Raw genomic sequence first — 57,671 nt, forward strand, 5'->3', positions numbered from 1 at the left:
CGCCGGTGACCACCAGCTGCATCAGGCTCAGCGCACCGAACAACCGGCAACTCTCCGCCAGGCAGCCTGCGGTGACGAGCACGTCCGCACCCGCCATCAGCACCAGCGAACGACGCTCACTCGGCCACGGCCCGAGCGCCCAGCTCACCGCCCACACCACCGCCGTGGCGGTGTTGAAGACGGTGACCTGCCTGACCCAGCCCTGCGGACCGGCAGCGGAGAACAGATTCAGTCCCGTGATCAGGGCGAGAGTCGCGCCGGCCGCCGCGATGAATCCCCGCATCGTATGCAACGCCGCGCGCTTCTCCAGGGTGCGGACCAGCCACCGGTAATCCAGGGGATCGCGCCACCACGCACGCACCGTGCCCCACACCGTCAGCGTGGCGGCGGCGGTCGCGACCGGCGGTCGCTCGGTCGCCGGGAACCGCGGCCGGTCGGTATCGGAGCTCTCTCGAACTTCGACGGACATCTGCATCGAACTTCCTCCGGTTCGCGCGTCGTCGGGCTTCAAGCCGACAATTCCCAGGCGTCGGCGCTTTCACGGGCGGCCGAGGAGCCGAGCGCAGCCGACGGAATCTGTGCGCCACAGACCACGAAGACCGGGAAACGATCCAGCGGGGGACGCGGCTCGAAACGCACCCGGATCGGCCGATCCGACAGCGGTGGCACATCGCCGTCGACCGTCGCATACAGCCAGGGACCCTCGTCGAGCTCCACGATGGCGATCGTCAACGGCGTCATCGACGAGTGGATATCGCCCATACAGCGGTCCGCCGACCGCCACGACACGATCGACCCCAGGCCGGAGGCGGGCATCCAGTCGAGCTTTCGAGACCCGCACTTCGAACACTCGCCGATCAGCGGCGCGAGCAACTTCCCACACAGCGAACACCGGCGAATCATCAATCCGGTTCCGGCGGCGGTCGGGCCGGACTCGTAGATCTGCTCAGCCATGGAACCTCCGATGGGATGGCTACGAACGCGGTTCCCATCCAGCGTCGCTTCGTCGGTCCCCGGTCCGCGACGGTATATCTGCTGGGGACATACCTACTTTTGCCGCCCGTCCCTACCTACAGACCGGGCTACTCGCGCCGGCCCACGTCCACGATCCACGCCGCGATCTGGGCACGCGAGGTGAACCCGAGCTTGGTCAGAATGTGTTCGACGTGGCCGTCCGCGGTGCGCTGCGAGATCACCAGCCGCGATGCGATCTGCTTGTTGGTGAGCCCCTCGGCGACCAGGTGAGCCACCTCGCGTTCTCGTCTGGTCAGTGACTTCAGGCCGCCGGAGGCGCGGGCCGGCTGTTCTTCGTCGAGGGCATAGGCGACGGCGGCGCTGATTCTCATGGCCCGACCCCGCCGCCACGCCGCATCGAACCGCGATCCACCGAGCGTCCGGCGCACCTCCCGCTCGCAATCGAGGTGCGCCTCGACCATCTGTGGGAAGTAGATCGCCGCGCCCGGGGCGGTCCGCATCATGTTCGCCGCCGCGCCCATCAGTACTGCCGCGCGCTGGTCGTCGGTGCCGGCCGCGATCCACGCCAATACCTCGAGATCGAGCGCCGCGACGAGCAGGCTGTGCATCCGCTGGTTGAGCCCCAGGGACTCCCGGAGCAGGTCCTGTGCACGGGCCCTGTCCCCCTGCTGCCACGCCGCGATCCCGGTGATCCCCAGCACAGTCGACCGGAACAACGTCTCACCACACGCCGCGGTGATGGACAGGATCCGCTCGTGACATTCCGCCGCCCGCGCCACGTCGCCCTGCTGCGTGTACGCCTGACCGAGCAACAGCAGCGCCGTGACGTGCAGGCATCCCCGCGGGTCGGAGCTCAGCACCTCGATGGCTCGATTGATGCATGCCGCCGCACGAGCGGGATCGTCGCGATACAGGGCCAGATCGCCCTCCTCGTAGGCGATCAGCGCCTGATTCAGGGGTGTCGGGTCCTGCTCGGCGAGCACCCGGCCCCGCTCGAGCAGGGTCGCTGCCGTGTCGAGGTCCCATTGCCGCGCGGCCATGAAGACACCGGCGTGCAGTGCCCGGATCCGGTCGGTTGCCGAACCCGCGCGCGGGTGGGCCAGGGCGCGGTCGAGCCAGTGCCGGCCTTCACCGAACAGGCCGCGGAAACTCCAGTACACGAAGGAGGCGGCACTGATCCGCAGCGCCGCTTCGGCCGACTGCTCGGCCGGGTCCGACGTGCAGAATTCGAGCGCCGCACGGACGTTCCTCCGCTCGCGGTCGAGCCGGTCCAGCCAATCGAGTTGCCGGTCGCTGATCCAGTCGGCTTCGGCGTCGAGTACCAGCTGCCGATAGAAGTCCCGGTGCCTGCGCTGCATGTCTTCGCCCGCACCGGCCGTCCGGAGCTTGTCCTGCCCGTACTCCCGCACGGTGTCGAGCACCCGGAACCGGACCGCGCCCGCGGGTTCTTCCCGGATCACGATCGATTTGTCCACCAGCCCGGACAAGGCGTCGAGCAGGTCCGCGGGTTCGGTGTCGGCGCCGCACACGGCTTCGACGGCGTCGAGTTCGAATCCGCCGGCGAATACCGACAGTCGGGCCCACAGCTGCTGCTCGGCCGGAGTACACAGCTCGTAACTCCAATCGATGCACCACCGCAGGGTCTGCTGGCGGGTCGGCGCGGTGCGGTGGCCCCGGGTGAGCAGCGCGAACCGGTCGGTGAGCCGCTGCAGGATCTGGTCCGGCGACATGCTGCGCATCCGGGCCGCGGCGAGCTCGATCGCCAGCGGCAACCCGTCCAGGCGAGTGCAGATCGCGACCACTGCGGCCTTGTTCCCGTCGGTCAACTCGAAACCGGGTACGACCGCGGCGGCGCGATCGGCGAACAGCATGACCGCGTCGTACTTGGCCAGCTCGCGCAGCGTCGGCTCCCGACCGGCGGCGGGAACGCTGAGCGGCAACAGCCGCCGAACTGCTTCGCCACCGATATTCAGCGGCTCGCGGCTGGTGACCAGGATCCGCAAACCCGCACACGCCGACAACAAGGTCTCGGCCAGGCTCGCCATCGACTCGGCAACCTGCTCGCAGTTGTCCACGACGAGCAGCGTTTCGCGGGAGCGCAGGAACTCGACCAGCGTGTCGCGGACCGGCCGGGCCGACACATCACGCATGCCCAGGCGACCGGCGACGATCGGGGCCACCAGCGACGGATCACGCACATCGGCCAGGTCGATCGCCCACATCCCGTCGGCGAAGTCGCGGCGGGCAGCCGAGGCCGCCCGCAGCGCCAGCCGGGTCTTGCCCACACCGCCCATCCCGGTCAATGTCACCAGCCTCGACCCGGTCAGCAGGTGCTTCAGCTCGGCGACCTCGCTGCGCCTGCCGACGAAGCTGTTCAATTCCGGCGGCAGACCGCCACCGGGTCTCGTGGTTCGCGACGGTCCCGCCCGCCGGCTTCGTACCTGCTCGCGGGTTCCGTCCGGGTCGTCGCGGTGAGCCGATTCGGCAACCAGGTAGCCGAGTCGATGTTGTGCCTGCCGGATGGCCTCGCCGAACTCGGCCGCCGAGGGCCGCTGCCCGGGGTCGGGGTGCATCGCCGATTCCAGCAGGGCGGAGACCTCGCTCGGGATACCGGTGCCGCGCAGTTGTTCCCCGCTGGGCCGCGCCGCGGGCGCGTGCCCGGTGAGCGCGTAACACAACGTGGCACCCAGCCCGTAGATATCGGCGGCGGCGGTCGGTGTGCCGCCCTCGCGCACCTCGGGGGCGGTGAACGCCGGGCTCCCCGTCGCCGGCTCGGATCCCCCGGCGATACCGAAGTCGGTCAGTGCGGGTTCGCCGAAATCGGTGAAATGGATGTTCTTCGGTGTGATGTCGCGATGCACGCTGCCCAACCGGTGCGCGCCCGCGAGCGCGCCGGCGATCCGGATCCCGATCCGCAACACCACCTCCACCGGTACCGGACCGTGGTGCTCGATGCGCGCGTGCAGCGAACCTCCGGAGAAGTACGGCAGGACGAGAAACGGCCGCCCACCGACGGTGACCCCGACCTGCAGCACGGTCGCGATATCCGGATGCCCGGTGAGCCGGGCCATCGCCCGCTGTTCCCGCACGAACCGGGCCTGGGTGTCCTCGTCCTGCGCCGCGGTCAGCACCTCGACCGCCACGACGCGGTCCAGGTCCTCCTGCCGGCAGCGATAGACCGTGCCGAAGCTGCCCTGGCCGATCGCTTCGGCGCCCGCGAAGCCGGCGGCACGCAAATCCTCCGCCACTGCGATGCTCGAGTCAGCGCGGGTAGGGTCCACCTGGTCGTCGCCCATCGGCCGTGAGAATTCCGCTCCGGACATGATGAAGTCACCTGATGCCCAGCCTATCGCCCGCCACAACCGGCGATCAGACCTGTTTGCGGGCCTCGTCGGCGATCCACGCCGCGATCTGCGCCCGCGAGGTGAAGCCGAGCTTGGTGAGAATGTGTCCCACATGGGCGTCCGCGGTGCGCTGGGAGATCACCAATCGAGCCGAGATCTGCTTGTTGGTGAGCCCCTGGGCAACCAGGTCCGCGACCTGGCGTTCGCGTTCGGTCAGCGTCGTCTCGCCGGCGGTGGGCGGGCCCGCGGTCGACTCTTCCAGCGCGTAGCCGACCGCGGTATCCATGTCCATGGCCTGGCCGCGCCGCCACGCGGTCCGGAAGCGGGTATCACCGAGCGTGCTACGTACCGCTCCCTCGAGTGCCCGATGGAACTGGTCCAGTTCCGGGCGGAAGAGCGCGATGCCCGCGGAGGTCGGCATCAGATGTTGGGCGGCGCCCATCAATACGGCGGAGCGCTGACTGTCGGTGTCGGACACGGTCAAGGCCATCGCCTCGAGGCCGACCGCCGCACTGAACTGACTGCGGACGCGCCGGTTGACCCGCAATGCCTCGCGCAACAATTCCTGCCCGCGCGAGCGGTCGCCCTGCAACCACACCACGATCCCGGCCGCGGACAGCGTGCACGACCGGAACAGGGATTCACCGGACGGCTCGGTGATGGACAGGATCCGCTGATAGCACTCCACGCCCCGGGCGAGCTCGCCTTGCCGAGTGTGCGCCACACCGAGCAACAACAACACGCCCAGGTACAGCCGGGTGCGCCGATCGGAGCTGAGCACCTCGACCGCCCGACCGGCACACGACACCGCGCGGGCGGGGTCATCGTGGTAGAGGGCCAGATCGGCCTCCGCATAGCCGATCAGCGCCTGATTCATCGGTGTCGGTTCCTGCTCGGCGAGCGCACGGCCGCGCTCGAGCAAGGCCTCGGCCGATTGCAGGTCTCGCTGCATCGCGGCGAGGAAGACATCGGCGTGCACCGCGCGGACGCGGTCGGTGACCGACATCGCGCCGGGGTGGGCCAGGGCGCGGTCGAGCCAGCGCCGGCCCTCACCGAACAGGCCACGGAAACTCCAGAACATCAACAGGTCGGCACTGATGTGGATCGCGGCCTGGGCCGACTGCTCGGCCGGGTCCGACATGCAGAACTCGAGCGCCGCGCGGACATTCCCCCGCTCGTGCTCGAAGCGGGTCAGCAGGTCTTGTTGGCGGCCGCTGATCCAGTCGGGCTCGGCGTCGAGCACCAGCTGGGCGCACCAATCCCGGTGGCGGCGGCGCAGATCCGCGTCGGTACCGGCTTCACACAGCTTCTCCTGGCCGTACTCGCGCACCGTTTCGAGCATCCGGAACCGGACGGTGCCGTCGAGTTCTTCCCGGATCACGATCGATTTGTCCACCAGCCCGGACAACGCGTCATCGAGTTCCGCCGCTTCGGTGTCGACACCACACACCGCCTCGACGGCATCGAGCTCGAATCCACCGGCGAACACCGACAACCGGGCCCACAGCCGCTGCTCGGCCGCGGTACACAGCTGGTAACTCCAATCGATGCACCACCGCAGCGTCTGCTGCCGAGTCGGCGCCGTGCGGTGCCCCCGGGTCAGCAGCGTGAACCGGTCGGTCAGCCGCTGCAAGATCTGAGTCGGGGACATACTGCGCAGCCGGGCCGCCGCCAGTTCGATCGCCAACGGCAACCCGTCCAGACGCGTGCAGATCGCCACCACCGCGGCCCGGTTGTCCTCGGTCAGCGTGAAACCGGGCACCGCGGCTGCCGCGCGGTCGGTGAACAGCGTCACCGCATCGTATTTCGCGAGCTCGCGCAGCGGCTGTTCACTACCGGCGGCGGGCGCGCCCAGCGGCATCAGCCGCCGTACCGTCTCCCCGGCTATATCGAGTGGTTCGCGGCTGGTGGCCAGGATCTGCAATCGGGGACATCCTGCGAGCAAGGTCTCAGCCAAGGCAGCCGTCGAGGCCACGACCTGCTCGCAATTGTCCACCACGAGCAGGGCTTCTTTGGACCGCAGAAATTCCAACAGCAGCCCCTGGACCGGCCGCGCCGAATCCACCGGCACCCCGATCGCTGCGGCGGCGACGTGTGCCACCAGCGATGGATCACGGACTTCGGCCAGATCTATGTCCCATACCCCGTCGGGGAAGTTCCCCTGGGCGGCGGCCGCGGCTTGCCGGGCGAGCCGGGTCTTACCCACGCCACCCATCCCGGTCAACGTCACCAACCGCGATCCGGCCAGCAGATTTCTCAGCTCGGCCAGCTCGCCGCGCCTGCCCACGAAACTGGTCAGCTCCGCGGGCGGCCCGTACCGACCCGCGGCCCGGGTCGGTGGCGCGTCGCCTGCTGTCGCATCGGATGGCGGTGCGGGCTCACGTACGGCAGACGCGCGATGTTCCCGCACCTGCTCGATGGCCGCGCGCAGCTCGGCGGCCGTGGGCCGGCTGCCCGGATCACGGTGCATCGCGGACTCCACGATTTCGCACACCTCGCCGGGGATATCGTTCTCCCGCAGGTCGGGCACCGGCTGTGTGCTGATCCGCACGAACTGGGCGACGACCTGCTCACCGCTGTGCCGCTCGAAGGCGGCGTGGCCGGTCAGCGCACAGAACAGGGTCGCGCCGAGCCCGTAGACGTCCGCGGCGGGGGTCGGAGAGCGGCCGTCGAGCACTTCCGGCGCGGTGAAGGCCGGCGACGCGGTCACAATGCCGGTAGCGGTCTCGAATCCGCCCTTGATGTGGGCGATGCCGAAGTCGGCGAGCGCCGGTTCACCGGCCTCGGTGAGCAGAATGTTGCCCGGTTTCACGTCGCGGTGCAGGATGCCCAGCCGATGCGCGGACTCGAGGGCCCGGGCGATTCCGGCGCCGATCCGCAGTGCCTCGTCCACCGGCAGCGGGCCGTGCAGCATGACCCGCGCAGCCAAGGAATCCAGCGGGTAGTACGGCATGACCAGATAGGGCCGACCGCTGCTGGTGACGCCGACCTCCAACACGGTGGCGATGTTCGGGTGCCCGGTCAGCCTCCCCATGGCCCGCTGCTCGCGCACGAACCGCGCCCGGCTCTCCTCGTCCGTTTCCCCGGTGAGTACCTTCACCGCGACCGTCCGGTCCAGCCCCACCTGGCGGCATCGATATACCGCGCCGAAGCCGCCGCGGCCGATCTGTTCGGCATCGTCGAACCCGGCCGCGCGCAAATCCGCCGCGACCAGCGGGCTCACATCCGGCCGGTTTTCGTGTAGATCGTTCTTCACCATCAGCTACCACCGTTCACACGGCACGTGCCCCGGTCACGATGGGTTCACCTTCCGACGCCTGTCAGGCTACCTCCGACCGTCGCTAAGGTTCAGCAATCCGCAAGATGAGCCGGGCTTCAGCAGGCGCTGAGCGAACAGCGAGCGCTGCTGCCGGTGCCTTGCGTGGTGGTCGGCGGGGGTGTGGTGGTCGTGGTCGGCGCCGGTCCGGAGCCGAAGGCGTCGGTGACCGGGGTGGCGGTGGCGGCGTTGCCGTCGTGGGGCAGGCCGTACATGTCCTCGATGGTGCGCAGGACCGAGTAGTGGTCGATGTGCTCGGGATAATTACCGACGGTGACACCGGCGCCGTAGAAGATGGTGGGGATCTGGTTGTGGTTGTTGACGAAGAGGCTGGTGTCGTCCTCGTCGAAGGTCACGATCAGCAGGCTGTTGTGGGACTTGGCCCATTGGGCGTACGCGTCGAGGTTGTCGCGGGCCCAGGTGTCACCGGTCGACACGTTGCAGTTGTGCATGTCGTCGCAGATATCGGGGGTCACGAACGACACCGTCGGCAGGGTCGAGAAGTCCGCGGTCGGGCCGTGTGGGAACGAGGCGAATGTCAGGTTCGAGGTGGCGGGCACGTTGTCGAAGTCCACCCAGGGGTTGTGCTTGCGGTAGTAGTTGCCGCTGGTGCAGCCGGTGTACCCGTCCGAGGGCATCGACTCGGAGTAGCCGGTGAACGTCTTGCCTGCGTCGATGAGGTCGGCGCCGAGGTTGGCCACGCCGGTGAAGTTCTGTGGGCAGTTGTCGTTGGTGACACCCTGATCCGATCCGGAGAAGATGTCGAGGTAGTTCGGCTGGCTCGGGTGCTCGTTCCCGAACGATTGCGTGAAGTTCGCCCCACCGGTGGCCAGGCTGTTCAGGTACGGCGCGGACGAGTTGCCGATGACATCGGAGTAGCTGTGGTTCTCGAACATGACGACCACGACGTGGTCGTAGGCCGGCGGCGTAGTGGCGGCGGCGTTCTGCGCTGCTCCGAGACCGATCAGTGTCCCGGCGGTGAGCGCCGCGGCGGCGGCCCCCGCCACACCGGAACGCGAGAAGCTGACCATACTCATTTCAATCCTCAACCGTATTTCGAAGGAAGTCGCAATCGAGCGGATCGGATATCCGAGCCGCAAGGATGTGAACGACGAAAGTAATGGGCCCGACAGTCCAGTTCGGGCCCATACCGTGGTGGCATCAGGCCTTGAAGCCCGAATGCAGCAGTGCGAGGACGTTTCTCACACACGGATACAGTAAACAGGGACGAGCGCGCCGAGAAATCGATTTCCGTGGTGCACCGACAAGGAAAAGTTGTCAGATTTCCCGAAAGTCACGCGCAGCCTTCACAGTGTGGCCGCCGACGGCCTCGACAGCGGTGACGACGACCCCCGAGAACCTCCGCCTGGCGCGGGAGACGAACTGCGGCCGACAACGAGTCCGACCACGCCCCTCGCGGTCAGGTGCGAACCACGAGCAAGACGGCGGCGAGCAACACTGCCAGCATGATCACCCCCAGCAGCACCTGGGGGTGCATACCGAGGATCGTCGGATTGTCGAATTCGGGGTCGTGCACGGCGGTGCGCGGGAAGAGCAGTGCGCCGAGCAGGCCCAGCCATGGTGTGGCCAGGATCGCGCAGGCCACCCACATCGGGCACGGGGTGACCAACAGTGTCAGCGCGACCGCACCCAGCAGGATCGACATGACGATGTATTGCGCGTCATGGAATTTGGCGTGCGGCGGCCACGCGTCGTTGCGCATGTGCTGGATCGCGGTCGCCGGGATGACGAAATCGGCCAGCAACGCACCGAACATGGTGACGAGTGCGACGAAGATCGTGAGGACGCGTGCGACGGCAAGAGTCGTCATTTCACCGGTTTCCTTGCTGAGGTGCGGGTTTCGTGAGATGGCAGCGCAGGAAGTCGTCGACGATCGCACGCACGTAGTCGGGGCCGAAGCTCCGGTTGGCGACCAGCCGACGGAAGAAGAGCGGACCGTGCAACTGGTCGACAGCACAGTCGATATCGAGGTCGGCCGGCAGTTCTGCCCGTGCCACGGCGTCGGCCAGGATAGCGCGGACCGTCCAGGTACCCGAGCGGTACAACGCCTCCTTGACTTCCGCGAATGCGGGGTCGACAGAAGCTCTTTCGATCATTACGCGCATCGCCTGCTCGCTGGCCGGTTCGTGCAGCATCGCGCGGGTGACCGCCAGCGCGGCCGACAGATCGGCACGTAGATCACCGGTCTGCCGCGTGCGGGACAGCGAGATATGCAGGGTGATGCTGTCGCGAACCAGATCGGGCGACTCCGGCCAGAGCCGGTACAGCGTCGCTCGGCTGATCCCGCTGCGCGCTGCGACCGCCCCGTGCGTCAGCCCGGCCAGCCCGTGCTCGATCAACAGTTCCCGCGCCGCGGCGAGCGCGGCGTCACGGCTGCGTACGGTACGTGGATCCGGTGGCCGCATCATATCCCTTGAGAGACAGTCTGTTTCGAAACTTCGATACAAACTGTATCGAAGTTTGGCCGATCCGGAAAGTACCGATCCCGCAACCGTCAGCCCGCGGTGCGCCGCCCGAGCCGCACCGGAATACTCAGCCCGCCGAGTTCGAACTGCCCGCAGCCGAATCCGCCGCCGAACCCACCGACCCGGTACCCAGCCCCGCCGACGAGCCCGCCGAACCGGTGCCGACACCCGCGGAACCCGTCACCGCGGTCGCCGAGCCGGGATCGAACACACCGGCGGGAAGCGTCGCGCCCGCCGAACCGGGACGATTGATGTACACCGTGACCGGCCCCGATCCGGTCGCCTCGACGGTCACCGTCCGCGCCCCCGCCGGAGAGGTCACCGTGCCGCCGTCGACCCGCACCCGATATCCGTTGGGATAGTGCACATCCGAGACGTAGATTTCCGTCGGCTTCCCGGTCGCGTGTGGGGTGTAGCGGTACGCGAAATCGCCGGTGGCCGGGTCGAACACCATCCGGCCGGGGGTGCCCGAGGTGGCCTGCGGATAGGTCCGGACCACTTGCCGGCCGAGCGGGCCGAGAAACGGGTCGACTCGCGGTCCCGAACCGAAAACCGTTGTGTACTGCCAATATTGCCAACCGACGAACCGATCGTCGGCGTGGGTCAACGTGTTCGGCAACACCGAGTCGTCACCGTCACCGAATTCGGTGACCAGCGTGGGGATCCCGACGCGCTTGGTGAAGGCATCGATGTTCGCCCAGGTCTTTCCCTGCTGCAGCGAGCATAGTCCGCTCAGTGCCGCGGGCAGGCCGTCGTAGATCGCGAGCTGGCTGGGAATGCAGTAATCGTGTGGGGCGAACGCGATTCCGGGTGACGTGATCGACGGATTCGTGCCCAGATCCGTCGGCATCGTCTCGTTCCAGGTGACGTTCGGTTCCCACAGCACCGTCAGCTCGGCGTTGCGGGCGCGGACCGCGTCGGTCAGCTTCTGCATGTCCGCTTGATACTTCGCGTCGAAGTCCGGGCAGCCGTTCGGGTAGCAGCTCAGGAACGCCGAACCGGGCCACGGCTCGTTCAGCAGCTCGATACCGAGGGCGCCCGCGTGCCCGCGCACCCGGTCCGCCAGGGCACCGAGCGCGATGCCGAGCTGATCCAGGACGCCGTGGCTGTTGTTCCACACCTCGTCCCAGCCGGCCAGGTTGCTCGGCATCAGGTAGTACATCGGGAAGCCTGGGTTCTGCTCCCCCGGACCGGGCCGCGAGGTCAGCGACCACGCCGGGAATCCGTCGCCACCCCAGATCGGCGACAGGCCGTCCTGATGGTTGTCCAGAACGGTGTGGATCCCGTACTGCGCCAACATGTCCACGATCGCGGCCACGCGATCGAGATAGGCGGTGTCGACCACGCCCGGCGTCGGCATCAGCGCCTCGAACGTGACGCCGAGCCGGACGGAATCGAAACCGTGCCGGGCCAGCAGCTCGGCGTCCTGCGCCGTGACCGTGACTCCGTCACCGGCCTGCAGGTAGGGCGGGTTCTTGTCGACATTGTTCACGCCGTGCAACAGCACGACGCGCCCGTACCGATCGACGAACTGCGAACCGGCCACATGCAAGGCCCCGAGGTCGTCCGGTGCGGCGGTAGCCGGCGGCGCCGATATCGCGAGCACGCATCCGATCACCGCGGGGAGCGCGCCGATCCACCGAGAAATCCGTTTCATTCCTGCCTCTGTGCTAGCAATTCCGGATCCCACCGAATTCCGTGCCCGCATCGGTCCGGGCATATCGAAAAACGGTAGGGCCCCGGATCAGTGATGTGAAATCATCGGTCGTTGTCGACAGACAAACCACGATTGTGAATCCCTCCGTTCGTGCCGCAGGCCCCCTCCCACGCCGCTCGTTCGCTCTGGAGCTCACACGACAACATTTTGTTGTCGGTAATCCACGAACAGCGGTTTCCCTTCTGCGATTTCGACCGATAACGTCTACGGCGGAGAGTGCGCGCTCACCGAATGGTTCCTCTTGCAACGTATCCCCATTATGCGGCGCAAGAGGAACCGAATCCTCCTGGAACGAGGTGGATTCACTTCCTGGCTACGATCTTCTGGTGCGAGCACACCTCGGATGATTCCGAGCCAGGGTTTATCAGGTAATCCGGTCGCCGGACCTGCGACCCGACACGATGTGGCGGGCACAGGCCCGGCGTCTCGGTTGAAGCGGCGGATACGTCGGCCGATCGCGTCGTCTGGCAAAGGACACACCGTCATCACTCATCGAGCACGCGTTCGCTGCACAGCGGGTGCCGTCACCCTCGCATTCGCCGCTTCGCTGCTCGTCTCGAGCGGTTCGGCTGCCGCTGCGGCACACGATCTTTCCCCGGACAGCCCGACGTGTGGCGTCAGTTCCGGGCGTACCTTCCAGACCGCGACAGCCGAACAGGAAGGCTTGGATTCCGCTCGGCTGGCTGACGCGATGGCCTACGCGGTCAGCGTCGGCCGGACGAACATCCAGATCTTCCGGCGCGGCTGCCTGATCGGCCGGGGACCGACCAACGACCGGTCCGACGGTGTCCCATGGAATCTCTGGAGCGGCACCAAGGGCGTGGTTTCGCTGGTGGCCGGGATCGCCTACGACCAAGGGAAACTGGAACTCGACGCACCGATCGGCACCTACCTGCCACCGGATTTCGGTGACGCCGCACATCGCGCCATCACCGTGCGCGACCTCCTCACCCAGACGTCCGGACTGGCTACCTCGACGACCATGGAACTGCTGACGTCGTTCGGGCCGATCGACCCCGATGTGGGCGCCCAGGCCATGGGGATCCCGATCGTCACGCCGCCCGGCTCCACATTCGCCTACAGCGGACGTGCCGTCGATCTGCTCTCGGCGGTCGTGGAAGCCGCTGTCGGCGAACCGTTTCAGCAGTTCGCGCAACGCGAGTTGTTCGATCCGCTGGGTATCGAACGCTCCGACTACTACTGGGCACACGACCGTTCCGGCCACACCTACGGCTTCGGGAATCTACTGATCCCACCGGTCGACTTCGCCAAACTCGGGCTGCTCATCACCGACGACGGACTCTGGGGCGACCAGCGCGTCATCTCCAGTGATTATCTGCACCAAGCGCATTCGTCGTCGCCGACGAACCCCTGCTACGGCTTCCTGTTCTGGGTGGGCCCCGGCTGCGCCGAACTACCCACCTTCCTCCCAGCCGACAGCTACACCCTCGCCGGCTTCGACATGCAGAACATCTTCGTCGTCCCCAGCCTGGACATGACGGTGGTGTGGACCGGCGGCAACGGCCCCACGACGAACGAAATGGTCCCGTGGGAATTCTGGCGGCGCCTCTACGCCGCCTTCGACGAACCACCGATCCCCGACCCGGGCCCGTACGTCGACCCCGATCCCCTCGGCCCCTTCCGGGGCATCGCGAACAACTTCAACTTCCCCCTGCTCGCAGGCGCCCTCGGGATCGGCCCCGACGCGTACCCCAGCTGCACTCCCCTGGCCTGCCGCGGCGAGACCCTGGCGGCCCCCTTCACCGACCAACCGCCCGGCTGCATCCTCTACACCTGCCAGGGAGACGATCCCCGCACCCCAGGCATCCGCTGACGGGGTCCACTGAACCCCCCGAACGGCGGGCCTGTCCTACGTGCTGCACCCGACCCACGCGGCCGACGCTGCCGTGGCGCAGGCGCTGGCCGCGAAGATCGGAAACTGATGGCGCCGCCGGGCGGACTTCTGCGAGCAGCAGGGTACCGCCCGGCCAAACCACGATCACGGCCTCAACAGTGATTCGCCGTGAGAGTTGCCAAGTCGATCGTGTCCGCCATCCGCTGGTAGCCCACAGAACTCGGATGCAACCGGTCGGCGCTCGCATACTGCGCCGCCAGTACCGCCGGGTTCGCCGAATCCCGCAGTGCCGCATCGAAATCGACGACCGAGTCGCTGAGCAGCTGGGTGCGGATCCAGGCATCTACCCGTTGTCGGGCGGGCTCCGCGAAAGGCAGTATCCCGCCCGACAGCGTGCCCAGATGCACACGCAGTCCGGCGGCGTGCAGCCGACCGATCAGTTCCTCGTAACCGGCGATGACCTCATCTGCGGCGGCGACCGGAAACTCCTTCACGTCGTTGATGCCCTCGACGACGATCACGTCGGTCACCCCCGCCCGGTCGATGACATCGGAGTCCAGCCGGTCCAGCGCGCTGGCGCTGGACCCGGGCGCGATCACCCGGTTTCCACTGATACCGGCGTTGACCACGGACATCGGAAGCCCGGCCGCTTCCAGCCTGCGTTGCAGGAAGTCGGGATAGCGGGAGTCGGTGCCGACCAGATCGAAAGAGCCTGGCAAACCGGCGGTTTCGAAGCCGTCGGTGATCGAGTCGCCCAGTGCGACGACAGCCGAGACGTCGCCCGGCGCGAGGACATCGAGTCCCGACGCGACGAGTACCGCCGTCGTCCGTCGCGAGAAGGCCACACCACCGATGTCGGCGGTGTGATCGCCCGACCCGGGCAGGGTGTAGTAGCTGGTGGCGTCGCCCACCTGATGCTGGGTGAGCAGCGTGGCCACCCCGACGGTATGGAAGCCGATGGCCACCGGTTGCCAGGCGGTCACCGCCAGACCGACCGGGTCGCTCACCACCTCGGCCCTGGGCGCGATCGTCACCCCCACGTCCCCACCGAAGGTGAGCGACCGCACCGAATCCGGCTGTACCGCAGCACCATCGGCCTGGATCGCCACGGTCGCACGGTCGATCGTCAGCGGCACCGCCCGGTACCGGTTACTCAGCTGGACGCGAGTCTGCGCGCCCCCACGATGCGGGGTGACGACCATCCGATACGACTGATCACCAACCGCCAGGGTGGGCGCCCCGAACTCGTCGCCGACACTGAAAGCGTCCGCCGGCGCGGCATACCAGCTGCTGACCCAATGCGCGGCCGAACACCCGGCGACCGCGATCGGCGTGGGCAGTCCGATTGCGGCAGTGCAGGTCCCGAGCAGGATCGCGGCCACCAGCCTGGGTATCGAACGTGAGGTCACGCCTCAACATTGGAGCCCCCGCACGCCCCTGAGCGGCGGAGACACGCTATCGCAAGCCATTAGTGATACCGCACCGGCCGCCGGTGAGATTCGTTACCGCCCGGTAGGCAGTACGAGATCCGGAGTCACACGCCCGAAGCTACGGGCCAGGATCGGGCTTCGTCGCGCTGCCGGAGTAGCGGACTCGGCCCTGAACCTGGCAACCTGAGGTGGAGTCTGAGGCTGAGCAAGATCGGTCAAGCGATTCGGTGGCCACATTGGCAGACTCGTCGTGTGGCCAAGACCGGACGAGATCGACTACGCGAACTGCTCGACGCGGCGCTGGACGAGAACAACGCCACGCTCGGTGCGATGGCGGCTGATGCATTCGTTTCGCCGTTCCATTTCACCCGGCAGTTCTCGCGCGCCACCGGCGAGCCGCCGGTGGCGTTGAAACGGCGGGTGCTGCTGGAGCGGGCGGTGTGGGAGCTGTCGACGGGTAAGTCGGTGACCGACGTCGCGTTCGGGGCCGGATACGACTCGGTGGAAGGTTTCAGCCGCGCGTTCAGCGCCGCCTTCGGGCATCCGCCGAGCCTGACTCCCGCGGACGAGCGACGACGATGGTTGCCCACGAGCAACGGCATCCACTTTCACCCGCCCATGTCGCTGTGGGTGACGAATGCGCCGAACGAACAGGTCGTGGCGGATCCCACGACCCTGCTGATCCGTCACGATATCGACGACACCCGCGAACTTCTCAGTGTGGCAGCACAACTCGACGAATCGCAGTACCGGTGCGTGCGATTTCCGGGCCTGCTGGTGGAATCCTTCCGGGGCCCGGAGGAATCCATTGCGACCGTGCTCGCCCATCTCATCGAGTCGAAGGAGGTGTGGCTGGCCGCGATCGACGGCGAGGACATCCCGACGGCCGCCGGCGACGCTCTCCCGGAATTGGTGAAACGCCATGAGCGCGTAGCGGTTCGGTGGCTGGACACTATCCGCGATCTCACCCGGCGTGGCGGGTGGGACGACACTCTGATCGATGCGCTGTGCGAGCCGCCGCAGAGCTTCGTCATCGGCAGCGTGATCGCCCACGTCCTCAGCTACTCCACCCACCGCAGGTATCTCGTACGACATTGGCTGCGAACCGAGTTATCCATCGCCGGAACCGAAATCGGAGACGGCGATCCCATCGAATGGCTACACCAGAGAGGATGACGTGACCTTCAAGACCGTCTACCACACCGCTACCAGCCTCGACGGCTTCCTGGCGACCCCCGACCACAACCTGGATTGGCTACTGTCCCGGCAGGTCGACTGGGACGGCCCGCTGGGACTGAACCGATTCACGGCCGGTGCGGGTGCGATCGCCATGGGCTCGAGCACCTATCGATGGATCAATGAGAATTCCACCGAGCCCTGGCCTTACACCATGCCGACCTGGGTGTTCACCCATCACGAGCTCCCATCCTTCGACGACGGCCGCGACGTCCGATCGACCTCGAAGCCGGTGGCGGTCGTACACAAGGAGATGGCCGCGGCCGCCGACGGCAAAGACCTCTGGCTGATGGGCGGCGGCGAGCTCGTCGGCCAATTCGCCGATCAGGGCCTGCTGGACGAAATCATCGTTTCCATCGCCCCCGTCACGCTGGGCGCGGGCGCCCCTCTGCTCCCCCGCCGTCTCGAACTGAAGACCGAGGAGGTCGCTCACAACGGCGAATTCGCCTGCGTGCGTTACTCGGTCGTGCACTGACACCCAGCCTACGCCTCATCGTTTCCGACAATTCCCACCACGACATCACGCATAGATCCCCGCCCTACTGCGGCGGGTTCGTGTCATATCAGCTCCTGCTCGGGCCGGGATCCCGCGCACGAGGCCCTGCGGTGTGCCGGGTTCAGCCCTTCTGCTGCAGGCGTTCAGCGAGGTCCGGTTCCTGCCGGAGACGATCCTGCTTCGCGGACCACCGGCTCGAAATGCGGCAGTGGGCTCAGCGCAGGCGACAGCGTGCCGGGTGGGCGCACGGAAGCGGCAAGGGTGTGGCATGCTGGTGGATGAGGACGGGTTGTTGCACTGATCGCCCGGCTCACAACAGGAAGTAAAACAAACAGTATGTCGCAAGGCAGTGTCAAGTGGTTCAACGGCGAAAAGGGCTTTGGATTCATCGCCCAGGACGACGGCGGACCGGACCTTTTTGTCCACTATTCCGCGATTTCCGGCTCCGGCTTCAAATCCCTGGATGAAGGACAGCGCGTCGAGTTCGAGATCGGCCAGGGCCAGAAGGGCCCGCAGGCTCAGAGCGTCCGCGCCATCTAGGAGCTGATGACGACGAAACCCGCGCTACCGGCGCGGGTTTCGTGGTTTCTGTCGTTGTTGCGCACTCACCCAGAGTTGACGGCAGCCCGGTACACGTATTTCGCGACCCGCACATTTCATGTTTGACCAAATCGGCTGTGCCGATGAGGGTTTCATCTTCGCAGCACGAGCCGAGTGCGTGGAGAACCTCGAGCCGAGCCACAAACATCTGCCATGGCCAGCGGGACCGAACGCGGCGAGCCCGTAGCCGCGCGCCTCCGCCGCAGCTCAGACCCCGCGCACAACAGCCGAACCCCCCGAAGGCTCGAACTCGGAATCCGTTCGGCAGCCGTAGCCGAAGGATCGGTCGGGCATACGCCCCCCGCGAGGCCGCATCCGCTTTCACCCACACTCTCGGTGCGGTGAACCGATGTGCCGCGGCGCGGCAGCGAGTAGCGTCGACAACATCAGCGACGATCTGGGATTTCGGCGTCGAAGGCGTCGGCACGGATCGCGCTCGGCCTCGGGTGGAGGCATCAGGCATCCAGTTGAGGACTACCTACAAGGAGTCTTGTTGACCTCGGTCCGAAACACCCGCCTTGTCGATGACCAAAGCGGTTTCGCGAACATGCGAGCGGCCGAAAGGACGTTCCGTATCCAGCAGGATATTCTGGCCGCGAAAGTAGTTGCGGGACATTCTCGGAACACTGCCGACTGTGCGCAACTACTGGCCATGCTCGGCCTCGATATCGCCGAATCGAGCTGACATCCAACCTGAACCCGGCCACAGCACGGCATCCTCGCCGCGAGGACCCGGACGAGTTCGACCCACATCTCCGGACGCTGTCGGCGCCGGAATACTCTTGCGCAACAAGGAATGCGTCGATGCTTCGCATCAGAGCAACGGTGCGCCACCGGCCCCCGCCGGTGGCTACCGCAGTGAAGGTCGCAAGGCGGCATTCCCTACCGCATGCTGCTGCCGGGCTGGCTGGTAGGTGCACTGCTGAAGGAGAAACGGCAGGTTGGGCCAACCTCGGACGACCTACCCATCCTGCAAGGTCCTGCGCCTCGCGACCGGCCGGCTGGATGCAAGGAGCCCCCGACAGCGCTGGGAGTTTTCATAGGTGCGACCGCGGCGATGGAAGTCCATCACCAGGTACGGCCGGCCGGAGGCCGTCGTACCGACGTCGTGGATCGTGACGACGTTCGGATGTCCGGATAGGCGGCCCATCGCGCGCTGCTCACGGACGAATCGCTGGAGATCGTCCCCTCCGGCCGTCAGCATCTTCACCGCTACCGTTCGGTCCAGGCCCGGCTGCCGACACCGATAAACGATTCCGAATCCACCCCGCCCGATCTCGTGGACATCCTCGAATCCGGCGGCGAGCAATTCGGACGCTATGGGAATTGCCGTGTTCCGCTGTGTCGGAAACGGGTGGATCGCACTCATCGGCCGCCCCTCGTCCCGACTTGGGCATTGCGCACCAATCATAGCTCTGAGATGGGGCGCACATGTTCGGCCGGACAGTTCTTCGATGCCCGCAACACCCGGAAAACCCCGTGGTCAGCGCGGGGGCCACGGCCATCTCGTTCCCGAGGAAGCCCTGTGCGACGGTTTCGCCGATCGGCAAGCGGTCGCGGGAGAAGATGGCGGCTTCGGGCATCCGTGTACTCCTCTGTGAGTTGAGCGCTTACTTACCGCTACCCTCTCGTACCGAGGCAGCCCCAGGCATCCGCCGACTGGGCACCCTTTCGAATGACTCACATCACTTCGCTGTGGATGTCTCCGACGGCCCGTGCGGCACCGCCTGCTCGTACTCGCACCTCGAGCCGACAGTCCGTTACCGGCCTGGACGCCGTAGGATTCGCCTGGTCAAGCTCAAGGGCGTCGTGGTCGTTCGACACTCATCAGAAAGCCGAATGCCTCGTGCTGGGCACTGAATCCGACACTCCACTCCTCATCGTTTCCATGATTTACGGAGCGCACACGTATCACCGCCGCCCTGGACCGTAGATGTCGCGGGCGAGCGCCGTCTGCCATACTGTATGTCGTCGTGATCACTACCTTGGCCGTAGAAAATTACCGCTCTCTACGGCGCCTGACCGTTCCATTGACGAAGCTCACTCTGGTAACGGGCGCGAATGGCAGTGGGAAATCCAGCTTGTATCGGTCGCTGCGATTGCTGTCCGAGACAGCGCGAAGCAACGCGGTCGCTGCCCTGGCCCGTGAGGGTGGACTGGATTCGACACTGTGGGCCGGCCCGCGTGTCGTCGGTCGCAGACAAGCTAGAGGAAACAATCTCAAAATTGGGCAGGCAACCGATCCCGTCGCTCTGCGGCTGGGATTCTCAGGTGACGATTTCGGCTATACGATCGAGTTCGGACTACCGATGCTGGATTCGACGTCGATGTTCAGTCGCGACCCCGAAATAAAATGCGAATCCGTCTGGTACGGGCCGATACTGCGGCCGACCACTTCCTTGGTAGAACGGAACAACGGCGTCGTGTCGGTGCGGGGAGAGCACGGCGACTGGAAAATGCTTCCACACATGCTCCGCAGCTACGACAGCATGCTGACCGAGCTGTCCGACCCCGCAACCACTCCGGAGCTGTTCCGGGTGCGCGACATGATCCGATCATGGCGCTTCTACGATCACTTCCGCACCGACACCGGCGCCGCCGCCCGTGGCAGCCACATCGGCACCCGGACTCCTGTACTCAGCGGCGACGGCGCCGACCTCGCCGCAGCACTACGCACGATCTACGAGAACGGGGACCGCAACGCCCTGGCCGAGACCATCGACCGGGCTTTCCCCGGTAGCCGGGTGGAGTTCGCCGGAACAGCTGGACGTGTGGAGATTTTGCTGCACCAGCCCGGTCTCAGCCGTCCCCTGAGCGTCGCGGAGTTGTCCGACGGCACCCTGCGCTATCTGCTGCTGGTGGCAGCCCTACTGACACTCCGTCCGCCGCAGCTCCTAGTGCTGAACGAACCCGAGTCCAGCTTGCATCCTGATCTGCTGGCACCCCTGGGAGCACTCATCGCCGATGCCGCCCAGCGCACACAGGTCATCGTCGTCTCTCATGCCCGGCAGCTGGTCGCCGCCACCATCGATGCGGCCGAAGAAGCCGACATCGAGCTGTCGCTCATCCAGCTGAGGAAGGACGATTCCGGGGAGACGCTCGTCGACGGTCAAGGCTTCTTGGACGAACCCGCGTGGTACTGGCCGAAAAGATAGCGTAGGAAGGATTTCTCTACGCTATCGGCGCCTAGTCCTTCTTCATCTGCTCGTAGAGCAACCGAAACCGCCTCCTACCTGCGGAAATAGACGGAAGATCCGGACCTTGACCTGCGACAACACCGCCCAAAGCGACCCAAGGACCACCCATTGATTCCTACCGAATCCCAGCGTTCCGGCATCCAAAATGACACCGAATCTGACAGTCCACGCCTCATCGTTTCCCAACGAGTCCCGCTACGACATCACCTATAGATCGATCAACCACCTACCGCTGGGCTAGCTTCGAGTTACATCCGCGCACAGCTCTGAGAGGCCAAAGGACATGAGGCACGCGAGCACCACTGCACGTTAGCGCCTTAGAACCAGTGACCTCCTCCGTAGCAGGGAACTCCGAGACGCGCCCGCCGGTCCAATTCGAGCCGGACGGTCCACCAGGTCGCTCCGTGTCCCGCCGATGTCGTTGTGCCTCAGCCGGTCCTGGCTCCCGGTGGCGGACATCAGGTACGCGTAGACGTAAGGCCGTTGCGAGTCAGCTTGTCCACCTTAGGTTTCAGCGATCAGAGTGCGTGACGCAGGGCGACCCGCTCGGCGAGCCCGGGACGTTCCGCTGGCTCACTTCTGTTGAGGCTGAACGCTACTCGAGGCCAACTGATCATTGCCGGCTGCGGCGAACGGGGCTTGACGCTCGCGTGGGCGCGCCCCTATCGTAAATCGAGACAGATCGGTCTTGATATCGGCCCTATGAAGGCGAGAAACTCATGATTGTGCAGGCCCTGACCAGGGGGGAAGCCGTCGAGATCGTCGAACGGTTGGCAGCGGCGAAGAGTCGGCAGGACGTGGTCGCGACGATGGCGGTGTATCACCCGGACGCCGTACTCGAATCCCCTTCGCTCGGTTCCCGTTACGTCGGGGCCCAGGTCGAGGGCGCGATCACGCAGTGGTTCGCCTTCGCGCCCGACTACGAGGTCCGGCTGGACGGGCACGGGCTCGATGGTGAGACGCTGTGCTGCTGGGGCGAGATCGCGTTCACTCCGGCGTTTACCTTCGGCGGCGCGGCACCTAACGGCAACCGGGTATCCGTACCGGTGTTCATACTGTTCCGATTCCACGACGGCCGCGTGAGCTGGGAAAGCTTCCACTTCGACGTCGCCGGTGTGGCACGCCAGTGCGGCGTCGACGTGACCGCCCTGGTGCGGGCGTCATGATCGTCGGCGCACGCCGGCCGAGCAGCTCGACGATGCGTGCGGCGCGGCACGAGCAATGGGGATCGCCACTCGAGATCGGCGACGTCGCACGGCCGGAGCCGGCCGCCGGCGAAATCCGCATCGCGATGCGAGCCACCAGTGTGAACCCGATCGACATGCATACCGGCGCGAATTCCGGCTACGAGCAGTCCATGCGATTGCCGTGCATCCCCGGATGGGACGTCGCCGGTGTGGTGGACGCGGTGGGTTACGGGGTGACCCGCTATGCCGTGGGCGACCGCCTCTACGGTCTGGCCTGGTTTCCCTACCCCGCAGGCACTTACGCCGAGTACACGACGGTTCCCGCCTACCAGCTGGTGCCGATGCCGAAGTCGGTGTCCTTCGCGGAAGCGGCGTGCCTGCCGATGGCCGCGGTGACCGCGTGGCAGATGCTCGACGCCGTCGGGCCACTCGCCGGCCGGCACGTGCTGGTCAGCGGGGCGTCCGGCGGCGTGGGTCACCTCGCGGTGCAACTGGCGGTCGCGCGCGGCGCCACGGTCACCGCCCTGGCACGCCTCGATCACCATGTGACACTGCGCGATCTGGGCGCGCACGCGTGCGTGGACTACACCGATCCCGGCGCGGTCACCGCGATCGGAAAGGTCGACGCGGCAATCGATCTGGTGGGATACGAATTCGGTGCGTCGCTGTTCGACCGTGTGACAACCGGCGGCACGATCGCGCTGGCGACCGCGTGGTCGATCGAGGGATACCGGGCCGTCGCGCCGGAGCGCGGTATCCGCGCGGCCTCCTGTTTGGTGGAACCCGACCCGATGGCACTCACGGCGATCGCGGAGCTGGTCGATTCGGGCGCGGTGCGGGTCGTCGTCGGCGCCGAGTTCGAGCTCGCCCACGCCGCCGCTGCCCAGCAATGGGTCCGAGACCGGCGCGGCTTCGGCAAGGCCGCGATCGTGGTGCACCCGCCGGAGCCCGCATGAGCGACAAGCCCAAGCAGCTCCGCGGTATCGCGGTGCGCGACAAGCTCGTCGGCATCGCGACCCAGCTCTTCTACGACAATGGGGTGCGCGCGGTCGGTGTCGACGAGGTCGTCCGCCGGTCGGGGATGGCGAAGGCGAGCCTGTATCGCTGGTTCCCCACCAAGGACGACCTCGTGCTCGCGGTACTGCAGCAGCGCGACGAAGACTTCTGGGCAGCGTGGGAGCGGACCGCGCAGCGCTGCACCGACGCTCGCGCCGAGCTCGACGCGCACCTCGACTGGGTCCAGGAGCTGGCCACGCGTGAGGGCTACCGCGGCTGCGCTTTCGTCAACACGGCCGCGGAATTCGGTGGTGCGCAATCGGATCGGATCCGGGAGCGTTGCGCGGAGCACGAACGCGAGCTCGCGTGCCGGCTACGCGCGCTGACCGCACGGCTCGGCGTCGGCGACCACGACCGTCTTGCCGATGAGCTCCATCTTGCGATCGTCGGCGCCTTCGCGGTCGGCGGGATCTATCCGAGCGGTGGGCCGGCGATCCGGCTCCGGGCATTGGCCGAGGATCTGATAACCCGATCGACCGTGGATACAGCGTGATCAGGACTTCGGGGGCGGTCGCCGGACTCCCCGACGCTCCTCGACTCTCGGTGCGAGCACCAGTCGCGACGGCTGTCTCCAGATGTCCGCACTGTACCGACGGAACCTTGCGACCGGCCCTTCTCCGCAACCGTCGGTGGCGAGCGTCCGGCAACCGTGCAGAGTGCATGCTCCGCGGGGACCAGGGGGATACTCTGGCTAGTGTGCCGTGACTGGCAAGTTACGAGTTACCGATGGCCGAGGACGATTCACTCCGAACCCAGCGTGATGTCGGTGTCGACGTCATCACGGAGCTGAGCGCGGCCGGATTCGAGGACGCCGAAGAGATCGGGCGGGGTGGATTCGGTGTCGTGTACCGGTGCACCCAGATCGTCCCGGGCCGCACGGTGGCGGTGAAGGTGCTCACCGGCGAACTGGAGGACAATCGGCAACGCTTCTTCCGCGAACAACATGCGATGGGGCTGCTCACCGGGCACCCGAACATCGTCAGCCTGCTCGAGGTCGGAGAGACCGGGACGGGTCGCCCCTATCTGGTGATGCCCTATCACGCCCGTGGCTCCCTGGACGATCGCATCCGGCACGACGGTCCGCTGCCCCTCAGGGACGCGCTGCGTCTCGGGGTGAAGACCGCGGGGGCACTGGAAGCCGCGCACCGGGTCGGGATTGTGCACCGTGACGTCAAACCGGCGAACATCCTGCTGACCGACTACGACGAACCGGCGTTGACGGACTTCGGGATCGCGCACATCACAGGCGGATTCGTGACGACCTCGAGTGTGATCACCGGGACGCCCGCCTACACCGCGCCCGAGGTCGTCGGCGGGCAGCCACCGAGTGCAGCCTCGGATGTGTACGGGCTGGCTGCCACGTTGTTCTGCGCGCTCACCGGGCACGCCGCGTTCGAACGCCGCAGCGGTGAGCAGATCGTGGCGCAATTCGTGCGCATCACCACACACCCGATCCCCGACCTGCGGGACTCGGGTATCCCGGCAGACATGTGCGCGACGATCGAGGCCGCGATGGCTCGTGACCCACAAGTGCGGCCGACTGCGGCGGGGCTGGGCCGGCAGTTGCGGCGGATTCAGCTCGACCACGGTTCGGTTGCCGACGAGATGGCCCTGCCGATCGAGTCCGGGACGGCACCGCAATCGCCGACGAGTTCGGAAGATGTTGCAGCACAGCTTGATTCGATATCTTACCCGGGCAGCCTGCGCGCGGGAACGGACAACCTGCCACTCGAACTGACCAGCTTCGTCAGCCGCCGGACCGAACTGTCCGAGCTGGAGCAGCTGCTGTCCCGGTCGCGTCTGGTGACATTGACCGGGTTCGGCGGTGTCGGCAAGTCCCGGCTCGCACTGCGGGTCGCGCACGCCGTGCGGCAGACGTTCGCGAACGGGGCGTGGCTGATCGAGTTGGGCGAGCTGCGCGACGACGCGGCGCTGCCCGATATCGTGGCCGCTGCCTTCGGAGTGCGTGACCACGGCCCCGGTTCCACCCTGGACGCGTTGATCGAACTGCTGGCGCCGCACGATCTGCTCGTGGTGCTGGACGACTGCGAGCACATGATCGAGGCGGTCACGCGGCTGTCCGAATCGCTCATCCGACACTGCCCAGGCCTGCGGATCCTGGCCACCAGCCGCGAGGCGTTCGGTATCGGCGCGGAGACCGTGTATCCGGTAGCACCGCTGGACATTCCCGATCCGGCCACCGAACCGACGGTGGCGCGCTCCGACGCGGTCGCCCTGTTCGCCGACCGCGCTGCCGCGGCAGTCCCGGGCTTCGAGGTGACAGACGACAATCGACTGTGTGTCGCCCGGATATGTGCGCGGCTCGACGGTCTGCCGTTGGCGATCGAGCTGGCCGCGGCCCGCGTGCGGACGATGTCCCTCGAACAGATCCTGACCCGGCTGAACGACCGGTACGCACTGCTTGCCCGGGGCAGCCGAGACGCCCCGCGGCGGCAGCGGACGATGCGGTACTGCATCGACTGGAGCTACGACCTGTGCAGACCGGAAGAACAGCGGTTATGGAGCCGATTGTCGGTATTCGCCGGCAGCTTCGAAGCCGATGCGGCCGTGCGCGTGTGCTCCGATGACATGACGGAGCTGGGGTTGCACGATGTGCTGTCGGCCCTGGTGGACAAGTCCATCGTCGTCCGCAACGAGGTCGCCGGCTCCGTCCGCTTCCGGATGCTGGAAACGGTGCGGGACTTCGGCCTCGCGAAGGCCGCGGAGTCCGGCGAATACCCGGATCTGTGTCGGCGGCACCGGGACTGGTGCGCGGGATTGGCGCGCGACGCGGAAGCGCAGTGGATCGGGCCGCGGCAGCAGGAGTGGGTCGATCGGCTGGAGCGAGAATTGCCGAACCTGTGGAAAGCGCTGGAGTTCAGCATGTCCGAGTCCGGTGACGACGGACTGCGGATCGTCACGTCCTTGTATCTCTTCTGGTTGTTGCGTGGGCGGCTCGGTGAGGGGCGCCGCTGGTACGAGCGCGCGCTCGCCCGGTCGGCCGGTGGCCTGGTGCGGGATCGAGCCAAAGCGCTGTATGCGGTCGGCGCGATCGCGGCGCTGCAAGGTGACCTGCCGATCGCCGCCGAGCGGGTGGCCGAGCTCCGGGCGCTGAGCGAGCAGACAACCGACCCGCTGGTCACCGCGCTGCTGGCCAACGCTGAAGCGAACTACGCGTTCGCCGACGGCGTCAGCGATCCGGCTCGCACCGTCGCGCCCCTGGCCTACGCCGTCCACGTATACGAGCGGTGCGGTGATCCGACCATGCAGGTGGACGCGCGGATCGCGCTCGGATGGGCCTACGCGATCACCGGAGACCTCCCCCGCGCGCTCGCCTGTCACGGCCAGGCGCTCGACCAGACCGAGTCCGCGGGTGAAACGATCTATCGGTCGTGGGCGTTGTGGGGTACCGGATTCGCTGTGTGGCGCAGCGGCGAACCCGACCGCGCCACGCACGCGCTGCTGGCGGGTATTCGACTCGCGCACGCGGTGACCGATCCGCTCGTGGTCGCGGGTTGTCTGGATGTCCTGTCCTGGATCGCGGCCGAAGCGCAGGAGGCCTACCGTGCCGCCGTCCTGATCGGTGCGGCGGATGCGTTGAGCCACCTGGCCGGCTGCTCCGATTCGGTCATGTTCCGCACGTTGCGCGGCTTTCGCCACGGCTGTGAGCGGACCGGTCGCGGGCTGCTCGGTGCGGACGCATTCGACGCGGCGCGCCGGGACGGTGCCGCGCTGGGGCTCGATGCCGCAGTCGGTTTCGCGCTCGGCGACCGATCCGAAGCCCTCGGCGCCGGATGACAGCCGAGCCGATTCCGCGCCGGTAGGAGCTCAGCCGCGCAGGGCGCTGACGAAAATCCCCGGCAGAGCCCGCAGCCGTGGCGTCGCCATGAAGTCGGTGAGCCGGCGCAATGTGGTGGCCTGAGTCCGGTTGGTGACAAACCACGGGGGCTTCGGTGAGAAGGTGAACTCACCATGCAGTACCGATCGTGGCGCCGGCCGGAACGGGCCGCGCACCACACTGCGTTCGGTGTCGCCGAGCAGCAGAGCGTTGTGCACCACGCCGATTCCGCTCTGGATGTCGTCGAGGGTGTGCCCCGGGAACGCGCCCCAGGTCGCCCGGGCGGTCAGGTAGCCGACACCGGTCCAGGCGTTGACGGCCACGGTGCCGTAGCGCAATCGTTCGACCGCCGAGTCGAATTCGGCGTCCAGTTCGCGCAGGGTGCGCGGGTGGGCGATGATGTTGACCCCGAGCGTGCCCTCGAATTCGTCGTTGCACACCGCGACCGCCTCGGTGAGGAATTCGCTTGTCGCGCCGGGCAGTTCGAGCACCCCGAGTACCGGTGAGAAGTATTCGGTGTGCAGGGCCGGCTCACCGCGGGTGGGCACCAGGCCCTCCACCAGCGTGCGGGCACCGATGGGCTGCGCCTGTGTGTAGGTCGACCGGGCGGACCGGACCCGGTCGGCCGAACCCGGGTAGTAGTCGGCGCGCTCCGGAGACCGGGCGATGGCGGCACGCAGTTCGCGCAGGAAGCGCTCCTTCTGCGGCCAGTCCGCGCTGATGACCGCCACCTGCGCGGCGACACAGTTGTAGCCGTTGTTGTGCAGGCGCTGGGTCGCCAGATGCTCGGCCTGGTACCGCAGATCGGCGGCCGACCACCGGCCTGGCAGCACGATCGTGGGCGACACCCCGCCGAGTTCGCTGGTGATCGGCTTGTCCAGCAGCGGAATTCCCGCGGCCTTGCGGGCCAGAGCTGCGGCATCGGTCCCCCAGACGATCGCGTCGTGGGTGGCCGCACTGCCGGTCATGTGCACCGTCGCCACGTCCGGATGGCGGACCAGTGCCGCGCCGACCTCCGCGCCACCGGTCAGGATCCGCACGAATCCGCGCTCGATGGCGGGGGCGAAGATCTGCTCCAGAACCGGCAGCAGCGGGTCGGTGACCGGATTCAGCTTCAGCGCCACCACCCGGTTCTCGGCGATCAACTGGTAGATGACGTCCAGCGGGGCGATGGAGAAGATGTTCCCGGCTCCTAGCACCACCCCGATGCCGTTGGTGCGCTCCGGCGTCCGCAGCCCCAGACCCGCGCGTTGCCGGGCCGTGTCGACGCCGATGCCGGGACGTAGCCAGACCTCGGCCCGGAAACCGTTGAGCAGCAACCATTCATAGGCGCCATGCGGAAAGACCTCGACCGCGATCCGGCCGCCGGGCGCGGTCCGGATCGGGTATCCGTCGACCGGACTGCGGCCCGCCTCGAGCGCCCGTGCGGTCTCGGCCAGCGCGGCCAGCGTGGTGAGCAATGGGTACGGGCCGCTGGACCATTCCTCGCCCAGCAGCGGCGAATCCGCGGGCAGGCCCTTGATCCGGGCGGCGATCTCGACCCATTCCGTGGCGTGCGCGCCGACATTCGCGTGCAGCTGCTCGAGCAGTGCGCGACGGCCGGCGAGATCCGTGCGGGCCCAAGCCCGCTCACCGTCTCGCAATGCCGCGACGGTGTCCTCGATCGAGGTGGCGGTGCTCATCGGAGACCTCCTGCGAAGTCGGCGGCGATCGACACTGCCGCGGCCATTGTCCGGACGTCGAACGACCCGGATCACTGTCGCCGTCCATCGTTGCGGCACCGGCTCGGCCCGCGCCATGTGCCGCGGCCGCGCAGTCGAGCTCCCGCGGATGTGCCCGAGCACACCGGGGGAACTCACCGCGGCGTTCCGCGCCGCGGGCAACCCGTCGACAGCTTGACGTGGCGTGGCGCACGCCACATACTCGATACAGAATTGATATCGACTATAGGAGCCGGCATGTGATTCGCCAGGTATCGCCTGGACCTACATAACTCGATATCGATTGGAGTTCGAATTATTCGGTGGGTGCCCTGCACAACGGGGCACCCACCTCGAAGCCACCGACGTCGTGATCGGCGCCGGCCTGCCCGCGCTCACCGCCGCAGCCGCCGAAGTTCATGCCTGCCTGCCGTTTCCGGCCCTCGCGCCGACTCGGCCGGACCGTCACATCAACACCTAGAAGGAAGAAATGACAGCTTTCGATTACATCGTCGTCGGCGCCGGTTCGGCCGGGGCCGTCGTAGCGAGCAGGCTCGCCGAGGATCCGGGCACCCGAGTGCTGCTGATCGAAGCCGGTGACAACGGCAAGCACCTCAGTGTCCGAGTGCCCGCCGCATTCTCGAAACAGTTCACCACGGAGCGGGACTGGAACTTCCGCACCGAACCCGAGCCGCACCTCGACGGCCGCAGGCTCTACCACCCGCGCGGCAAGATGCTCGGTGGTTCCAGCGCTCAGAACGCGATGATCTACATCCGCGGGAACCGGGCCGACTACGACGGCTGGGCCCGAGCCGGCGGCACCGGCTGGTCGTTCGACGAGGTACTGCCCTATTTCAAACGCTCCGAACACAATTCACGCGGCGCGAGCGCGTTCCACGGTGGCGACGGTCCGATGTACATCGAGGACCCGCGCGATCCGAATCCGTTGAGCGAGCGGCTCGTCGACGCGATGACGGCGTCCGGGCTGGTGCGCAACCCCGACTTCAACGGCGCCGCCCAGACCGGGACCGGTCTGTATCAGGTCACCCAGCGCCGGGGCCGGCGCTGGACGACCGCCGACGGATTCCTCGCCGAGCGGCCGCGCAATCTGACCGTGTGGACCCGCGCCACCGTACGCAAGGTGGTGCTGGACAACGGGCGGGCCACCGGCGTCGAAGTCAGCCGCGCCGGCCGGACATCGGTCGTGCGGGCCGGGTCGGAGATCGTGCTGTCGGCCGGTGCGTTCGGCACACCCCACCTGTTGCTGCTCTCGGGCATCGGACCGGCGGCACATCTGCGCGAGCACGGTATCGACGTGGTGGTCGACAACGAGCACGTCGGCAGCCACCTGATGGACCATCCCTTCTACCTGCTGAATTTCGAGACCACCGCGACGGGCACGCTGGCGGATGCCGAGAAGCCGATCCAGCTGGTGAAGTACCTCGCCCTGCGCAAGGGTCTGCTGACCTCCAATGTCGGTGAGGCGGGCGGGTTCTTCCACACTGGCGCGGCGTCGGGGGCACCCGATATGCAGTTCATCGGCGCGCCCGGCTTCTTCTGGAATCACGGCTTCACAAGCCACCCCACCCCCGCGTTCGCGCTGGGTTGCTCGCTGGTCGGCTCGATCAGCGAGGGCACGGTGCGACTCACCAGCGCCGACCCCACCGCCGCGCCCGCGATCCGGTTCAACTATTTCGCCGAGCGCGCCGATCTGGATGCCATGACGGCGGCGGTCACCCGGGCCCGCGAAGTCGTGGCATCGGGGCCGATGCGCGCGGTGGCCGGCAAGGAAATCCATCCCGGTCCGGGGACGTCGACGACCGCCGAACTCGAGGCGGAGATCCGCCGCAATGTCGAGCACACCTATCACCCCGCGTGCACCGCGCGGATGGGCGTCGAAGGGCACGCCGTCGTGAACCCCGCCCTGCAGGTGTACGGCATCGCCGGGCTACGGATCGCGGACGCCTCGGTCTTCCCGCGGATCACGCACGGCAACACCCACGCCCCCACCTTGATGGTCGGGGAGAAGGCGGCCGATCTGATCCGCGAAAACCGGTAGACCGCCCGCCCTCTGATCCGAGACCGGCCCGCTCCCAACCGAATTCGATGGGATCGGGCCGGTCTCGGCGGCGTTGTGGTCCGGTGGAATCAGCCGGTCACGGACGTTCGGACTGCTCCCCCGCTTCGTCCGCCTCGCCCTGCCATGCGGAAACCAGAGTGTCCAGGAGCTGCCCCTTCATCAATCGGGCAGTGCGGTCGTCGGCCACCTGCGCGACCAAGGCATCGTGAATCAGGTCGAGGAATCGGTCGCGACTGACCCCGAAGGCGACGAGCAGATCCGTGGCGCCCGCGCCACCGAACGGTGCCCAACGGATCGCGTACTCGACCAGCGACTGGGCGTAGGTGCCGACCGAGTTCGACGCCGCCAGCAGCCGGCACTGCCGCAGGGCCGACCGAACCCAGTCCACCGCCTGCGGCTGGCCGTCGATCACCCGGGTTCTGCGGCCCGGGCGGGCGATCCGAACCGGCTCGAGGACGAAGACCGGAAATTGCCCGGCGGCGTGTACTCCGCTGAAATGGGCGCGAACTCGCCGATCCCGGTCCGGCAGCCCGTCGATTTCGCCGAAGATCCGCGGGCCCTCGTCCAGTTCGATGATGGCGATGATCGCCGTGGTCACCCGGCCGGGCGGAAAGTCCGCCGGGCGCGGCACGATCTTCCAGGACACGATCCGGCCCGATCCGCTGGCGGGCACCTCGTCGAGTTCGGAGCTTCCGCACGTCGTACAGGATCTGGTCAGCCGGGACAGCACCACGTCGCACGCGCGGCACGATCGGTTCAGCAGGATGGCCGTTGCCGGCCGTTCGGGATGCTCGGCGATGACCGATGACTGCGCTGGTTGAGGCATAGGGGACTCTGTTCGAAGGCTCTGCGAAGAGGTGTGGTCGTCGGCCGGATCAGCGCGGGTGTGCCGCGAAATGTTTCCGACCGGCCCATAAAATGAAACTCGAATAGAGTTCGACTTTATGTCCCGCTGGGTAGCGCCGTCAAGGCTGATCAAATCGGAAACCATCGCGGTGGAAGGGCAAGTCGCGGATATCGCCGCACGCCTCGCCGCCGATGCCGCCGCCGTCTGCGCGACCATCCGCAGCACGCTCGAGGAGCACATCCCGGAACTGCGCGGCGACTCCCGGACCCGCAGCATGCTGGACGCCAGCGTGCACGGCACAGTGGACACCCTCTTGCACGCGTGGCGCCACGAGATCGCCGCCGACCGGGTCACGGCCCCGGCGGCGTCGGTGGAACACGCCCGGCGACTGGCTCAGCACGACGTCCCGGTCGGGGCGCTGATGCGGGCCTACCGGCTTGGCCAGCGCGTGCTGACCGAGCGAATATTCGCCGAACTCCGCGCGATGCAACTGAATTCGGCGACCCGGGTCGCCGTCATCGAGTCGGTCACGCCGCTGCTGTTCGCCTACATCGACCGGGTGTCGCAAGAGATCGTGACCGTCTACGAAGCCGAACGCGAGCACCGGCTGGAGGGCCCGGGCCGGGTGCGCGCCCTGCGCGTGCGGGAGCTGCTGTCCGGCAGCTCGCCGCTCGACGCCGAGGCCGCATCCGCCGCGATCGGTTACCCGCTGCGCCTGCATCATGTCGGCCTGATCGTCTGGTTCCCACGGACCGCCGCCGGCGGCGACGACACGTCGCGACTACAGCGATTCGTCCGCGAACTGTCCGCGGCGGCCGGCACCGACACCGACGCGCTGTTCACCCCGGACGATCCGGGCAGCGGCTGGGCCTGGCTGCCCTACCGGTCCGCACCCACAGGTATCGCCCGCCGGATCCGTGAGTTCGCCGGAACCCGTACGGACACACCGGGTATCGCGATCGGCGCACCCGGCGCCGGAGTCGACGGGTTCCGCCGCTCGCATCGGCAGGCAATGCAGGCGCGCGGCGTCGCGCCCGCGGTCGCGGGCGGGCATCCGACGGTCGTCTCCGTCGACGATCCCGGACTGATGGCCGCCGCCCTGCTCGGCGGCGACCTGGGCACGACCCGGACCTGGGTGTGCGATGTGCTGGGCAGGCTCGCCGCGGACACCCCCGGTGACGACCGGCTGCGGGAAACCCTGCGGGTGTTCCTGGGCGCGGGGTCCAGCTACAAGGCGGCCGCGCAGGAGCTCGGCCTGCACTTCAACACGGTCAAATACCGGGTCCGCCGCGCGCTGGATCGGCGTGGCCGGCCGATCGAGGCGGACCGGCTCGACGTCGAGATCGCACTGCTCGCGTGCCGCTGGTTCGGATCCGCGGTTCTGGAATGACCCGCGCCCCGGGCGCGGTACCGCGCCGCCGCACTGTCGTCCCGCGACAAGAACTCGCGCAGACTTCGTCTGCCCGGCACGAAGCCATGACCTGGGGCATCGGCCTACCGTGACAGCGGCGACGAGAAGGGGTTCTCGTATCGGACAACGACCGTTCGACCGACGGCAGCGCAGCCGGGTGCCATTCGCGAATCATCGAAACAGCTACTGCCAGGCACGACTTCCCGTCGAACGGCCGATCGAGCGGTCGATTCGCCGCGGCGTCGGGGCGCCGGGCGAGAAGGACGGACCATGGCAGTGAAGGACCCGCTCGGAGAACACCATTCGGCCGCGGCGTGGGATCTGCTGCTGACCGGTTCCGCGATCGGGATCGGCCGGCGCATCGTGAGCGACGCCGCCTGGCCGCGGGTGGCCCGCGACCTGATGAAAAGGCGTGGGCCCGTGGGTGATCAGGTGCGAACCCTCGGCTCGGAACTCGCGGCGATCGTGCGCGGCGACAGTGATCGCGCACCCGAGCGCGCGGACCGGCGGTTCACCGATCCGGCCTGGCGGACCAATCCGATCTTCCACCGGACGATGCAGGCCTACCTGGCGATCGACGACACGGTGCACACGGTGCTGACGGAGACCGACCTCGACTGGCGGGACGCCGAATGGACCCGGTTCGTGGTCGACAACATCATGGAAGGCCTGTCCCCCAGCAACAATCCGCTGCTGAACCCGACGGCGTGGAAGGCCCTGATCGACACCGGCGGGGGGAACGCGGTCCGCGGTGTGCGCCGCTTCCTCGACGATATGTCGGCCGAGCCGCGGGTCCCGTCGATGGTCGATCCGGATGCCTTCGCGGTGGGCGAGACGGTCGCGCTGACCCCGGGCGCGGTGGTGCTGCGCACCGAGATGTTCGAGCTGATCGAATACGCCCCGACCACCGACCGGGTGTACGAGGTGCCGCTGCTGATCGTGCCGCCGGTGATCAACAAGTTCTACATCATGGATATCACCCCGGGTCGCAGCATGATCGAGCATCTCGTCGGCCAGGGACAGCGGGTGTTCACCATCTCCTGGCGCAATCCGACCGCGGCCCACCGTGATTGGGGATTCGACCGATACGGGGGCGCGATCCTCGAGGCCCTGGGCGCGGTGGAGGCGATCACCGGCGGCAGCCGCACCCAGCTGATGTCCTCGTGCTCGGGTGGGATCATCACCGCGATGGCGGCCGCGCACCTGGTCGCGATGGATCAGGCGCAGCGGCTGGCCGGGTTGACCCTCATGGTCACCGTGCTCGACCACAGCCGCGCCGGCCTGGCGTCGGCCGCCCTCGACGAGGCCACCGCCCGGCTCGCCATCGCCGCCTCCGCGAAGCAGGGTTACCTCGACGGCCGGAAACTGGCGGAGGTCTTCGCCTGGCTGCGCCCGGCCGATCTGGTGTGGCGGTACTGGGTCAACAACTACCTGCAGGGCCGCGATCCGGCGCCGTTCGATGTGCTCTTCTGGAACGCCGACACCGTCCGGATGCCCGCCGCGCTGCACCGGGAGATGATCACGATGGGGTTGCACAACACGCTGACCGAGCCGAACGGGGCGACCATGCTCGGTACCACGGTCGACCTGTCCCGGATGCCGTTCGACACCTACATCGTGGCCGGGGTCGCCGACCACATCTCGCCGTGGCAGGCGTGCTACCGCAGCGCTCAGCTGCTGAGCGGGGCACGGCGGCGCTTCGTGCTGTCGACCAGCGGCCACATCGCGGCGCTGGTCAACCCGCCCGGTAACGCCAAGTCCTCCTACCGCGTCGGCCCGCTCGACGCCCACACACCGGCGGCGTGGCTGGAGCAGGCGCCGAAGCACGAGGGTTCCTGGTGGCCGGACCACACGCAGTGGCTCGCCGCCCGCGGTGGCGCGCGGGTCGCGGCGCCCGATGCCCTGGGTACTGCCGAATTCCCGCCGCTCACACCGGCTCCGGGCAGCTATGTCCGCGAGGAGTGAGACCGGGATGCCGGATCGATCGTCGACCGCGCTCGTGCCCGTGCTCGGGCAGCAGATCCGGGTGAACGTGCGGCGCGGCACCGGGATTCCGCTGGTGCTGTGCAACGGCATCGGCGCCAGTTACGAGGTGCTCGATCCGCTGGTCGCGCACCTCGATCCGGAGACCACCGTGGTTCGGTTCGATGTTCCCGGTACCGGCGGATCACCGAATTCGATACTGCCGTACGGGTTTCCGTACCTGGCCGTGGTACTGCGGCGGTTGCTGCGCAAGGTCGGCCTCGACGGGCCCGTCGATGTCCTGGGATTGTCCTGGGGTGGGGCGGTGGCCCAGCAGTATGCGCTGCAGCATCCGCGGCACTGCCGCCGGATGATCCTGGTGGCGACCGGCACCGGCGCCCTCATGGTTCCGGGGTCGCCGCGCGTACTGCTGCGGATGCTCACGCCGCGCCGCTTCATCGATCACGAGTACGCCGTCGGCCTCGCACCGCATATCTACGGCGGTAGCGTGCGCCGGGATCCCCGGATCGTGCGGCAACTGCTGGAGCATCAGCTCACGGCGGGCTCCGCGGTCGGCTATCTACACCAGCTCACGGCCGGCGCGGTGTGGACCAGCCTGCCGTGGCTGCCGCTGATCCGGCAGCCGACCCTGATCGTCTCCGGAACCGACGACCCGATCATTCCGCTCGCCAACGTCCACATCATGCGAACCCTGTTGCCGCAGGCCCAGGTCCACCTGCATGCCGGGGGCCATGCCGACCTCATCCTCGATGCCGCCACACTGGCACCGGTGATCGAGCGATTCCGCGCCGGTGACGACGCGGCACCGGGCCTACGGTGAGGTGGCCGGTGCTTCACACCTCGTCGGGCCGGTCCGCGAGCACGACCGCGTTGCCACCCAGTTGTTTTCCGCGATACATGGCCGAATCCGATTCGCGCAGCATGATTTCCAGGTCACGGCGAGGTGAATCGGGGTCGGCGACGACCACGCCGATACTCGCCGTGACCGGATCACTCGAGGCCTCGATCGCCAGGCGCAGCCGCTCCGCCGCGGCGACGGTGGCCTCCGGCCACACATCCGCGCACACCACGAATTCCTCGCCTCCGGTCCGGGCGACGACTCCCCCAGGCGGGCATGCGGAGCGCAGACAGGCCGCGATCCGCACGAGCACCCGGTCGCCCGCGGTGTGCCCGTAGGTGTCGTTCACCGCCTTGAATCGGTCGAGATCGAGCGACATCAGGCAGATCGGCCTGCGATCGTCGCGCCGGAACCGGGCCGAGACGTAGTAGACGAGACCGCGCCGGTTCAGCAGGCCGGTGAGCGGATCGGTCAGCGCGTCCATGCGCAGCGCCCAGTAGGCGAAATGCAGTGCGGGCAGCAGCCCGACCATGACCGAGGCCATGACCAGCACGGCCGAACCGGCCAGGGTGAGGTCACCGTCGCCATAGTCGACCGTGAGCCACGCCAGAGCCGACACCGACAGCAGCGACCAAGCGGTATGCACGGCCAGGATCCGGGGACCGTGGAACACGGTGAGATAGCCACCGGTGACGATCAGCGCGATCGCGAGCAACCAGCCGTAGAGCCGGTCGTTGCCCGCCAGACAGCCCAGGGTGATGAGTACATCGGAACCCGCCACCAGCAACAACGACACCCGTTCGCTGGGCCACGGCGCGAGCCACCAGTACACCGCCCACAAGAGGGAGGCGGCCATGGCGACGATCGGCACGAGACGCCCCACAACGGCCGGCCCGGTCGCGGATTCCCAGTTCAGCAGGCAGATCGCGGCCAGAATCACGCCACCCCCGGCGACGACACCCTTGATCGGGCTGAGCGCGCCCCGGGCGTCGAGGGTCCGGATCAGCCACCGATAGTCGAGCGGATCGTGCCACCACTCGGACACGATCTTCACAGGTTTCACGTGCGCTTCGCCCCCATCGTCGACCACGTCGGAACGTTCACGTCGCGCTGCTACCTGGCAAATTTTAGTCGCCGTAAGCGCACCGACACCGTCATCAGCAGCGATCGGGAGGGGAACCGTGGACCAACCGGTCGGACCCCGACCGGCACCGGTCCCGCAGTCGTCGGTCGCATGGCGCCCGACGAGAACCCGGCCGGCCCGGGCGCGGGCCGGCCGGGGTCGGCTCAGTAGTGCAGGTCGAACCGGTCGAGTTCCATCACCTTCTGCCAGGCGGCGACGAAGTCGGACACGAACTTCTCCGCGGCGTCGTCGGCGGCGTACACCTCGGCGACGGCCCGCAATTCGGAGTTCGAGCCGAAGACGAGATCGACCCGGCTGCCGGTCCAGCGCACCGCACCGGTGTCGTCGCGCCCCTCGAACAGTTCCGCGTCCGGGGAGGTCGGGGTCCAGGTGGTGTCCAGCGCCAGCAGATTGACGAAGAAGTCGTTGGTGAGCGTTCCCGGTGCCGTGGTGAACACGCCGACCAGGGAGTCGTCGTGGTTGGCGCCGAGCACCCGCAAACCGCCGACCAGGACGGTCATTTCGGGGGCGGACAGGCCGAGCAGGTTGGCCTCGTCGAGCAGCCGGTACTCGGCCGGGATCCGCCCGCCCTTCGCGGTGTAGTTGCGGAAGCCGTCGAACTTCGGCTCGAGGTGAGCGAAGGACTCCGGATCGGTCAGCTCGGCCGCGGCGTCGACTCGGCCCGGGGTGAACGGCACCGTCACGGTCACACCGGCCCGCGCGGCCGCCTGCTCGATGCCCACGCCACCGGCCAGCACGATCGTGTCGGCCAGCGAGATCCGGACGCCACCGGACCGGGTCGCGTTGAAGTCCCGCGCGATTGCCTCCAGCACCCGCAGCACAATCGCCAGCGCGTCCGGCTCGTTGACCGCCCAGCTCGCTTGCGGCTGCAACCGGATCCGTGCGCCGTTGGCGCCACCGCGCTTGTCGCTGGCGCGGAAGGTGGACGCCGACGCCCAGGCGGTCTTCACCAGCTGCGACACCGACAGGTCCGCGGCCCGGATCCGCTCCTTCAGCTCGGCGATCTCCGCGGCCCCCACGAGGTCGTGGGTCACCGCGGGCAGCGGGTCCTGCCAGATCAGTTGCTCGGCAGGCACTTCCGAGCCCCGGTAGCGCGTGATCGGACCCAGGTCGCGGTGCGTCAGCTTGAACCAGGCCCGCGCGAACTGGTCGGCGAAGTAGGCCGGGTCCGCGAGGAACCGGCGCGAGATCGGCTCGTAGCTCGGGTCGAACCGCAGCGACAGATCCGTGGTCAGCATGACCGGCGGGTGCGACTTCGACGGATCATGGGCGTCCACAACCAGATTCGCCGCCGCCGGGTCGGTCGGGCGCCACTGCCAGGCACCGGCCGGGCTCTTGAACTTCTCCCACTCGAACCCGAACAGCGTCTCGAAGAAACTGTTGTCCCACGCGGTCGGGGTCGGCGTCCAGGTGCCTTCCAGCCCACTGGTGATGGTGTCGCCGCCCTTGCCGGTGCCGAAGCCGCTCTTCCAGCCCAGTCCCTGCTCCTCGAGCGGTGCGGCCTCGGGCTCGGGGCCGACCTGCGCGGCATCGCCGGCGCCGTGGGTCTTGCCGAAGGTGTGGCCGCCCGCGATCAGCGCGACGGTCTCCTCGTCGTTCATGCCCATCCGGGCGAACGTCTCCCGGATGTCGATCGCGGCGGCCACGGGATCCGGATCACCGTTGGGGCCTTCGGGATTGACGTAGATCAGGCCCATCTGGACGGCCGCGAGCGGCTCCTCGAGGTCCCGGTCGCCGGAGTACCGCTGGTCGGCGAGCCAGGACTGCTCGGGACCCCAGTACACGTCGTCGTCCGGCTCCCACACGTCGGCGCGGCCGCCACCGAAGCCGAAGGTCTCGAGGCCCATCGTCTCCAGGGCAACGTTTCCGGCCAGGATCATCAGGTCGGCCCAGGACAGGCTGCGGCCGTACTTCTTCTTCACCGGCCACAGCAGCCGCCGTGCTTTGTCCAGGTTGCCGTTGTCGGGCCAGCTGTTCAGCGGCGCGAACCGTTGCTGCCCGGTGCCACCGCCGCCGCGCCCGTCGAACACCCGGTAGGTTCCCGCCGAGTGCCAAGCCATCCGGACCATGAGCGGCCCGTAGTGACCGAAGTCGGCCGGCCACCAATCCTGCGACACAGTCAGCACCGCGGCGATGTCCTGCTTGACCGCCGCCAGGTCCAGCGCGTCGAATGCGGCGGCGTAATCGAAGCTTTCGCCCATCGGGTTCGCCACGGCCGGGTTCTTGGCCAGGATCCGGAGGTTCAGCCGGTTCGGCCACCAGCCGCCGGAACTGCCGGTCTGGGTCGGCAGCGGTGCGCGGCCGGTCACCGGGCAGCCGCCGGTCGCATGATTGTTGTCGGACAAGGGAACCTCCGTCTTACGAGAACCGGCCGAGCTGCCGGTGCGGCGCGAGCACGCCATAAATCGATATCGAATCGGATTCGAGATTATGGCCGCCTCAATCGCCTGTCAACACGGGGTTATCGCCGGCGCGGTCGAGTGTCGAGTCGACCCGGGGATGCGGGTCACCGTGATCGATTTCCGGCCACGCGGGTGACCGCCGACAACTTTCGACCGAATTGTTGACAGCGTCACACCACCGCACCTAAAGTCGAATTCGATTCGACTTCTATTTGAAGGACTGCCGCTGCACCCGCGGTGGTCGAGCCGCAGGTGCAGCGGCCACCGAGCGGACGGGCACGTGTCCAGCCCCTGGACCCCTACGGGACGCCCGTCCGCCGGTGATCAGGGGCCGCTGGTCGCAGCCGGTGAACTCCGTTTCCGGGGCCGCAACGATGCGGCTCGGGCACAGCAACGGCGCTGTCCACACCGGAATCGGAGCAGCCGAGCGCGACCGCGGCCCCCTGCAAACAGCCATGCCCACGGAATTTCCGTGCCGCCGTTCGGAGGACGCCGCATGACCGACGCGGTCATCGAGATCACGCGCTCGCACAACCCCTTCCCGCAGTACGGTGTCGTGCGCGACGACAACGACGTGCCCCGGTACGCCGGCTTGCCCGCCACCCTCGTGGACCTGTTGCGCGTCCATGTGGAGGCGCGCCCCGCGGCCGAGGCGATCGTCGAGGTCGGGGGTGAGCGGCTCACCTACCTGCAACTGTGGCAGAGGGCCGCCCGCGTCGCCGGCGGGCTGCGCGCCGCCGGTCTCCGCGGCGGCGATCGAGTGGCGGTCCGGCACCCGGCCGGGGTGAACTGGGCACTGGCGTTCTGGGGCACCGTGCTGGCCGGCGGCATCGTGGTCGCGGTCAACACCCGGTCCACGCCGCCGGAGATCGAGTACGTCCTTGGCGACGCGGGCGTGACCCTCGATCTGGCGGCCGATTCCCCACTGCCGGACGGTGATCCGTTCGTCGCCGACACCCTGCGCGGCACCGACGTGGTCGCGCTGTTCTACACCTCCGGAACCACCGGCAAACCCAAGGGCGTCCCCACCACTCACGAGGCCTTCGTCACCAGCGCCGAGAACATGGTGCGCGCGCTGGAGGTGAACCAGGACATCGGGCCGCAATTGCGGACGCTGATCTCGGTACCGCTGTTCCACGTCACCGCCTGCAACGCGCAGTTCCTGGTCGCCGCATACGTCGGCGGCACCGCCGTGATCCTGCCGGTGCTGGACCTGGCGAAACTGGCTGAAACCCTTGCCGCGGAACAGATCTCCTTCCTGGTGAGCGTGCCCGCGGTGTACGCCCTGCTGCTGCGGCATCCCCGCTTCGCCGCGGCCGATGTGTCCAGCGTCGATATCGTCGCCTACGGCGGCGCGCCGATCGCACCGTCACTGGTGCAGGCGCTGCGCACGGCGTTCCCCGCCGCGACCGTGCTCAACGGCTACGGCATGACCGAGACCGCGGCCCTGATGTCCGCGTTGCCGGACCACGACGCGCTCGACCACGCCGACTCCGTGGGCTACGCGGTCCCGAGTGTGGACCTGGGTATCATCCCGATCGGCGCCGACGCCACCGTCGGTGAACTGGTGGTCCGGGGCGCGAATGTCACCGCCGGCTACTGGAACCGGCCCGACGCCACCGACACCACGATCGTGGACGGCTGGCTGCGCACCGGGGACGTGGTCCGGGTGGACGAAGCGGGCCGGGTGCACATCGTCGACCGGATCAAGGACATCATCAATCGCGGCGGCGAGAACGTCTCCAGCGTGGAGGTCGAAGCGGTGCTGCTCGCCGCGCCCGGCGTCGCCGACGCCGCGGTCCTGGCCGTCCCCGACGACGTGATGGGCGAGAAGGTCGGTGCCGTCCTGGTCGCCGCGGACGCACCGATCGACGTGGACGCGGTTCTCGACCACTGCCGAACCAAGCTCGCGGACTTCAAGATTCCGCAGTTCGTCACCGTCGCCACCGAAGCACTGCCGCGCAACGCCGGCGGAAAGCTGCTCAAGAACGACCTGCGCCGGCGCGTGCAGTGGGGTGCACCCCTGCGCTGACCTGCACACCCGTTCCCCTCCCCCGAAGGATTCCCGACTTCTCATGTCCCTGTTCGAAACCTCCCCGCGTGCCGAGCGCTACCGGGCGGACCTGCTCGACTTCATGGACGCGCACGTCTACCCCGCCGAGTCGATCTACGACCAGCAGATGCGCGCGGCGGGTGACCCACACTTCCATCCGCCGATCCTGGAGGAGCTCAAGGCCCAGGCAGGACAGCGCGGCCTGTGGAATCTCTTCCATCCCGACCCGAGCTGGGGACCCGGCCTGACCAACCTCGAGTACGCGCCGCTGGCCGAGATCATGGGCCGCAGCCATTTGGCGGCGGAGGCATGTAATTGCAGTGCGCCCGATACCGGGAACATGGAGGTGCTCAGCCGCTTCGGCACCGAGGAGCACCACTGGAAGTACCTGCGGCCGCTGCTGGACGGCACCATCCGGTCCGGCTTCGCCATGACCGAACCCGCCGTGGCCAGTTCCGACGCTACGAATATCGAACTGTCGATGGTGCGCGACGGCGAGGAGTATGTACTCAACGGGCGAAAGTGGTTCGTCTCCAACGGCATGCACCACAACCTGCGCGTCCTGATCGTCATGGGCAAGACCGATCCGGGCGCCGCGCCACACCGGCAGCAATCGATGCTGGTGGTTCCGGTCGACACCCCGGGCATCACGGTCCGGCGTGACCTGCCGGTCTTCGGTTATCACGATCGCGAAGGCCATGCCGAGATCGACTTCACCGATGTTCGCGTACCCGCGACGGACCTACTCAAAGGCGAGGGCGAGGGTTTCGCGATCGGTCAGGCCCGGCTCGGGCCCGGCCGCATCCATCACTGCATGCGAGCAATCGGGATGGCGGAGCGGGCGCTGGAACTGATGTGCCGGCGAGCCCAGTCCCGGGTCACCTTCGGGCGGCCCCTGAGCGAGAACGCGAACGTGCGCGACTGGATCGCCGAGGCACGCGTCGACATCGAGATGATCCGCCTGGTCACGCTGAAGGCCGCGCATCTGATGGACACCGCGGGCAATCAGGCGGCCCGGCTGGAAATCGCCGCGATCAAGGTCGCGGCACCGACCATCGCGTTGAAGATCGTCGACCGGGCCATCCAGATCCACGGCGGCGGCGGGGTCACCGACGACTTCCCGCTCGCCCTGTCCTGGGCCCACCTGCGCGCGTTGCGGCTGGCCGACGGGCCCGACGAAGTGCACAAGCGGTCCATCGCCGGACAGGAACTCGCCAAATACCGGGTTGCCGCTCCCGCGGCAGCCACCGAACAGAAAGTGATGGTGCGCTGATGGGTTCACTAGATCTCACCGGCCGGACCGCGATCGTGACCGGAGCGTCCCGCGGCATCGGCCTGGCTACCGCGCAGGCGCTCGCGACCGCCGGAGCCAACGTCGTGCTGACCTCCCGCCGACAGGAAGCCGCGGACGCGGCGGCGGAAAGTATCACCGGCAACGTGCACGGCGTCGCCGCCCACGCCACCGACGAGCAGGCCGCGCAGCGCTGTATCGACATCACGCTCGACCTGTTCGGCAGCGTCGACATCCTGGTCAACAACGCCGGTACCAACCCGTCGTACGGTCCGGTCATCGAGCAGGACCACGCGCGCTTCGCCAAGACCTTCGACGTCAACCTGTGGGCGCCGGTCCTGTGGACCGGTCTGGTGACACGAGCGTGGATGGCCGAACACGGTGGTGCCGTGATCAATATGGCCTCGATCGGCGGCATGGTGCTGGAACCGAATCTCGGGCTGTACAACGCGTCCAAGGCCGCGCTGATCAATCTGACCAAGCAACTGGCCGTGGAGTTGTCACCGGCGATCCGGGTCAACGCCGTCGCGCCGGGCGTGGTCCGCACCAAACTGGCCGAGGCACTGTGGAAAGAGCAAGAGCGCCAGTTGAGTTCGGCCATCCCGCTGGCCCGCATCGGCGAGCCCGGGGACGTCGCTTCCGCCGTCGCGTTCCTGGCCTCCGACGCCGCGAACTGGGTGACCGGGGAGACCTTCGTGGTCGACGGCGGCCAGCGACTCGGTGACGCCGAACTGTTCATGGCCGGGGAACTCACCCATGGCCACTGATACCTCGCTCACCGGTGTCGACAGTCCCGCGGTAACCCGCTGGTTCACCGCACTGGACCTCGAATTTACTGCGCCACTGCGATTCCGGCGCATCGGCCACGGCTACTCGAACCTGACCTACCGGGTGACCGACGCCGCGGACCGCGCCTGGGTGCTGCGCCGCCCACCGCTGGGCACGCTGCTGTCCTCGGCCCACGACGTGGTCCGCGAAGCCCGGATCATGGCCGCGCAGGCCGGCACCGGCGTACCGATACCCCGGATCATCGGTGTCACAACCGATCCGGAATTCTGCGACGCCCCGCTCGTGCTCATGGAATTCATCGACGGGCTGGTCGTCGACACTATGGAGATCGCCACAGCGCTGTCGCCAGAGGACCGCGGACGAATCGCCCGCAATCTGCCCGGCACCCTGGCGAAGATCCACGCGGTCGACCTCGAGCAGACCGGACTTCGTGATCTGGCGAGCCACAAGCCGTACGCACAACGCCAGCTCCGGCGCTGGGCCGGACAGTGGGATCTGTCCAAGACCCGGGAATCGCCCGAGCTGGACGCTCTGACCGAGCGTCTGACCGTCACGGCCCCCGAACAGCGCGAAATATGCCTGGTCCACGGCGATTTCCACCTGCGGAACCTGATCACGGCGCCGCAGACCGGTGCCGTCACCGCGGTGCTGGACTGGGAATTGGCCACCCTGGGGGACCCGCTGGCCGATATGGGTTCCCTGCTGACCTACTGGCCCGAACGTGGCGAGGATCCCGGCGCGCTGTTCGCCGCCTCCACTCTGGACGGGTTCCCGGACCGCGCCGAGCTGGCACGGCTGTACCTCGATGCGACCGGCCGGGACCCGGCCGCGCTGCGGTACTGGCACGCGTTCGGACTATGGAAGCTCGCGATCATCGCCGAAGGCGTCCTGCGCCGGGCGACGACCGAACCGCAGAACCGCTCCGCCGCCGAAACCCCTACGACCACACAGATCGACGCCCTCGTGGCACACGCGCACGCGATCGCCGACACCGCGAACACCTGACCCTCTCCACTCGAAGGCCGACGCCGATGACCCCGCACGAGAACGACATCCTGGAATTCGCCACCGCGTGGCTGCCCTACGGCGGCAACGACGACGAGATATTCGTGCTGTTCGGCATCGATATCGCCGAATTCCATAGGCGGCTACTGGCACTGCTCGATTCCCGGGTGTCGGGTGGACTCAGCAACATCACGCGCGCCGCTCTTCGCGAGCAGTGCGTCGATCGGCTTCGGGAGCTCACCGCGCAGGCGGCGCGCCGGACGGTCGGTGGCGCGGTGTCACCGGCAACCGCGGCCCCGCGGCGGGCTCCGCACACGGCCGGGCAGCCGGGACAGCGTCGGCTCGAGACCTCGACCCGGTAGCCCCCAGGCCGATTCCCGACGACGCGGGCACGCCATCTCCTCGAACGGCCGCCCGCCGATCGGACGGCCGAATCACCACTCGTGACCGGCGCGCTCGGGGCAGTCCTCGCGCGCGATCCCACATCTGTACTACTGCAAAGGAATTCATCTGTGACCACCTCATTGGAAGGCCGCACCCTGCTGATGTCCGGCGGTAGCCGCGGCATCGGCCTGGCCATCGCCGTAGCCGCGGCCCGACACGGCGCCAATGTCGTGCTGCTCGCCAAGACGGCCGAGCCGCACCCCAAACTCGAGGGAACCATCCACACCGCGGCCGCCGCCATCGAAGCCGCCGGGGGCCATGCTCTGCCGGTGGTCGGCGATGTGCGCGAAGAGGATTCGGTCCTATCCGCCGTAGATCAGGCCGTGGCACAGTTCGGCGGCATCGACATCGTGGTCAACAACGCCAGCGCCATCGACCTGGGCAACAGCGTCGACCTCCCGGTGAAGAAATTCGACCTCATGCAGCAGATCCAGATCCGCGGCACCTTCCTGCTCACCCGCACCGCCGTCCCGCACCTGCGCAAATCAGCGAACCCGCACATCCTGAGCCTGTCCCCGCCGCTGAACCTGAGTCAGCGCTGGCTGGGCGAGCACCCGGCGTACATGGTCGCCAAGTACGGAATGACCCTGCTGACAACGGGTTTCGCCGCCGAGTTCGCCGCGGAAGGCATCGCCGCCAACTGCCTGTGGCCACAGACCCTGATCGCCACCGCCGCCGTGCAGAACCTGCTCGGTGGCGACGAAGCCGTGCGCCGCGCCCGCACCCCCGAGATCGTGGCCGACGCCGCGCTGCACATCCTGACCCAGCCCGCCGGTGAGTTCACCGGCCGGACCCTCATCGACGTCGACGTGCTCGCCGCCGTGGGTGTCACCGACCTCTCCGGTTACGGCGCGACCGGTGACCTCGAATACGACATCTTCGTCGACCCGCCGGCCTGATCCGGCAACGGCGCTGTCCCACACCGAAATCGACGTCGACCAGAAAGAAACGGTGCACCGATGGGTTCACACGATCGCACCGGCCCGACCGCGGTCGGGCTGACTCCGGCCGGTCCCGCCACCTCTGTCCGGGCCGATTCCACCGCGATGATCGTGGCGAATCTCGGGCTCATCGACTACCACGCCGCATGGGAGCGGCAGCGCGAGCTGGCCGCCGAACGCGCCGAGGGCCGGGGCCACGACCATCTGCTGCTGCTGGAACATCCGTCGGTGTTCACCGCGGGCCGGCGCACAGAAGCGCGGGACCTGCCGGTCGACGGCAGCCCGGTGGTGGAGGTCGACCGGGGCGGGAAGATCACCTGGCACGGTCCGGGCCAGCTGGTGGGGTATCCGATCGTGCGGCTGGCCGAACCGGTCGACGTGGTGGACTATGTGCGCCGCCTCGAGGAGGCCCTCATCGCGGTATGCGCGGAACTCGGTGTGCGGACCGGCCGGGTCGACGGCCGCTCCGGCGTGTGGGTGCCCGCCACCGCCGCGCAGCCGGAGCGGAAGGTCGCCGCGGTCGGCGTGCGGGTGCAGCGCGGGGTCGCATTGCACGGCATCGCGATCAATTGCAACCCCTCCCTCGACGGGTTCGCCGCGATCGTGCCGTGCGGTATTCCCGACGCCGGCGTCACCACCCTGAGCCGGGAGCTGAACCGGGAGGTCATCGTGGCGGAAGTCCGGCCGCTGCTGGCCGCGGCGATCGTCGCCGCGCTCGACGGCGAGCTGGCGGTTCGACCACATCCGGTCGCCCGGGCCACCTCCACCCCGGCCTGAACGGCGGCCCGGCCGCTTCGAATATTGGAACGCCCGCGAAGCGCCGAAGGAGAGAGTGGGTCGGGATGTACTCCTGCCTCGACACCCGGCCCAGCGCCTCGCTACTCGCGATCCTGCGGATGCCGCAGATCGCACCGCGGGTCGTGGCGGGCCTGATGCGCTACCGGTGGCGCACCGGCACCCGGCCACAGCACAGACCCCACCGACGTCGAAACCCCCTGACTCGCTATCGAGTTCGCTCGGCGTCCTGGGCATCGTCACCTTGCAGGCGGTCGCCGCCGCCGCGATCGTGGGTTACTTCCTGCGCCATCGCGACGGTGAGTCGGTGGCCGGGAGCCTCGTCGCTTCCGCACTCGGCGGCCTCGGCCTGATCACCGGGTTGGTTCTCATGGTCGGCAACTACCCCACTCTGACCGGGAGCGACGCGACCTGGGTCGACATCATGCCCTGGACGTTGCCCGTGGTGGCAGCGGCGGGCGCGATCGCGGCCGGTCGGCGACGGAAAGCGGACGCCGACAGTTGAGCGGCGGCACCCGATATTTCCGGGGCGCCACCCGTCGCACAGCCGGTCCGACGCCTGCGGACCGGCTGTGCCGCAACCCAATCACCGCTAATTGCCACCCGCGTGACCCCGATCCGATCTCCACAGCCGGACGCCGAACCGGAGTCGCGGCGCGCACCCGGTCAGCCGTCGGAGCGGGCGCCTCGATGACCGTCGGAAATGTGACTCAGCTCATATCACAGTTCGTTTCGGAGGCATACCTTGACCGGCATGACCGTGCTGACGGAACCGCCGCCGAGCGCCGCCGCTGCGGTGGCCCGCGCACTACTGGCGGAGATCGACGACCTCACCGCCGAGCTCGTGGCCCGCATCCGGGCCGACGATCGTGCCTATGCGGAATCGGCCGCACTCACCGACGCCGAAATCGCCGGCACTGTCCGCGACAACCTGGTAGCCATCCTCGGAGAGCTCGGCGGCATCGCCGGGCGGCGAGCGCAACCCGCGAACGCGGCCGGCCGGGTGAAGGCCGAGCTCGGCGTGCCGCTGCACGCCGTGCTGCACGCCTACCGGCTGGGCGGGCGAGTCCTGTGGGAGCGGCTACTGCGCACCTCGGCCGGGCACAGCACGGATACCTTGTCGCAGTTGGGATCCGATATGTGGCGGATAATCGACGACTACTCGGGTGCGGCGGCCGCCGCCTACGGCGATTACCTCGCCGACCAGGTACGCCACGTCGACGAGAAGCGCCGCGAGCTGTTCCGGCGGCTGCTCAACGGCGACGCCGACGACCCCACCCAGCGGGACGTCGCCCGCGCCCTGCACCTGCCGCCGGTCGGGCGGTTCGTCGTGGTCTACGCGGAGACCGCCGCCGACGGCACGCCCCCGTTGCCCGATATCGCGAACCGGCTGCGGCACGAATTCATCGAATCTCTGTGGATCACCGAAGTGGGTGACTGTATCGGCCTGCTGAACCTGACTTCCGGCACTGCCGGCGAGCGCGCCCTGGCCCTGCTGAGCGAGCACGCCCGGGGCCGTATCGGACTGAGCCGCACCTTCACCACCGCGGACCTGGCCGGTGCGGCACTGCGCGAAGCCGAACTGGCCGGCCGGTGCGCGCCACCGGGCGCCGCGACGGTCACCCGGTACGGGGACGACGCGATCCCACAGTTGCTCGCCCATGCGCCGACCGCCGCCCGCGACCTCGCGGCCGGAATCCTCGGCGCCGTGCTCGATCTGCCTGCCGCGGAACGCGATTCGCTGCTCGACACGCTCAGCCTCTGGTTCGAGTGCGGTGGCGCCAACAGCGAGGTGGCGCGGCGACTGCACTATCACCGCAACACGATCCATATTCGCCTGCGGCGGCTCGAACACCTCACCGGCCGCACCTGCTCGAACCCCAGGGATGTAGCCGAACTGTATGTGGCACTGGCCGCCGCGCGGCAATCCGGCTGCGGCGGAACGACATAGGGGTCCGGGCCACAGTGGTGGCCCGGACCCCGGCCGTCGCCCTACTGAGCCGCGTCGGTGGTCGCCGGGACGCCGGTGTCGGTCGCGACGCCGGCGTCCGCACCGACCGGCTCCCGCAACGCGCCGAGAACCTGTCCGGCACCGGCGATCACGGCCGGGACACCCAGCACCGCGCCACCGAGGATCGCGCCGGTGCTGCCGACCACGGAGGCGCCGATCAAGCAGCCGCCGACCAGGCCGAGCGGTGTCCCGACGACGGTCGGCACCATGAGCGTGCCGCCGGTGAGCGCACCCAGCGGGCAACCGATGGCCGCGCCCGCGAGACCGCCCGCCATGCCGCCCACGGCGGTGGCCAGGCCGAGGGTCGTGGCGGCGTTACCGATCGCGGCTTGGACGTCGCCCGCCTGGTCCACCGGTGCCGCGGCAGCGATCTCGGACGGCGCGGAACTGCCTCCCACCGGCGCCGCGCCGGCCGTCGTCGCCCCGGCGGCCACCACCCCCACCGCCAGCGCGGTACCCACCAGAACCTGTCCGACACTCTTCATTCCGTCTCCTTCTCACGTCCACCGACACCGAGATCCGGCCCGCGATACGCCGAATCGGCTCCCGGCCGGCATCTCTCACGTTGCGATGATCGTTCGCCGGGAACTATGACCCGGGTCACTCTCCGCGTCGATACTGCGGCCGGTGGCCGGTGCTTCGCGATGGGCGCCGGCTCATCGATCGGGCGCCGAATCGCGTGCGGGAGCACAACATGCGTGGAACCGCGCACGGGTGCCCACCCGGCCGCTCGCACACGAACGATCGACTCCCAGGACTTCACCGCTGACTGCCATCGGGCGGCGATTCATGCTCAGCCGCAAGGGCTGTGATGCATCGACGGCTCAGCGGACGGAAGTCACCCACGAAAGATGATGCCCGGCAACTGAACTCACACGCCCGGCGGCGAGTTCAAGTGCCGCGCCTGCTGCCGATCAGCCGAACAGGCCGTGGACGAACGGAACCGAGTCCGGCAGGGCTTCGCCGAGTATCACAGAGTCGCGCGGCCGCACCGGGCAACGCCACACGGGGACTCCGGAGCGCCCGGTACCGAAGCTTCGCAAGCATCCGGAGCGGACGACCTCGGCAACCCACACCGGGGTCGACCTGCCGCGCCAGGCACCGGCACTCGAACTCGATTGCATTTCGATTCGTGATCAATTTCCGGGCGTGCGTGTCGACCGATCGGGGAAGTGGTCGACTGTGGGTTCACGTTCTGCTACCTGCCCGCGGCCGGACCCGGCGGCCCACCTGGACATCGGATACGAAGTCGAAAGGTTGTGGACACGATGGCGCTGACGAACTCCCTGGAAGCACCGCTGCGGCGATTCGGCGAGAGTGCGTGGAAGTGGACGCTCGGGTTCGGCCTCGTGGCCGTGGCACTCGGGGTCGTGATCCTGGTCTGGCCGGACACGACGACCCGGGTGGTCGGCGTCCTGTTCGGCATCTACCTGATCGTTTCCGCGTTCGCCGCGCTCGCACTCGGACTGGTCGCGCCGATGCCGGTGCTGGCCCGCATGCTCGCGCTGCTCGCCGCGGTGGCGTTCGGCATCCTCGGCGTGCTGTGTTTCCGCAGCGAACTGCAATCGCTATGGCTGCTGGCGCTCGTGCTGGGCATCGGCTGGATCGCCGGCGGGCTCGCCGAGATCTTCCGGGGCCTGTTCTTCGGCTGGACCTACGCCGGATGGTCGGTGCTGGGCGGAATCGTGCTGGTGGTGGCCGGAATCGTGTTGCTGGTGTACCCGATCCACTCCATCACCGTGCTCGTGGTGGTCGTCGGAATCGTGTTGATCGTCGACGGAATCGCCGACGTCATCGGCGCGTTCGCCCTGCGTGGTGCCATGAAGGAGGTTCTCGCCAAGATCTCCACGTGGAACGACAAACTCGCCGGTCTGGGATTCGACTGACCGGGGCACGCCCGTGTTCTGCGACCGGCGCAACCCTGACCGGATCACCGCCGGACTGCGCGCCCAGCTGGAACGTTCGGCGACATTCGACCGCACCCTCGATCTCGAGGCCGCACTGCGCACCTACCTGACCGATCGGGCACCCGGCCGCGACCGCGGCCACCACGCGGGCCGGCTCGTCCCGAATACGGACGGCCGGCCCGCGCTACTCCTCCCCTGCGGTGGCGCCCCGCCACCACCCCCGACCCCTGCACGAAAGACGAACCCATGCCCGTCGCCACTCCCCACGACCTCACACCCGGCATCTGGCCGCTGAACAAGCGCCGCTCCGCGGTGAACTTCACGACCCACCATATGAAGGTCTCCAAGGTCAACGGCCAATTCACCACGTTCACAGCCGAATTCACCGTCCACGACGACAGTCTGGCCACCGCAACCGCCACGATCGAGCTGGACTCGATGGACACCGGCAGCGCGACCCGCGACGCCGCCGTATGGGCGGCCAACCTGCTCGACGTCAAGCAGTAGCGACGCCGGCCTTCCGGTCCGAGCCGTTCCCGGTCGGCCCGCGCTTCCAGGTGACCGGCGAGGTCACCCTGGCCGGCGTGACCCGGCCGCTGACCCTCGAGGTCACCGTGCGCGGCCTGCGCGCCGGCTCGGACAAGCTCCGGTTCACCGCGACCGGCACGATTCTGCGCAGCGATTTCCGGGTGGCGGCGGGTGTGCCGAACGCCATGCTCAGCGACAAATTCGACATCGAACTCGATATCGAGGTGACCGCGCCGCAGTTAAACCCGCTGCGGTGGGCCGCAGCGACTGTGCGGCTGCCGATCGTAGCCGACAATCGAACAATCGGAAATCTCCGACCGCATCGCGGTCGGAGATTTCTTATATTGCGGTTCCTCGAAAGCAACAACGCTCGCGCGTCGCGGTCTTCATACGAATGTGTTTCTCGGCGTTGGTCGCACTGTCCGATGGCCCGGGCAGCTGGATTCAAATCCCCTCGGCACTGGACTGCGGTGATTTTCGTCCGGCACACCGGATGGGGACCGACGTTTCGATATGCACCGGGCGGCGATCTGAACTCCGCCGCGCATGGCATGGTCCCTTATTCCGGCGCGATAAGGCGGGGACTGGAGAACCCGATCCCCGCCCTCGACGTTGTTCAGCGGAAGTCGCCGTCCGGGTCGAGCTCCGCCCGTATGGACCGGTCGTTGTCGGCCAGCACCGCCCGGACCTTCGTAACCGCGACCGCGGCCGCCGCGACCGTCGCCGCCCGCCGGATCCAGCGGCCGCGCGAACGCACGCGGCCCGGCCCGGGCACGACGGTCATCGTCGGCAGCGCCGGTGCCGCCGCAGCGGCGTAATGCACCATCGGCGCGTAGGCCCGGCGGCTGACCAATTCCCGGGCCGCGGCCGCCGCCAGCATGATGCCCAGTGCCTGAAGGTCTTTCGCGGGCGCCGACTCCACCCGGTTGCCGCGGTGCACCTCGGGTGCGCGGAAGGTGCGGACCAGATCGACCACGGCGGCGGTGGCGACCTGAGCCTTGGATGTCGTTGCGGGCGAGATCATGTGAGTACTCCTGTCTGACGAAGAACGGCGACGAACGCCTTGTGGCTGCGCCGGTGCGCGACCAGCACGATGACCAGGACCGCGAGCGCACAGGCCAGGGTGCACACGTAGGAGTCCACGTAGGCCGCTTCGGGTGCCTGGCCGGTGACCGGGTCCGGCGAGGCCAGCAGCAACGCGCTGACCAGGGCCGAACCGAACGCGATGCCGATGGCCATGCAGGTTCCCACCAGCCCGGCCGCCATCCCTGCCTTGCGTTCGGGCACCAGGAACTGCGGCACCGCGAAAGCGCCGCTGTATCCGGCCCGGCTGCCCAGCCCGATCAGGCCGGCGCCGATCAGATACGCCCAGATGTGCCGGTGGTCGACGGTCAGCACGGCCACCCCGACCGCGGAGACGGCGGCACCGGCCAGCAGGACCACTCCGGGGCGGCCCTTGGCGACCCGCTGCTCGGCGGCCTTGCCGGAGATGAACATCGTGAGCGCGAACGGGAGCATCAGCAGTCCGGTGCCGAACGCGTCGTAACCGAGGCCGTAACCGGTCTGCGCCGGGTCAGCCTGGGTGTAGTAGGTCACCGAGAGCAGGAATCCGGCGTCGATCGCACCGAACAGCCCCGCCGCCCAGCAAGCGACCTTGGCGTAGGGCATCTTCAGGATCGCCAGATCGAATACCGGTGCAGCCGAACGGCGTTCGAACCGCCGCCAGGTGAAGTAGCCGGCCAGGCCCAGCACCAGCGGGATCAGCACCGCGTCGCCCCACAGCAGCCCCTGGGTCAGGGTCAGCAGGATCGCGGTCAGCCAGGCGATCATCCAAAGCGTGCCGAATACCCCTGGCGCGCCTGCACTTTCGGGATCGGCCCGAGGAACCGCCAGCACGAGTGCGACCGTGGTCGCCACGAACACCGCGGCCATGATGAAGAAGAACGTCGGCACCGACAGGAAGCGCACGGTGAGCCCGCCGCCGAGCATGCCGGCGACCACCCCACCGCCGGTGGCCATGATCAGCACACTCACTGCGGTCGAGACCCGGCCACCGGACAGATGCCGGCGCAGGAAGCCCAGCGGCAGCAGCTGGGCGGAGCTGCCGAAGCCCAGCAGTGCCGCGCCGGCCAGCACCGCCGGATAGGTGTAGACGACCGCGGGAATCAGCGCGCCCAGGGTCAGTACGCCACCGGCGAGCACCGCGGTCGGCCGGTCGCTGAGCACGTCGGCCAGCCGCGGCAGCAGGATGAAGCCGGCACCGCCGCCGAGGGTCAGCGCGGTGAAGATCCAGGTCTCACTCGCCGAGTCGAGCCCGAGCTGATCCTTCATCAGCGGCAACAGCGGCGGCAGCATGAACAGCACCGCGTTGGTCACCGTCGCCAGCAGGGCGGCCACGGCGATCAGCGCGAACCGCCGCCGAGCCGGGGTCGGCACCGGATCCAGCAGCGACTCGATGTCGAAGCCGGCGTGTGTCTTTCGAGTCACCGTCCGCATCGTCAGACCCGCTCGACGATTTCGTGCCGGGGGGTGCCGACCGCGACGAGCGCGTCGTAGAAGGCCTTGGGCTCGGCCCAGTCCTCCGGGGCGAACGCACCGGCCCGCTGTCCGGCCTGGTCGAGCGCCATCACCATGAACGCGGCGCAGGCGGTGCCCGTGATCGTGGCCATGTTCCGCATCAGATAGGTGTGCGGCCCCGAGTCGGGGGTGCGCCGGATCGCGGTGTGCGGCAGACCGTCCTTGACCCCGTAGACGCGGGCGGCCAGGCCACCGCGCCAAGTGTAGGTCCGGCCGACGGCGCTGCGGCCGAGGAACTTCGCGATCTCGCCGACATTGCTCTGTTCCTTGCGCAGCAGGCCGTACAGACCGCGCGCGCTGGCCTTCAGCCCGCCGACGTTGCCGATCTTGTTGTCGAACAGGGCCATGATGTAGTCGATGGCCTCCTCGACGGTCAGTTCGCGCTTGTGCACCGCGGTGGCGAGGCCCCGGATGATGCCGTTGAACGGCGCCGGGTCCAGGCCACCGATGACGCGGATCCGGTCGGCCTGGGGGAATCGGCGCGGCATGGTGACCGATTCCGGATGCGCGGTCTCGTAGAGCGTGATGTCACCGAGCGGTCCGCCCATGGGCGCCAGGCCGGTCTCCACGTAGCTCTCGTGGATGACGCGGCGCCCACCCTCCCAGGTGTGGCAGTCGCCGGCGGAGATGTGCAGCATGTGCTCCAGCACGGCGCGCCCGACGTTGGGACGTTCGTCGCCGACGGCCCAGTACATGTCGATCCGCTCGATCTCGTCGAGTTCGGCGGCAGCGTCCACCGCCAGCACGTTGGACATGCCGGGCGAGGCGCCGCAGCCGATGTACATCGCGATGCCCGCCGCGCGCGCCCGCTCGTGCAGCGACAGCGCGTGCTCGGTGCTCTCGACGTCGTCGTCGAAGTCCAGGTAGGGCACCCGGGCCGCCAGGCATGCCTCGACCACCGGGGACGAGGTGCGCATGTACGGGCCGGCGCCCAGCACGACCAGCGACGCACCGGTCACCAGTTCCAGCAGCCCTTGCTCGTCGTAGAGGTCGACCTGCTCGACCGAGGCGCGGCCTGGCGGGAGCGTGCGCACCAGCTTGTGCAGCACGTTCGGCCGGATATCGGCCAGGGTCAGATGCCAGTCGCCCGGGGCCTTCGCGAAGCGCTGGACGGCCAGACGGCACATCTCGCCCGCGGCACCGATGAAAACGACCTTTTGTGCAGTCATGCGATCTCCTGTGAACTCAATCTCAAGTCGAGTTCGATTCTTAGGCGCGCTCCGACCTTTGTCAATAGGCCCGCTAGCGCCAATCGAGGAGGTTTGTCAACAGTTTGTAAACACCTTGACGAGAGATGTTGCACACCACATACTCGACTTCGAATCCATATCGAATTTAGGAGCTGTACATGACGTCCTCCCTGTTCAGGGGCCGCAAGAGCGGCGCCTCCGGCGGATCCGCGGACAGTGGTTCACATCACGTGGACGTCCTGGTCATCGGCGCGGGCATCTCCGGCATCAGCGCGGCGCATCACCTGCACTGCACCCGCCCCGGCACCTCGATCACGGTCCTGGAGGCCCGCGACGAGGTCGGCGGCACCTGGACCTTCTTCAAGTACCCGGGCCTGCGATCGGACTCGGACATGGCGACCTACGGGTTCGGCTTCAAGCAGTGGACCAGCCCGCTCACCATCGCCCAGGGACCCTATATCGCCGAGTACCTGCGCAAGACGGTCGAGGACTGCGGCCTGCGCGACACGATCCAGTTCGGCCGGACCGTCACCTCGGCAGCTTTCGACAGCACGACCGGCCGGTGGACCGTGCGCGCGAGCACCCGCAACGGCCGCACCGCGACCTATACCGCGAAATTCCTGTACATCTCCACCGGCTACTACGACTACAAGTCGGCGTACACCCCCGACTTCCCCGGCATCGAGGACTTCAAGGGCACGGTCGTGCACCCGCAGTTCTGGCCCGAGGACCTGGTCTACACCGACAAGGAGGTCGTGGTCATCGGCAGCGGCGCCACCGCCATCACCCTGCTGCCGGCCATGGCACCGCTGACCAAGCACATCACGATGCTGCAGCGCTCGCCCAGCTACATCCTCAACCTGCCCAGCATCGACATTTCGGCGCACTACCTGAACAAGGTCCTCGGCCAGGACCGGGCCGCGCGGGTCATCCGCCGCAAGAACATCGCCTTCACCCGCGCGCTCTACAAGGTGAGCAAGCGCGCGCCCCGTCTGGCGCGCAAGCTGCTCACCGCGCAGGTGCGGGCCCAGCTGCCCGCCCACGTCGACGCCGCCACCCACTTCGCGCCGAAGTACAACCCGTGGGAACAGCGGCTGTGTATCGCCCCGGGCGGCGACCTGTTCGACACTCTCGGCTCGGACCGAGCCTCGATCGTCACCGACCACATCGAGCGGTTCACCGCGACCGGGATCCGGCTGCGGTCGGGCCAGCAGCTCGACGCGGACATCGTGGTCACCGCGACCGGGCTCAACATGCTCGCCTTCGGCGGCATGAAGATCAGCGTCGACGGCGAAGAAGTGAACGTCGCCGACCGGTACGCCTTCAAGGCCATGATGCTGTCCGGCGTCCCGAATCTGGCCTTCGCCGTGGGCTACAGCAATATCTCGTGGACCCTCAAGGTCGAACTGGCCGCCCAGCACTTCTGCCGAGTGCTGGACTTCATGGACGCCTACGGTCACGACACCTTCGTCCCGATCCCGGACAACCCCGGCATGGAGCGGCGACCGATCCTGGACCTGAAGGCCGGGTACGTCCAGCGCCGGATCGGGACCTTCCCGCACGCCGGCGACGAGGGTCCCTGGACGCTCGAACACGCCTACGAGCTCGATCTCGAGCGCTTGGGGAACGGGCCGGTGGCCGACCCCGAACTGCACTTCGGCACCGTCGGCGCGCAGCTGCCGCCCCGGTCCACCACCCGCCGCCGCCCGGCCGCGCTCGAGACCGCGAAAGCGAAGTGACCATCATGACTCGCCACGACACCTACTTCGTCAGCGGCGGCCTGCGGTGCGCCGCATGGCATTACCCGGCCACCAGCGATGCCCTGGCCACGCGGGCCGGCCGGCCCTGTGTGGTCATGGCCAACGGATTCGGGGGGACGCGCGACACCGGGCTGCAAGGGTTCGCCGAATCCTTCTCCGCCGCCGGGATCGACGTCTACCTCTTCGACTTCCGGCACTTCGGTGACTCGGAAGGTGAACCGCGACAACTCATCTCGGTCCCCCGGCAGCGGCAGGACTTCCACGCCGCCGTCGACGCGGCGCGCCGGCTGCCCGGGGTCGACCGGGACCGGATCGCGCTGTGGGGCAGCTCGTATTCGGCCGGGCACGCGATCGTGGTCGCCGCCCAGTCACCGTTCCTCAGCGGCGTGGTGGCGATGACGCCGTTCACCGACGGCCTGGCCAGCCTGGTCTACATCTCCCGGATCGGCAGCCCGAAACACACGGCCCGGCTGGCCGTGCTGGGCGCCGCCGACCTGATCCAGGCCGGGCTGGGCAAGGGCGCCCGCACGATTCCGATCACCGGCCCGCCCGGCACCGACGCGATGATGACCGCGCCCGGTGTCGCGGAGGCTTACACCGCGGCCGCGGGACCCACCTGGCGCAACGCGACCCCGGCCCGCCACGCCCTGGCGATGCCGCGCAACCGGCCCACCGCCTACGCCACGAAGGTCGACTGCCCGGTCCTGGTGCAGGTGGCCAAGGCCGACAAGACCGTGCCGAACAAGGCCACCCGTAAAATGGCGGCCAAGCTGGACAAGGGCCGGATCGAGGAATATCCGGTGGATCATTTCGACGTCTACGACGGCCCGTGGCACCGGCGTGTGGTGGCGGCTCAGCTCGAGTTCCTCACCCGCGTTCTACGCTGATGGCAGCAAATAGTGAAGGAGTGGTGTGTGGTGTCCGAGCGGCTGTTGAACTCATCCGGCAAGGCGACCGCCGCTCGCGGGCGCAAGGCCTCGGCGAAGTCCGTCCCCGCGCAGGCACCCGCTCGTCCCGACGCCACCCTGCAGCGCCGGGGGGTCGAGCGGGTGCAGGCGATTCTCGATGCCGCCGAAGCGATTCTGGGCGAGGACGGCTACGAGGCCGCCACGTTGAAGGCGGTCGGGGAGCGGGCCGGCATTCCCACCGCGTCGGTCTACCACTACTTCGCCGACCGCCATCAGGTCGACACCCAGTTGCTGTTGCGGCATATCAACAATGTCAATGTGGCGGTGCGGGATT

45 protein-coding genes and 2 pseudogenes (2 of these 47 only partly in view) are annotated in these 57,671 nt (G+C 68.0%); 29 read left to right on the top strand and 18 right to left on the bottom strand.

What is annotated here, in order from left to right; all coding sequences use genetic code 11:
- The 8 genes from EBN03_RS23115 to EBN03_RS23150 all read right to left on the bottom strand — a co-directional run.
- A protein-coding gene (locus EBN03_RS23115; RefSeq protein ID WP_158675717.1) for a GGDEF domain-containing protein crosses the window boundary here: on the bottom strand, positions 1-469 show its 5' portion. Its footprint begins 668 nt before the window's first position; 469 of the gene's 1,137 nt are visible here — the first part of the coding sequence; its start codon is at positions 467-469; the stop codon falls past the left edge of the window.
- A gap of 38 nt (positions 470-507) precedes the next feature.
- Positions 508-954 carry a Zn-ribbon domain-containing OB-fold protein gene (locus EBN03_RS23120; RefSeq protein WP_122190194.1) on the bottom strand — a complete coding sequence of 149 codons (447 nt, stop codon included), beginning with the start codon at positions 952-954 and terminating at the stop codon, positions 508-510.
- Positions 955-1,082: 128 nt separating this feature from the next.
- Entirely contained in the window at positions 1,083-4,298 is a 3,216-nt protein-coding gene (locus EBN03_RS23125) for a protein kinase domain-containing protein (RefSeq protein WP_325052092.1), read from the bottom strand.
- A 46-nt stretch (positions 4,299-4,344) separates the two neighbouring features.
- Positions 4,345-7,578 (bottom strand): protein kinase domain-containing protein, encoded by a 3,234-nt coding sequence (locus EBN03_RS23130; RefSeq protein WP_122190196.1) that lies wholly within the window; start codon positions 7,576-7,578, stop codon positions 4,345-4,347.
- Between the two features lie 116 nt (positions 7,579-7,694).
- Entirely contained in the window at positions 7,695-8,672 is a 978-nt protein-coding gene (locus EBN03_RS23135) for an alkaline phosphatase family protein (RefSeq protein ID WP_122190197.1), read from the bottom strand.
- Between the two features lie 383 nt (positions 8,673-9,055).
- On the bottom strand, positions 9,056-9,466 hold the full coding sequence (locus tag EBN03_RS23140; RefSeq protein ID WP_122190198.1) for a DUF6640 family protein: 411 nt from the start codon (positions 9,464-9,466) through the stop codon (positions 9,056-9,058).
- A gap of 1 nt (position 9,467) precedes the next feature.
- Positions 9,468-10,064, bottom strand: a complete 597-nt coding sequence (locus tag EBN03_RS23145; RefSeq protein WP_233608559.1) for a TetR-like C-terminal domain-containing protein — start codon at positions 10,062-10,064, stop codon at positions 9,468-9,470.
- A 124-nt stretch (positions 10,065-10,188) separates the two neighbouring features.
- On the bottom strand, positions 10,189-11,778 hold the full coding sequence (locus tag EBN03_RS23150) for an endoglycoceramidase I (protein WP_122190199.1): 1,590 nt from the start codon (positions 11,776-11,778) through the stop codon (positions 10,189-10,191).
- A gap of 724 nt (positions 11,779-12,502) precedes the next feature.
- Here EBN03_RS23150 and EBN03_RS23155 point away from each other — a divergent pair.
- Positions 12,503-13,672: a serine hydrolase domain-containing protein gene (locus tag EBN03_RS23155; protein ID WP_233608560.1), complete on the top strand. Its 1,170-nt coding sequence runs from the start codon at positions 12,503-12,505 to the stop codon at positions 13,670-13,672.
- Positions 13,673-13,845: 173 nt separating this feature from the next.
- Here the strand turns inward: EBN03_RS23155 and EBN03_RS23160 are convergent, their stop codons facing one another.
- A complete protein-coding gene (locus EBN03_RS23160; protein ID WP_233608561.1) occupies positions 13,846-15,102 on the bottom strand; it encodes a GDSL-type esterase/lipase family protein in 1,257 nt (418 codons plus the stop codon).
- Positions 15,103-15,375: 273 nt separating this feature from the next.
- Here EBN03_RS23160 and EBN03_RS23165 point away from each other — a divergent pair, with 273 nt between their 5' ends.
- From EBN03_RS23165 to EBN03_RS33820, 4 genes are all read left to right on the top strand, one after another.
- Positions 15,376-16,299 carry a helix-turn-helix domain-containing protein gene (locus EBN03_RS23165; RefSeq protein WP_233608562.1) on the top strand — a complete coding sequence of 308 codons (924 nt, stop codon included), beginning with the start codon at positions 15,376-15,378 and terminating at the stop codon, positions 16,297-16,299.
- A gap of 1 nt (position 16,300) precedes the next feature.
- On the top strand, positions 16,301-16,834 hold the full coding sequence (locus EBN03_RS23170) for a dihydrofolate reductase family protein (RefSeq protein ID WP_122190201.1): 534 nt from the start codon (positions 16,301-16,303) through the stop codon (positions 16,832-16,834).
- Positions 16,835-17,191: 357 nt separating this feature from the next.
- Positions 17,192-17,395 (top strand): cold-shock protein, encoded by a 204-nt coding sequence (locus EBN03_RS23175; RefSeq protein WP_122190202.1) that lies wholly within the window; start codon positions 17,192-17,194, stop codon positions 17,393-17,395.
- Positions 17,396-17,948: 553 nt separating this feature from the next.
- Positions 17,949-18,140, top strand: coding sequence for a hypothetical protein (locus EBN03_RS33820; protein WP_147471679.1), 192 nt, complete (start codon positions 17,949-17,951; stop codon positions 18,138-18,140).
- 363 nt (positions 18,141-18,503) lie between these two features.
- Here EBN03_RS33820 and EBN03_RS23180 read toward each other — a convergent pair.
- Positions 18,504-18,824: pseudogene (locus EBN03_RS23180) on the bottom strand (protein kinase domain-containing protein); the annotation flags it as partial.
- Positions 18,825-19,428: 604 nt separating this feature from the next.
- On the opposite strand from EBN03_RS23180, the gene EBN03_RS23185 reads away from it, so the two are divergent.
- The 5 genes from EBN03_RS23185 to EBN03_RS23205 all read left to right on the top strand — a co-directional run bounded on the left by EBN03_RS23185 (position 19,429) and on the right by EBN03_RS23205 (position 26,693).
- Entirely contained in the window at positions 19,429-20,610 is a 1,182-nt protein-coding gene (locus EBN03_RS23185) for an AAA family ATPase (RefSeq protein ID WP_122190204.1), read from the top strand.
- Positions 20,611-21,377: 767 nt separating this feature from the next.
- Positions 21,378-21,818: a nuclear transport factor 2 family protein gene (locus EBN03_RS23190; protein WP_233608563.1), complete on the top strand. Its 441-nt coding sequence runs from the start codon at positions 21,378-21,380 to the stop codon at positions 21,816-21,818.
- Positions 21,815-22,795: an NADP-dependent oxidoreductase gene (locus EBN03_RS23195; RefSeq protein ID WP_122190206.1), complete on the top strand. Its 981-nt coding sequence runs from the start codon at positions 21,815-21,817 to the stop codon at positions 22,793-22,795. The genes EBN03_RS23190 and EBN03_RS23195 overlap by 4 nt, the downstream gene beginning before the upstream one ends.
- The gene (locus tag EBN03_RS23200; protein WP_122190207.1) at positions 22,792-23,388 is read left to right on the top strand and encodes a TetR/AcrR family transcriptional regulator; all 597 of its coding nucleotides are present in this window, start codon (positions 22,792-22,794) and stop codon (positions 23,386-23,388) included. Before EBN03_RS23195 ends, EBN03_RS23200 begins: the two co-directional genes overlap by 4 nt.
- A gap of 233 nt (positions 23,389-23,621) precedes the next feature.
- Positions 23,622-26,693 (top strand): protein kinase domain-containing protein, encoded by a 3,072-nt coding sequence (locus EBN03_RS23205; protein ID WP_122190208.1) that lies wholly within the window; start codon positions 23,622-23,624, stop codon positions 26,691-26,693.
- Positions 26,694-26,723: 30 nt separating this feature from the next.
- Here EBN03_RS23205 and EBN03_RS23210 read toward each other — a convergent pair whose 3' ends face one another.
- Entirely contained in the window at positions 26,724-28,415 is a 1,692-nt protein-coding gene (locus tag EBN03_RS23210) for an aldehyde dehydrogenase family protein (RefSeq protein WP_122190209.1), read from the bottom strand.
- 508 nt (positions 28,416-28,923) lie between these two features.
- Here EBN03_RS23210 and EBN03_RS23215 point away from each other — a divergent pair.
- Entirely contained in the window at positions 28,924-30,492 is a 1,569-nt protein-coding gene (locus EBN03_RS23215) for a GMC family oxidoreductase (protein WP_122190210.1), read from the top strand.
- Positions 30,493-30,589: 97 nt separating this feature from the next.
- On the opposite strand, the gene EBN03_RS23220 is transcribed toward EBN03_RS23215, so the two are convergent.
- On the bottom strand, positions 30,590-31,492 hold the full coding sequence (locus EBN03_RS23220) for a Zn-ribbon domain-containing OB-fold protein (protein ID WP_158675718.1): 903 nt from the start codon (positions 31,490-31,492) through the stop codon (positions 30,590-30,592).
- 16 nt (positions 31,493-31,508) lie between these two features.
- Between EBN03_RS23220 and EBN03_RS23225 the strand changes: the two genes are divergently transcribed.
- The 3 genes from EBN03_RS23225 to phaZ all read left to right on the top strand — a co-directional run bounded on the left by EBN03_RS23225 (position 31,509) and on the right by phaZ (position 35,574).
- Entirely contained in the window at positions 31,509-32,750 is a 1,242-nt protein-coding gene (locus EBN03_RS23225) for a PucR family transcriptional regulator (RefSeq protein ID WP_233608564.1), read from the top strand.
- Between the two features lie 291 nt (positions 32,751-33,041).
- Positions 33,042-34,736 carry a PHA/PHB synthase family protein gene (locus EBN03_RS23230; RefSeq protein ID WP_122190213.1) on the top strand — a complete coding sequence of 565 codons (1,695 nt, stop codon included), beginning with the start codon at positions 33,042-33,044 and terminating at the stop codon, positions 34,734-34,736.
- Positions 34,720-35,574, top strand: coding sequence for a poly(3-hydroxyalkanoate) depolymerase (gene phaZ / locus EBN03_RS23235; RefSeq protein WP_199742932.1), 855 nt, complete (start codon positions 34,720-34,722; stop codon positions 35,572-35,574). Before EBN03_RS23230 ends, phaZ begins: the two co-directional genes overlap by 17 nt.
- Before the next feature lie 13 nt (positions 35,575-35,587).
- On the opposite strand, the gene EBN03_RS23240 is transcribed toward phaZ, so the two are convergent.
- A complete protein-coding gene (locus EBN03_RS23240; protein ID WP_233608565.1) occupies positions 35,588-36,682 on the bottom strand; it encodes a GGDEF domain-containing protein in 1,095 nt (364 codons plus the stop codon).
- A 197-nt stretch (positions 36,683-36,879) separates the two neighbouring features.
- On the bottom strand, positions 36,880-39,138 hold the full coding sequence (gene katG / locus EBN03_RS23245) for a catalase/peroxidase HPI (RefSeq protein ID WP_122190215.1): 2,259 nt from the start codon (positions 39,136-39,138) through the stop codon (positions 36,880-36,882).
- A 496-nt stretch (positions 39,139-39,634) separates the two neighbouring features.
- On the opposite strand from katG, the gene EBN03_RS23250 reads away from it, so the two are divergent.
- From EBN03_RS23250 to EBN03_RS23290, 9 genes are all read left to right on the top strand, one after another.
- Positions 39,635-41,170: a class I adenylate-forming enzyme family protein gene (locus EBN03_RS23250; RefSeq protein ID WP_122190216.1), complete on the top strand. Its 1,536-nt coding sequence runs from the start codon at positions 39,635-39,637 to the stop codon at positions 41,168-41,170.
- A gap of 43 nt (positions 41,171-41,213) precedes the next feature.
- Positions 41,214-42,464 carry an acyl-CoA dehydrogenase family protein gene (locus EBN03_RS23255; protein WP_122190217.1) on the top strand — a complete coding sequence of 417 codons (1,251 nt, stop codon included), beginning with the start codon at positions 41,214-41,216 and terminating at the stop codon, positions 42,462-42,464.
- Entirely contained in the window at positions 42,464-43,249 is a 786-nt protein-coding gene (locus EBN03_RS23260) for an SDR family oxidoreductase (protein ID WP_122190218.1), read from the top strand. The genes EBN03_RS23255 and EBN03_RS23260 overlap by 1 nt, the downstream gene beginning before the upstream one ends.
- Positions 43,239-44,276 carry a phosphotransferase family protein gene (locus EBN03_RS23265; RefSeq protein WP_122190219.1) on the top strand — a complete coding sequence of 346 codons (1,038 nt, stop codon included), beginning with the start codon at positions 43,239-43,241 and terminating at the stop codon, positions 44,274-44,276. The genes EBN03_RS23260 and EBN03_RS23265 overlap by 11 nt, the downstream gene beginning before the upstream one ends.
- Positions 44,277-44,302: 26 nt before the next feature.
- The gene (locus tag EBN03_RS23270) at positions 44,303-44,638 is read left to right on the top strand and encodes a hypothetical protein (protein ID WP_122190220.1); all 336 of its coding nucleotides are present in this window, start codon (positions 44,303-44,305) and stop codon (positions 44,636-44,638) included.
- Positions 44,639-44,788: 150 nt separating this feature from the next.
- Positions 44,789-45,619 (top strand): SDR family oxidoreductase, encoded by an 831-nt coding sequence (locus EBN03_RS23275; protein WP_122190221.1) that lies wholly within the window; start codon positions 44,789-44,791, stop codon positions 45,617-45,619.
- A gap of 60 nt (positions 45,620-45,679) precedes the next feature.
- Positions 45,680-46,438, top strand: a complete 759-nt coding sequence (gene lipB, locus EBN03_RS23280) for a lipoyl(octanoyl) transferase LipB (RefSeq protein WP_122190222.1) — start codon at positions 45,680-45,682, stop codon at positions 46,436-46,438.
- Positions 46,439-46,604: 166 nt separating this feature from the next.
- Complete coding sequence (locus tag EBN03_RS23285) at positions 46,605-46,961, top strand: hypothetical protein (RefSeq protein WP_122190223.1); 357 nt, start codon at positions 46,605-46,607, stop codon at positions 46,959-46,961.
- Positions 46,962-47,210: 249 nt separating this feature from the next.
- Positions 47,211-48,407, top strand: coding sequence for a PucR family transcriptional regulator (locus EBN03_RS23290; protein ID WP_122190224.1), 1,197 nt, complete (start codon positions 47,211-47,213; stop codon positions 48,405-48,407).
- A gap of 41 nt (positions 48,408-48,448) precedes the next feature.
- Here EBN03_RS23290 and EBN03_RS35595 read toward each other — a convergent pair whose 3' ends face one another.
- Complete coding sequence (locus tag EBN03_RS35595) at positions 48,449-48,952, bottom strand: hypothetical protein (RefSeq protein WP_158675719.1); 504 nt, start codon at positions 48,950-48,952, stop codon at positions 48,449-48,451.
- A 783-nt stretch (positions 48,953-49,735) separates the two neighbouring features.
- Between EBN03_RS35595 and EBN03_RS23310 the strand changes: the two genes are divergently transcribed.
- The 3 genes and pseudogenes from EBN03_RS23310 to EBN03_RS35865 all read left to right on the top strand — a co-directional run.
- The gene (locus EBN03_RS23310; RefSeq protein WP_147471680.1) at positions 49,736-50,353 is read left to right on the top strand and encodes an HdeD family acid-resistance protein; all 618 of its coding nucleotides are present in this window, start codon (positions 49,736-49,738) and stop codon (positions 50,351-50,353) included.
- Positions 50,354-50,620: 267 nt separating this feature from the next.
- The gene (locus EBN03_RS35600) at positions 50,621-50,881 is read left to right on the top strand and encodes a YceI family protein (RefSeq protein WP_122190228.1); all 261 of its coding nucleotides are present in this window, start codon (positions 50,621-50,623) and stop codon (positions 50,879-50,881) included.
- Positions 50,848-51,114 (top strand): annotated as a pseudogene (locus EBN03_RS35865) (YceI family protein); the annotation flags it as partial. The gene EBN03_RS35600 and the pseudogene EBN03_RS35865, both read left to right, overlap by 34 nt.
- A 404-nt stretch (positions 51,115-51,518) precedes the next feature.
- Here EBN03_RS35865 and EBN03_RS35220 read toward each other — a convergent pair.
- Genes EBN03_RS35220 through EBN03_RS23330 form a run of 3 tightly spaced genes read right to left on the bottom strand, consistent with a single transcriptional unit; the run spans position 51,519 to position 54,648 of the window.
- A complete protein-coding gene (locus EBN03_RS35220; RefSeq protein ID WP_233608580.1) occupies positions 51,519-51,926 on the bottom strand; it encodes a hypothetical protein in 408 nt (135 codons plus the stop codon).
- Complete coding sequence (locus tag EBN03_RS23325; protein WP_158675721.1) at positions 51,923-53,389, bottom strand: MFS transporter; 1,467 nt, start codon at positions 53,387-53,389, stop codon at positions 51,923-51,925. Before EBN03_RS23325 ends, EBN03_RS35220 begins: the two co-directional genes overlap by 4 nt.
- 11 nt (positions 53,390-53,400) lie before the next feature.
- Complete coding sequence (locus tag EBN03_RS23330) at positions 53,401-54,648, bottom strand: saccharopine dehydrogenase family protein (protein ID WP_122190231.1); 1,248 nt, start codon at positions 54,646-54,648, stop codon at positions 53,401-53,403.
- 179 nt (positions 54,649-54,827) lie between these two features.
- Between EBN03_RS23330 and EBN03_RS23335 the strand changes: the two genes are divergently transcribed.
- The 3 genes in view from EBN03_RS23335 to EBN03_RS23345 are tightly spaced (at most 27 nt apart) and all read left to right on the top strand, a layout consistent with a single transcriptional unit that may run on beyond the window.
- Positions 54,828-56,408: a flavin-containing monooxygenase gene (locus tag EBN03_RS23335; RefSeq protein WP_122190232.1), complete on the top strand. Its 1,581-nt coding sequence runs from the start codon at positions 54,828-54,830 to the stop codon at positions 56,406-56,408.
- Positions 56,409-56,413: 5 nt separating this feature from the next.
- Positions 56,414-57,316, top strand: coding sequence for an alpha/beta hydrolase (locus tag EBN03_RS23340; protein WP_122190294.1), 903 nt, complete (start codon positions 56,414-56,416; stop codon positions 57,314-57,316).
- 27 nt (positions 57,317-57,343) lie between these two features.
- A protein-coding gene (locus tag EBN03_RS23345) for a TetR/AcrR family transcriptional regulator (RefSeq protein ID WP_233608567.1) crosses the window boundary here: on the top strand, positions 57,344-57,671 show its 5' portion. It continues 377 nt past the right edge of the window; the window shows 328 of its 705 coding nt (coding positions 1-328); it begins with the start codon at positions 57,344-57,346; its stop codon lies off the right edge, out of view.

It is taken from the genome of Nocardia stercoris (assembly GCF_003696265.1).
Taxonomy (GTDB): Bacteria; Actinomycetota; Actinomycetes; order Mycobacteriales; family Mycobacteriaceae; genus Nocardia; species Nocardia stercoris.

What these genes read in the sequence shown, in the direction of transcription:
- EBN03_RS23330 (WP_122190231.1), bottom strand. Translation starts at nt 54,648, where the DNA reads ATGACTGCACAAAAGGTCGTTTTCATCGGTGCCGCGGGCGAGATGTGC.
- EBN03_RS23210 (WP_122190209.1), bottom strand. Translation starts at nt 28,415, where the DNA reads ATGAGCACCGCCACCTCGATCGAGGACACCGTCGCGGCATTGCGAGAC.
- EBN03_RS23310 (WP_147471680.1), top strand. Translation starts at nt 49,736, where the DNA reads ATGGCGCTGACGAACTCCCTGGAAGCACCGCTGCGGCGATTCGGCGAG.
- EBN03_RS23145 (WP_233608559.1), bottom strand. Translation starts at nt 10,064, where the DNA reads ATGATGCGGCCACCGGATCCACGTACCGTACGCAGCCGTGACGCCGCG.
- EBN03_RS23230 (WP_122190213.1), top strand. Translation starts at nt 33,042, where the DNA reads ATGGCAGTGAAGGACCCGCTCGGAGAACACCATTCGGCCGCGGCGTGG.
- EBN03_RS23140 (WP_122190198.1), bottom strand. Translation starts at nt 9,466, where the DNA reads ATGACGACTCTTGCCGTCGCACGCGTCCTCACGATCTTCGTCGCACTC.
- EBN03_RS23195 (WP_122190206.1), top strand. Translation starts at nt 21,815, where the DNA reads ATGATCGTCGGCGCACGCCGGCCGAGCAGCTCGACGATGCGTGCGGCG.
- EBN03_RS23130 (WP_122190196.1), bottom strand. Translation starts at nt 7,578, where the DNA reads ATGGTGAAGAACGATCTACACGAAAACCGGCCGGATGTGAGCCCGCTG.
- EBN03_RS23270 (WP_122190220.1), top strand. Translation starts at nt 44,303, where the DNA reads ATGACCCCGCACGAGAACGACATCCTGGAATTCGCCACCGCGTGGCTG.
- EBN03_RS35220 (WP_233608580.1), bottom strand. Translation starts at nt 51,926, where the DNA reads ATGATCTCGCCCGCAACGACATCCAAGGCTCAGGTCGCCACCGCCGCC.
- phaZ (WP_199742932.1), top strand. Translation starts at nt 34,720, where the DNA reads ATGTCCGCGAGGAGTGAGACCGGGATGCCGGATCGATCGTCGACCGCG.
- EBN03_RS23150 (WP_122190199.1), bottom strand. Translation starts at nt 11,778, where the DNA reads ATGAAACGGATTTCTCGGTGGATCGGCGCGCTCCCCGCGGTGATCGGA.
- EBN03_RS23125 (WP_325052092.1), bottom strand. Translation starts at nt 4,298, where the DNA reads ATGTCCGGAGCGGAATTCTCACGGCCGATGGGCGACGACCAGGTGGAC.
- EBN03_RS23205 (WP_122190208.1), top strand. Translation starts at nt 23,622, where the DNA reads ATGGCCGAGGACGATTCACTCCGAACCCAGCGTGATGTCGGTGTCGAC.
- EBN03_RS23265 (WP_122190219.1), top strand. Translation starts at nt 43,239, where the DNA reads ATGGCCACTGATACCTCGCTCACCGGTGTCGACAGTCCCGCGGTAACC.
- EBN03_RS23260 (WP_122190218.1), top strand. Translation starts at nt 42,464, where the DNA reads ATGGGTTCACTAGATCTCACCGGCCGGACCGCGATCGTGACCGGAGCG.
- EBN03_RS23340 (WP_122190294.1), top strand. Translation starts at nt 56,414, where the DNA reads ATGACTCGCCACGACACCTACTTCGTCAGCGGCGGCCTGCGGTGCGCC.
- EBN03_RS23120 (WP_122190194.1), bottom strand. Translation starts at nt 954, where the DNA reads ATGGCTGAGCAGATCTACGAGTCCGGCCCGACCGCCGCCGGAACCGGA.
- EBN03_RS35600 (WP_122190228.1), top strand. Translation starts at nt 50,621, where the DNA reads ATGCCCGTCGCCACTCCCCACGACCTCACACCCGGCATCTGGCCGCTG.
- EBN03_RS23200 (WP_122190207.1), top strand. Translation starts at nt 22,792, where the DNA reads ATGAGCGACAAGCCCAAGCAGCTCCGCGGTATCGCGGTGCGCGACAAG.
- lipB (WP_122190222.1), top strand. Translation starts at nt 45,680, where the DNA reads ATGGGTTCACACGATCGCACCGGCCCGACCGCGGTCGGGCTGACTCCG.
- EBN03_RS23250 (WP_122190216.1), top strand. Translation starts at nt 39,635, where the DNA reads ATGACCGACGCGGTCATCGAGATCACGCGCTCGCACAACCCCTTCCCG.
- katG (WP_122190215.1), bottom strand. Translation starts at nt 39,138, where the DNA reads ATGGCGTGCTCGCGCCGCACCGGCAGCTCGGCCGGTTCTCGTAAGACG.
- EBN03_RS23135 (WP_122190197.1), bottom strand. Translation starts at nt 8,672, where the DNA reads ATGAGTATGGTCAGCTTCTCGCGTTCCGGTGTGGCGGGGGCCGCCGCC.
- EBN03_RS23290 (WP_122190224.1), top strand. Translation starts at nt 47,211, where the DNA reads ATGACCGTGCTGACGGAACCGCCGCCGAGCGCCGCCGCTGCGGTGGCC.
- EBN03_RS35595 (WP_158675719.1), bottom strand. Translation starts at nt 48,952, where the DNA reads ATGAAGAGTGTCGGACAGGTTCTGGTGGGTACCGCGCTGGCGGTGGGG.
- EBN03_RS23175 (WP_122190202.1), top strand. Translation starts at nt 17,192, where the DNA reads ATGTCGCAAGGCAGTGTCAAGTGGTTCAACGGCGAAAAGGGCTTTGGA.
- EBN03_RS23215 (WP_122190210.1), top strand. Translation starts at nt 28,924, where the DNA reads ATGACAGCTTTCGATTACATCGTCGTCGGCGCCGGTTCGGCCGGGGCC.
- EBN03_RS23255 (WP_122190217.1), top strand. Translation starts at nt 41,214, where the DNA reads ATGTCCCTGTTCGAAACCTCCCCGCGTGCCGAGCGCTACCGGGCGGAC.
- EBN03_RS23335 (WP_122190232.1), top strand. Translation starts at nt 54,828, where the DNA reads ATGACGTCCTCCCTGTTCAGGGGCCGCAAGAGCGGCGCCTCCGGCGGA.